At 67.1% G+C, this 56,274-nt stretch carries 60 protein-coding genes and 1 pseudogene (1 of these 61 only partly in view); 17 read left to right on the top strand and 44 right to left on the bottom strand.

Annotation, left to right across the window (positions count from 1 at the left end):
- Positions 1-747, top strand: partial view of a hypothetical protein gene (locus AC3WTE_RS15885; RefSeq protein WP_492438925.1) — the final stretch only. The gene continues 801 nt to the left of window position 1, outside the view; the window shows 747 of its 1,548 coding nt (coding positions 802-1,548); its start codon lies beyond the left edge, outside the window; the stop codon is at positions 745-747.
- On the opposite strand, the gene AC3WTE_RS15880 is transcribed toward AC3WTE_RS15885, so the two are convergent.
- The 12 genes from AC3WTE_RS15880 to AC3WTE_RS15825 all read right to left on the bottom strand — a co-directional run bounded on the left by AC3WTE_RS15880 (position 711) and on the right by AC3WTE_RS15825 (position 10,734).
- Positions 711-1,322 (bottom strand): TetR/AcrR family transcriptional regulator, encoded by a 612-nt coding sequence (locus tag AC3WTE_RS15880; protein ID WP_492438923.1) that lies wholly within the window; start codon positions 1,320-1,322, stop codon positions 711-713. The genes AC3WTE_RS15885 and AC3WTE_RS15880 overlap by 37 nt on opposite strands.
- Complete coding sequence (locus AC3WTE_RS15875) at positions 1,312-2,229, bottom strand: oxygenase MpaB family protein (protein ID WP_492438921.1); 918 nt, start codon at positions 2,227-2,229, stop codon at positions 1,312-1,314. The genes AC3WTE_RS15880 and AC3WTE_RS15875 overlap by 11 nt, the downstream gene beginning before the upstream one ends.
- Positions 2,230-2,414: 185 nt before the next feature.
- Positions 2,415-3,626 (bottom strand): acyl-CoA dehydrogenase family protein, encoded by a 1,212-nt coding sequence (locus AC3WTE_RS15870; RefSeq protein ID WP_492438919.1) that lies wholly within the window; start codon positions 3,624-3,626, stop codon positions 2,415-2,417.
- Between the two features lie 10 nt (positions 3,627-3,636).
- Positions 3,637-3,879: a hypothetical protein gene (locus AC3WTE_RS15865; protein ID WP_492438917.1), complete on the bottom strand. Its 243-nt coding sequence runs from the start codon at positions 3,877-3,879 to the stop codon at positions 3,637-3,639.
- Positions 3,876-4,376 carry a transport-regulating membrane protein Mce1N gene (gene mce1N, locus AC3WTE_RS15860; protein ID WP_492438915.1) on the bottom strand — a complete coding sequence of 167 codons (501 nt, stop codon included), beginning with the start codon at positions 4,374-4,376 and terminating at the stop codon, positions 3,876-3,878. The genes AC3WTE_RS15865 and mce1N overlap by 4 nt, the downstream gene beginning before the upstream one ends.
- Complete coding sequence (locus AC3WTE_RS15855) at positions 4,373-4,777, bottom strand: hypothetical protein (RefSeq protein ID WP_492438913.1); 405 nt, start codon at positions 4,775-4,777, stop codon at positions 4,373-4,375. Before AC3WTE_RS15855 ends, mce1N begins: the two co-directional genes overlap by 4 nt.
- A gap of 7 nt (positions 4,778-4,784) precedes the next feature.
- Positions 4,785-5,267, bottom strand: coding sequence for a hypothetical protein (locus tag AC3WTE_RS15850; protein ID WP_492438911.1), 483 nt, complete (start codon positions 5,265-5,267; stop codon positions 4,785-4,787).
- On the bottom strand, positions 5,264-6,244 hold the full coding sequence (gene hemB, locus AC3WTE_RS15845) for a porphobilinogen synthase (protein WP_492438909.1): 981 nt from the start codon (positions 6,242-6,244) through the stop codon (positions 5,264-5,266). Before hemB ends, AC3WTE_RS15850 begins: the two co-directional genes overlap by 4 nt.
- Positions 6,245-6,264: 20 nt before the next feature.
- On the bottom strand, positions 6,265-7,947 hold the full coding sequence (locus tag AC3WTE_RS15840) for a bifunctional uroporphyrinogen-III C-methyltransferase/uroporphyrinogen-III synthase (protein ID WP_492438907.1): 1,683 nt from the start codon (positions 7,945-7,947) through the stop codon (positions 6,265-6,267).
- 3 nt (positions 7,948-7,950) lie between these two features.
- Positions 7,951-8,910 carry a hydroxymethylbilane synthase gene (gene hemC, locus AC3WTE_RS15835; RefSeq protein ID WP_459366832.1) on the bottom strand — a complete coding sequence of 320 codons (960 nt, stop codon included), beginning with the start codon at positions 8,908-8,910 and terminating at the stop codon, positions 7,951-7,953.
- Between the two features lie 6 nt (positions 8,911-8,916).
- Positions 8,917-10,287: a glutamyl-tRNA reductase gene (locus AC3WTE_RS15830; protein WP_492438905.1), complete on the bottom strand. Its 1,371-nt coding sequence runs from the start codon at positions 10,285-10,287 to the stop codon at positions 8,917-8,919.
- 177 nt (positions 10,288-10,464) lie between these two features.
- Positions 10,465-10,734, bottom strand: coding sequence for a glutaredoxin family protein (locus AC3WTE_RS15825; protein ID WP_492438904.1), 270 nt, complete (start codon positions 10,732-10,734; stop codon positions 10,465-10,467).
- A 104-nt stretch (positions 10,735-10,838) separates the two neighbouring features.
- Here AC3WTE_RS15825 and AC3WTE_RS15820 point away from each other — a divergent pair, with 104 nt between their 5' ends.
- Both AC3WTE_RS15820 and AC3WTE_RS15815 read left to right on the top strand, forming a co-directional pair.
- Positions 10,839-11,735: an HAD family hydrolase gene (locus AC3WTE_RS15820; RefSeq protein ID WP_492438902.1), complete on the top strand. Its 897-nt coding sequence runs from the start codon at positions 10,839-10,841 to the stop codon at positions 11,733-11,735.
- A gap of 65 nt (positions 11,736-11,800) precedes the next feature.
- Positions 11,801-12,331, top strand: coding sequence for an FAS1-like dehydratase domain-containing protein (locus AC3WTE_RS15815; RefSeq protein WP_492438900.1), 531 nt, complete (start codon positions 11,801-11,803; stop codon positions 12,329-12,331).
- 165 nt (positions 12,332-12,496) lie between these two features.
- Here the strand turns inward: AC3WTE_RS15815 and AC3WTE_RS15810 are convergent, their stop codons facing one another.
- From AC3WTE_RS15810 to AC3WTE_RS15775, 8 genes are all read right to left on the bottom strand, one after another.
- Positions 12,497-13,573 (bottom strand): lysophospholipid acyltransferase family protein, encoded by a 1,077-nt coding sequence (locus tag AC3WTE_RS15810; RefSeq protein ID WP_492438898.1) that lies wholly within the window; start codon positions 13,571-13,573, stop codon positions 12,497-12,499.
- A 15-nt stretch (positions 13,574-13,588) separates the two neighbouring features.
- The gene (locus AC3WTE_RS15805) at positions 13,589-14,707 is read right to left on the bottom strand and encodes an SDR family oxidoreductase (RefSeq protein WP_492438896.1); all 1,119 of its coding nucleotides are present in this window, start codon (positions 14,705-14,707) and stop codon (positions 13,589-13,591) included.
- A 48-nt stretch (positions 14,708-14,755) separates the two neighbouring features.
- Entirely contained in the window at positions 14,756-14,857 is a 102-nt protein-coding gene (locus AC3WTE_RS15800; RefSeq protein WP_003402602.1) for a 30S ribosomal protein bS22, read from the bottom strand.
- Positions 14,858-15,119: 262 nt separating this feature from the next.
- Complete coding sequence (locus AC3WTE_RS15795; RefSeq protein WP_029105159.1) at positions 15,120-15,344, bottom strand: cell division/environmental response transcriptional regulator; 225 nt, start codon at positions 15,342-15,344, stop codon at positions 15,120-15,122.
- Positions 15,345-15,483: 139 nt separating this feature from the next.
- Positions 15,484-16,347 carry a pyrroline-5-carboxylate reductase gene (gene proC, locus AC3WTE_RS15790; RefSeq protein ID WP_492438890.1) on the bottom strand — a complete coding sequence of 288 codons (864 nt, stop codon included), beginning with the start codon at positions 16,345-16,347 and terminating at the stop codon, positions 15,484-15,486.
- A gap of 29 nt (positions 16,348-16,376) precedes the next feature.
- Positions 16,377-17,222: a sugar phosphate isomerase/epimerase family protein gene (locus AC3WTE_RS15785; protein ID WP_492438888.1), complete on the bottom strand. Its 846-nt coding sequence runs from the start codon at positions 17,220-17,222 to the stop codon at positions 16,377-16,379.
- A gap of 11 nt (positions 17,223-17,233) precedes the next feature.
- A complete protein-coding gene (locus AC3WTE_RS15780; RefSeq protein ID WP_492438886.1) occupies positions 17,234-18,382 on the bottom strand; it encodes an Rv0497 family membrane protein in 1,149 nt (382 codons plus the stop codon).
- A complete protein-coding gene (locus AC3WTE_RS15775) occupies positions 18,379-19,365 on the bottom strand; it encodes a Ppx/GppA family phosphatase (protein ID WP_492438884.1) in 987 nt (328 codons plus the stop codon). The genes AC3WTE_RS15780 and AC3WTE_RS15775 overlap by 4 nt, the downstream gene beginning before the upstream one ends.
- Positions 19,366-19,390: 25 nt before the next feature.
- On the opposite strand from AC3WTE_RS15775, the gene AC3WTE_RS15770 reads away from it, so the two are divergent.
- Complete coding sequence (locus tag AC3WTE_RS15770; RefSeq protein ID WP_492438882.1) at positions 19,391-20,209, top strand: DUF3109 family protein; 819 nt, start codon at positions 19,391-19,393, stop codon at positions 20,207-20,209.
- Between the two features lie 11 nt (positions 20,210-20,220).
- Here the strand turns inward: AC3WTE_RS15770 and regX are convergent, their stop codons facing one another.
- The 7 genes from regX to AC3WTE_RS15735 all read right to left on the bottom strand — a co-directional run bounded on the left by regX (position 20,221) and on the right by AC3WTE_RS15735 (position 27,342).
- Positions 20,221-20,907, bottom strand: a complete 687-nt coding sequence (gene regX, locus AC3WTE_RS15765; protein WP_492438880.1) for a two-component sensory transduction protein RegX — start codon at positions 20,905-20,907, stop codon at positions 20,221-20,223.
- The gene (locus tag AC3WTE_RS15760; RefSeq protein ID WP_492438878.1) at positions 20,904-22,121 is read right to left on the bottom strand and encodes a sensor histidine kinase; all 1,218 of its coding nucleotides are present in this window, start codon (positions 22,119-22,121) and stop codon (positions 20,904-20,906) included. Before AC3WTE_RS15760 ends, regX begins: the two co-directional genes overlap by 4 nt.
- A gap of 123 nt (positions 22,122-22,244) precedes the next feature.
- Complete coding sequence (locus tag AC3WTE_RS15755) at positions 22,245-22,988, bottom strand: phosphoglyceromutase (RefSeq protein WP_492438876.1); 744 nt, start codon at positions 22,986-22,988, stop codon at positions 22,245-22,247.
- A 148-nt stretch (positions 22,989-23,136) separates the two neighbouring features.
- Complete coding sequence (locus AC3WTE_RS15750; protein ID WP_492438874.1) at positions 23,137-23,985, bottom strand: type IV toxin-antitoxin system AbiEi family antitoxin; 849 nt, start codon at positions 23,983-23,985, stop codon at positions 23,137-23,139.
- A 115-nt stretch (positions 23,986-24,100) separates the two neighbouring features.
- Positions 24,101-24,607 (bottom strand): type III secretion system chaperone family protein, encoded by a 507-nt coding sequence (locus AC3WTE_RS15745; protein WP_492438872.1) that lies wholly within the window; start codon positions 24,605-24,607, stop codon positions 24,101-24,103.
- Positions 24,604-25,941 carry a D-inositol-3-phosphate glycosyltransferase gene (gene mshA, locus AC3WTE_RS15740; RefSeq protein WP_492438870.1) on the bottom strand — a complete coding sequence of 446 codons (1,338 nt, stop codon included), beginning with the start codon at positions 25,939-25,941 and terminating at the stop codon, positions 24,604-24,606. Before mshA ends, AC3WTE_RS15745 begins: the two co-directional genes overlap by 4 nt.
- Positions 25,942-26,043: 102 nt before the next feature.
- Positions 26,044-27,342, bottom strand: coding sequence for an ROK family transcriptional regulator (locus tag AC3WTE_RS15735; protein WP_492438868.1), 1,299 nt, complete (start codon positions 27,340-27,342; stop codon positions 26,044-26,046).
- 239 nt (positions 27,343-27,581) lie between these two features.
- On the opposite strand from AC3WTE_RS15735, the gene AC3WTE_RS15730 reads away from it, so the two are divergent.
- On the top strand, positions 27,582-28,343 hold the full coding sequence (locus tag AC3WTE_RS15730) for an SDR family oxidoreductase (RefSeq protein WP_492438866.1): 762 nt from the start codon (positions 27,582-27,584) through the stop codon (positions 28,341-28,343).
- 85 nt (positions 28,344-28,428) lie between these two features.
- Here AC3WTE_RS15730 and AC3WTE_RS15725 read toward each other — a convergent pair.
- Positions 28,429-29,706 (bottom strand): annotated as a pseudogene (locus tag AC3WTE_RS15725) (L,D-transpeptidase); the annotation flags it as partial.
- 35 nt (positions 29,707-29,741) lie between these two features.
- Complete coding sequence (locus AC3WTE_RS15720) at positions 29,742-30,800, bottom strand: UDP-N-acetylmuramate dehydrogenase (RefSeq protein WP_492438864.1); 1,059 nt, start codon at positions 30,798-30,800, stop codon at positions 29,742-29,744.
- Between the two features lie 26 nt (positions 30,801-30,826).
- On the opposite strand from AC3WTE_RS15720, the gene AC3WTE_RS15715 reads away from it, so the two are divergent.
- The 5 genes from AC3WTE_RS15715 to AC3WTE_RS15695 all read left to right on the top strand — a co-directional run bounded on the left by AC3WTE_RS15715 (position 30,827) and on the right by AC3WTE_RS15695 (position 35,261).
- A complete protein-coding gene (locus AC3WTE_RS15715; protein ID WP_492438862.1) occupies positions 30,827-31,333 on the top strand; it encodes a DUF2505 domain-containing protein in 507 nt (168 codons plus the stop codon).
- A 20-nt stretch (positions 31,334-31,353) separates the two neighbouring features.
- A complete protein-coding gene (locus AC3WTE_RS15710; protein ID WP_492438860.1) occupies positions 31,354-32,163 on the top strand; it encodes a class I SAM-dependent methyltransferase in 810 nt (269 codons plus the stop codon).
- A gap of 123 nt (positions 32,164-32,286) precedes the next feature.
- Entirely contained in the window at positions 32,287-33,396 is a 1,110-nt protein-coding gene (locus AC3WTE_RS15705) for a glycoside hydrolase family 3 N-terminal domain-containing protein (protein ID WP_492439192.1), read from the top strand.
- 27 nt (positions 33,397-33,423) lie between these two features.
- Complete coding sequence (locus AC3WTE_RS15700; RefSeq protein WP_492438858.1) at positions 33,424-34,254, top strand: carbon-nitrogen hydrolase family protein; 831 nt, start codon at positions 33,424-33,426, stop codon at positions 34,252-34,254.
- A complete protein-coding gene (locus AC3WTE_RS15695; RefSeq protein WP_492438856.1) occupies positions 34,251-35,261 on the top strand; it encodes an LmeA family phospholipid-binding protein in 1,011 nt (336 codons plus the stop codon). Before AC3WTE_RS15700 ends, AC3WTE_RS15695 begins: the two co-directional genes overlap by 4 nt.
- Before the next feature lie 3 nt (positions 35,262-35,264).
- Here AC3WTE_RS15695 and deoC read toward each other — a convergent pair whose 3' ends face one another.
- From deoC to AC3WTE_RS15665, 6 genes are all read right to left on the bottom strand, one after another.
- The gene (gene deoC, locus AC3WTE_RS15690; protein WP_492438855.1) at positions 35,265-35,945 is read right to left on the bottom strand and encodes a deoxyribose-phosphate aldolase; all 681 of its coding nucleotides are present in this window, start codon (positions 35,943-35,945) and stop codon (positions 35,265-35,267) included.
- Positions 35,945-36,367, bottom strand: coding sequence for a DUF2599 domain-containing protein (locus AC3WTE_RS15685; RefSeq protein ID WP_492438853.1), 423 nt, complete (start codon positions 36,365-36,367; stop codon positions 35,945-35,947). The genes deoC and AC3WTE_RS15685 overlap by 1 nt, the downstream gene beginning before the upstream one ends.
- Before the next feature lie 3 nt (positions 36,368-36,370).
- The gene (locus AC3WTE_RS15680; RefSeq protein WP_492438851.1) at positions 36,371-36,655 is read right to left on the bottom strand and encodes a DUF2516 family protein; all 285 of its coding nucleotides are present in this window, start codon (positions 36,653-36,655) and stop codon (positions 36,371-36,373) included.
- A gap of 102 nt (positions 36,656-36,757) precedes the next feature.
- The gene (locus AC3WTE_RS15675; RefSeq protein ID WP_459366857.1) at positions 36,758-37,444 is read right to left on the bottom strand and encodes a heparin-binding hemagglutinin; all 687 of its coding nucleotides are present in this window, start codon (positions 37,442-37,444) and stop codon (positions 36,758-36,760) included.
- Positions 37,445-37,477: 33 nt separating this feature from the next.
- On the bottom strand, positions 37,478-37,933 hold the full coding sequence (locus AC3WTE_RS15670; RefSeq protein ID WP_492438849.1) for a helix-turn-helix domain-containing protein: 456 nt from the start codon (positions 37,931-37,933) through the stop codon (positions 37,478-37,480).
- Between the two features lie 97 nt (positions 37,934-38,030).
- Positions 38,031-39,392 carry a DUF445 domain-containing protein gene (locus tag AC3WTE_RS15665; RefSeq protein ID WP_492438847.1) on the bottom strand — a complete coding sequence of 454 codons (1,362 nt, stop codon included), beginning with the start codon at positions 39,390-39,392 and terminating at the stop codon, positions 38,031-38,033.
- Positions 39,393-39,469: 77 nt separating this feature from the next.
- On the opposite strand from AC3WTE_RS15665, the gene AC3WTE_RS15660 reads away from it, so the two are divergent.
- Positions 39,470-40,174, top strand: coding sequence for a TetR/AcrR family transcriptional regulator (locus AC3WTE_RS15660; RefSeq protein ID WP_492438845.1), 705 nt, complete (start codon positions 39,470-39,472; stop codon positions 40,172-40,174).
- A gap of 4 nt (positions 40,175-40,178) precedes the next feature.
- Positions 40,179-41,039: a polyphosphate kinase 2 family protein gene (locus tag AC3WTE_RS15655; protein ID WP_492438843.1), complete on the top strand. Its 861-nt coding sequence runs from the start codon at positions 40,179-40,181 to the stop codon at positions 41,037-41,039.
- Positions 41,040-41,113: 74 nt separating this feature from the next.
- Here the strand turns inward: AC3WTE_RS15655 and AC3WTE_RS15650 are convergent, their stop codons facing one another.
- The 4 genes from AC3WTE_RS15650 to AC3WTE_RS15635 all read right to left on the bottom strand — a co-directional run bounded on the left by AC3WTE_RS15650 (position 41,114) and on the right by AC3WTE_RS15635 (position 45,505).
- A complete protein-coding gene (locus AC3WTE_RS15650; protein WP_459366862.1) occupies positions 41,114-41,989 on the bottom strand; it encodes a cyclopropane mycolic acid synthase family methyltransferase in 876 nt (291 codons plus the stop codon).
- Positions 41,990-42,152: 163 nt separating this feature from the next.
- Positions 42,153-43,013 carry a 3-hydroxybutyryl-CoA dehydrogenase gene (locus AC3WTE_RS15645; RefSeq protein WP_492438841.1) on the bottom strand — a complete coding sequence of 287 codons (861 nt, stop codon included), beginning with the start codon at positions 43,011-43,013 and terminating at the stop codon, positions 42,153-42,155.
- A 152-nt stretch (positions 43,014-43,165) separates the two neighbouring features.
- Positions 43,166-44,458: an isocitrate lyase gene (aceA, locus tag AC3WTE_RS15640; protein WP_492438839.1), complete on the bottom strand. Its 1,293-nt coding sequence runs from the start codon at positions 44,456-44,458 to the stop codon at positions 43,166-43,168.
- Between the two features lie 252 nt (positions 44,459-44,710).
- Positions 44,711-45,505: an acyl-ACP thioesterase domain-containing protein gene (locus tag AC3WTE_RS15635; protein ID WP_492439190.1), complete on the bottom strand. Its 795-nt coding sequence runs from the start codon at positions 45,503-45,505 to the stop codon at positions 44,711-44,713.
- Between the two features lie 201 nt (positions 45,506-45,706).
- On the opposite strand from AC3WTE_RS15635, the gene ramB reads away from it, so the two are divergent.
- Positions 45,707-47,128 (top strand): acetate metabolism transcriptional regulator RamB, encoded by a 1,422-nt coding sequence (ramB, locus tag AC3WTE_RS15630; RefSeq protein WP_492438837.1) that lies wholly within the window; start codon positions 45,707-45,709, stop codon positions 47,126-47,128.
- A 28-nt stretch (positions 47,129-47,156) separates the two neighbouring features.
- Here the strand turns inward: ramB and AC3WTE_RS15625 are convergent, their stop codons facing one another.
- On the bottom strand, positions 47,157-47,897 hold the full coding sequence (locus AC3WTE_RS15625) for an SDR family oxidoreductase (protein ID WP_492438835.1): 741 nt from the start codon (positions 47,895-47,897) through the stop codon (positions 47,157-47,159).
- A gap of 117 nt (positions 47,898-48,014) precedes the next feature.
- Complete coding sequence (locus tag AC3WTE_RS15620; RefSeq protein ID WP_492438833.1) at positions 48,015-49,346, bottom strand: phosphatase PAP2 family protein; 1,332 nt, start codon at positions 49,344-49,346, stop codon at positions 48,015-48,017.
- A 119-nt stretch (positions 49,347-49,465) separates the two neighbouring features.
- Here AC3WTE_RS15620 and AC3WTE_RS15615 point away from each other — a divergent pair, with 119 nt between their 5' ends.
- A complete protein-coding gene (locus AC3WTE_RS15615) occupies positions 49,466-50,014 on the top strand; it encodes a carboxymuconolactone decarboxylase family protein (protein WP_492438831.1) in 549 nt (182 codons plus the stop codon).
- Positions 50,015-50,080: 66 nt separating this feature from the next.
- Here the strand turns inward: AC3WTE_RS15615 and AC3WTE_RS15610 are convergent, their stop codons facing one another.
- Both AC3WTE_RS15610 and lpdA read right to left on the bottom strand, forming a co-directional pair.
- A complete protein-coding gene (locus tag AC3WTE_RS15610) occupies positions 50,081-50,290 on the bottom strand; it encodes a hypothetical protein (RefSeq protein WP_492438829.1) in 210 nt (69 codons plus the stop codon).
- A 67-nt stretch (positions 50,291-50,357) separates the two neighbouring features.
- Positions 50,358-51,752 carry a dihydrolipoyl dehydrogenase gene (gene lpdA / locus AC3WTE_RS15605; RefSeq protein WP_492438827.1) on the bottom strand — a complete coding sequence of 465 codons (1,395 nt, stop codon included), beginning with the start codon at positions 51,750-51,752 and terminating at the stop codon, positions 50,358-50,360.
- 106 nt (positions 51,753-51,858) lie between these two features.
- Between lpdA and AC3WTE_RS15600 the strand changes: the two genes are divergently transcribed.
- Both AC3WTE_RS15600 and AC3WTE_RS15595 read left to right on the top strand, forming a co-directional pair.
- Entirely contained in the window at positions 51,859-52,722 is an 864-nt protein-coding gene (locus tag AC3WTE_RS15600) for a cyclopropane mycolic acid synthase family methyltransferase (RefSeq protein ID WP_492438825.1), read from the top strand.
- A 6-nt stretch (positions 52,723-52,728) separates the two neighbouring features.
- Complete coding sequence (locus AC3WTE_RS15595; RefSeq protein ID WP_492438823.1) at positions 52,729-53,619, top strand: cyclopropane mycolic acid synthase family methyltransferase; 891 nt, start codon at positions 52,729-52,731, stop codon at positions 53,617-53,619.
- Here the strand turns inward: AC3WTE_RS15595 and AC3WTE_RS15590 are convergent.
- Positions 53,603-54,091 (bottom strand): DUF779 domain-containing protein, encoded by a 489-nt coding sequence (locus AC3WTE_RS15590; protein ID WP_492438821.1) that lies wholly within the window; start codon positions 54,089-54,091, stop codon positions 53,603-53,605. The two genes, AC3WTE_RS15595 and AC3WTE_RS15590, sit on opposite strands and share 17 nt — an antisense overlap.
- A gap of 35 nt (positions 54,092-54,126) precedes the next feature.
- On the opposite strand from AC3WTE_RS15590, the gene AC3WTE_RS15585 reads away from it, so the two are divergent.
- On the top strand, positions 54,127-56,175 hold the full coding sequence (locus tag AC3WTE_RS15585) for a prolyl oligopeptidase family serine peptidase (RefSeq protein WP_492438819.1): 2,049 nt from the start codon (positions 54,127-54,129) through the stop codon (positions 56,173-56,175).
- Positions 56,176-56,274 lie beyond the last annotated feature (99 nt).

Raw genomic sequence — 56,274 nt, 5'->3', positions numbered from 1 at the left:
TTCCCCGGCGCGAACGCGATGCAGCTGGCCGCCGTCGTGGCCGTGGTCGTCACGCTGGCCCGCCGGATCGAGAACCGGGAAGCCCGCCGGGTCGTGCTGGCACTGGCAACGGCCCCGGTCGTGCAGGCGGTCCTGCAATCGGTCATGAGCGGCTGGATGATGTTCTGCTGGTACTTCTACTTCGAGAACATGGCGCTCGGTGTGGCCGCCGCGCTGGTGGCTGTCGAACTGACCCGGTCACCGTCGAGGACCAGGCGTGTCGGTGTGCCGGTCGGGGTGCTGACCCTGGCGGTACTGTGCGCGACAGTCACCTTCGAGGCGCAGCCGCTGCCCGTGCAGGGCGGTATTTCCCAAGCGGCACACCAACTCAGGGACTTTGCGGAGCAGCATCCGGGCGTCTACGCCATGGGCGACGCCGCAGGGACGCCCGCCTGGCTCATGGCTCAGCCGGTGGTGCACCTCGAAGGGCTCATGATGTCCCACGGGTTCCTGAAATTCATCCGGGAGCAGCGACCGTTGTGGACGGTGTTCAAGCGGTACGAGGTCAACTACTACGTCGCGGTCCGGCCGGAGTTCACCGACGACTCCGGGTGCCGGCATTACCGCGAGCCCAATTCCCGGCAGTCGTCGTCCCGGGCCCCGGCCATGTCGATGACGATCTGCCAGCAGCCGCTCCACGAGATCCGCGCCGGCTCGTATCACATGCGCATCTACCGCATCGACCCCGCGACCGGCTTGCCCGACTGACCCTGCAACGCCGACGGCAGACTCGGCACGAAATGCCTTGTGGCGAAGGCACGGATGTCGTCAGCGCTGTCCAGCGCCTCGACGCTCGGCAGCAGCAGCACCATCGCGGCGTAGCGCAGGATGGTGTCGGCCAGGTCGTTCACCGCCTGCTCGCCGATCCGGTCGGCGAATCCGTCGGGGAAGATGACCCGCAGCGCCGCCGCCATCCGGCCGACCGCGGCGCCGTAGTGCCGTTGCATGAGTTCGATGACGAGAGCGGGTTCGTCGATCATCATCCGGTTGAGCACCCGGTGCCGCCGGAATCGCAGGATCGACAGGGTGAACGCCTCGACATACAAATTTGATTGCGGCCCCGCGGCTTTCAGTTCGCTCGCGATGTCGTCGAACAGCTCGACGTTCTCCCGTTCGACGACGGCGGCCACCAGCTCGTCCCGGTTCGCGAACCGCCGGTAGATCGTGGTGCGGCTGACGCCGGCCCGGCGCGCGACATCATCGAGCGCAACGCGACGGAAGCCGTGCTGCTCGAACTCGACGAGCGCGGCGTCAAGGATCGCGGCCGTCGCGTCACCGGGCACGCGCGTAGCCCTTTTGCGCAAACGTGTTGTACCGCACCGACATGGGCAGCCGGTCCCACACCCAGTTCACCGGCTTGGTGCGCCAGGCCGCCGCGAACAGCTGGTACGCGCGCTCCTGCCGGTCGGTCCAGGGCAGCTCCAGCAGATCGCGCGCCCGCGGCGGGAGGCCACCGGTGGTCAGGAACGCCGCGACGGGGTTGAACACCACCGAAATCACGCGCCACAGCGCCGGGTTGACGGCCTTGGGCGCCGGAAAGCCCTTGGTCACATAGCCGACGCCGTACCGGGCCGTCTTGTGCGGCACCGCAACCTCGTTGAGCATCCGGTCCCAGTACTCCTCGAATTCGGCGTAGGTGGCCGGCATCGGCCGGTCGCTCACACCGTAGCGGCGGTACCAGGTCTTGGACTCGAGGTAGATCTGTTCCTTCTCGGCGTCGCTCAGCCGTTTGACGAAGGTGTCCGCGAAGTACAGCACCTGCTCGACGAACGTCGCATGCGCCCAGTAGTACGTCTCGGGGTCGAGCGCGTGGTAGCGGCTGCCGTCCGGCATGTCGCCTTTGATCTCGCGGTGGAAGTCGCGGACCTGGGTCCCGGTGTTGGCGTCATCGGTGCCGTAGACAGTGCGGAAGATCGGCGGCAGCGACCGCTTGATCCGGGCCGAGGTGTCGGCGAAGAACACGGAATGGTCCAGGACGCCCTGGCCGAGCTGGGCCAGCATGTTCTGCAGGACTGCCGGCCGCGGGCCGATCAGGTACATCCGGTTGTCGCCGAAGTACTTCCACACCAGTGACTCCGGCCCCAGTGGCAGGGCGTCGACCTGCCCCGTCGCTCCGCTCGCCCCGTCGACTTTCCCCGTCGCTCCGCTCGCCCCGTCGACAAGCTCCGACTGCTCCACAAGTTCGGTCATGCGGAACAGTGTTACAAATTTTGCACTATGTAACAACACCCATTTGTCGCGAGCGTGCGTGCTGTACGCGACCCGCCGCCGTTCCCGGACCCGGTGCGCACGTTCAGCGGCCGCGAGCGCGACGAAATTGCCGACATGACCCCGCGTGTTGCGCGCAGACACGCACGCTCGAGCGAGGAGGAAAGCTACTTGAGCGGCAGCCCCGTGATTGCCCGGGCCATCACGAGCCGCTGGATTTCGCTGGTGCCCTCGAAAATGGTGAAGATCTTCGCGTCGCGGTGCCAGCGCTCCACCGGGTAGTCGCGGGTGTAGCCGTTGCCGCCCAGAATCTGAATGGCCTCGTCGGTCACGTAGACCGCGGTCTCGCTGGCGACGAGCTTCGCCATGGAGCCCTCGGCGTTCTCGAACGGCTTGTTGTTGCGCGCCATCCAGCCGGCCCGCCACACCAGCAGCCGGGCCGCGTCGACCCGGGACTTCATATCGGCCAGCTTGAACGCGATGGCCTGGAAATCACCGATCTTGCGGCCGAACTGCTCGCGCTCCTGCGCGTACCCCAGCGCGTATTCGTACGCCGCGCGAGACACTCCCAGCGCCATGGCCCCGACCGTCGGCCGGGTCCGCTCGAACGTCTTCATCGCCACCTGACCCGCGGAGCTCTTCCCCTCGCGAGTCCGGGCCACCCGCTCCTCGAACTTCTCCCGGCCGCCGACGATCAGCCGGCCCGGCAGGCGGACCTCGTCGAGCACGACCTCAGCGGTGTGCGAAGCCCGGATGCCGTGCTTCTTGAACTTCTGGCCCTGGCTGAAACCCTTGGTGCCCGGCGGGATGATGAAGCTGGCCTGGCCGCGCGAGCCGAGTTCCGGGTACACCGAGGCGACGACGATGTGCACGTTGGCGATGCCGCCGTTGGTGGCCCAGGTCTTCGTGCCGTTAAGGACCCACTCGTCAGTCGCCTCGTCATAGCGGGCGCGGGTGATGATCGCCGAAACATCCGATCCCGCACCGGGTTCCGACGAGCAGAACGCCGCCAGCTTGGGCTCGTCGATGGTGCCGAACATCTGCGGCAGCCACTCGCCCATCTGCTCCATGGTGCCGTTGGCCGCCAGCGAGGCCGCCGCCAGACCAGTGCCCATGATGGACAACGAGATTCCGGCGTCGCCCCAGAACAGCTCTTCGACGGCGACGGGCATGCCGAGCCCCGTCGGCTCCGCACTCTGGGTGGCAAAGAACTCCATGGAGTACAGGCCGACCTTGGCCGCCTCCTGGATGATCGGCCACGGCGTCTCCTCGCGTTCGTCCCACTCCTCGGCAGCCGGGCGGATGACACCGGCAGCGAACTCGTGGACCCAGTCGCGGACCTGGCAGACGTCAGCGGACAGTTCTAACGAAAAAGACATGGGCGACACACTACTTGGCGCGCCGCCACCTCGCCGTACCTACTACGGCGAGCACCCCGGCCAGGGTCGCCAGCAACAACGACAGTGTGATGAACGACGGGTCATAGAGCACCGACGTCTTCACCGGCTCGCCGGGGATCACCGGCGCCACATCGGCGACGGACGACGCAGCCAGCCAACTCACCACGGAGCCGACGGCCGCCAGCACGGCCAGCACCAGTGTGCCGGCCGCCACGACCCTGCTGCCGCTCATTCGTCGTCGTCCTCGCCGAGCTCGCGCACACCCAGCGCCTCCAGCTGGGCACGCAACCCGCGGTGGCGGCGGGCCCAGGCCTGGCCGCTGCGCTCACCGGTCAGTTCGAGGCCGATCCCCGTGCGCCCGCGCGGGACGCCCGTCAGCTCCCCGAACGCCCGGTAGGACTGCCAGCGCGGTACGTCGGCGCCGCGGGCCTCGGGAAACATCCCGATCATGTCCGCGACGCGGATGGACTCGGTGCCCTCGCGCAGGTACTCGGGGGTGAGCTCGACCGACGTGTGCAGGCGCGCGGCCTTGATCTGCAATCCGATGAACCCCGTCACCAGCACCAGGAACACCACCGGGACCAGCGGGTCCAGCCGATGAGCCGACCACAGCTGCATCGCGGCGATGGAGCCGCCGGAGAACGGGCCCAGCAGCAGCCACCACCAGCTGGCACCGACTTCGTGGAAGAGCACCTGGTCGGCGTCGGTGTCCGTCGGCGCATCCGTCATGCGTTGGCCTTTCCGTCGAACCAGGACTGCGCCGGCGGGCGGGTGATCGAGACCGTCCCGGCGATCAGCGGCAACAGGGCCACCAGCGACAGCAGCTGCGCCACGCCGAGCAGCGCGAGGAGGCCGACGACGATCACGACCGCCATGGACAACGCCACCGCGGCCCGGCGAAACCTGTTGTCACCGCGCCGGGCGCGCCCGGCGGAGAAGGCCATGGCGGCGCCGGCGACGGCCGTGATGGCCCCGAAGCCCACAACCAGGTTCCGGTAGGCGGGCGGCACCTCGGCAGTGGCGGTCAGCATCCCGCCGACCATCAGCAGCACCGCGGCCACCACCCAGCACCAGAACGCGACCGTGACAGCCCGCGGTCGGGCAGGCGAAGAAGGCGTGGGCTCAGTCATATCCGGGCTAGCGTACGAAATACGCGTTCGAGTCGGGGCGGTGCAGTAGATAAACGCCGCCGCCGATGAGCACCGCACCGCCGATACCGCACACCGCGTAGCCGAGTGCGGCGGCCGCGCCGTGGTAGTCGGCGAAGAGATTGGTGGTCAGGTACAGGAGCGTCGCCGCCGCCCCGCCGGTCAGGATGCTGCGCGCCCACCGGTAGCCATGCCGCAACAGCACCAGGAACGTCGCCACCAGGACCACGACGATGAACAGCATCAGGCCCGACACCGCGTAGGCGTAGCCCGACACCGCACGCTCGGGCGTCGTCAGCAGGTTGATCACGTAGCCGATCACCGACAGCGGCAGCGCCGCCGTCCACAGCCAGAAACCGGTGACAACGTCCTGCGGCATTTCGTGCGGCTCGGGTCCGGGCCCGTCCGGCCCCGGACCCTGATACGGCGGGTATTGCGGATTCTGGGGATGCTGCGGGTGCTGTGGGTTCACCGTAGCCAGCCTGCGACGTCCGTCGCCCAGTACGTGAGCACGATGTCGGCGCCTGCGCGCCGAATGCTGATGAGCGACTCCAGGACCGAGGCCCGCAGATCGATCCAGCCGTTGGCCGCGGCCGCGCTGATCATCGCGTACTCCCCCGAAATCTGGTACGCCGCAACGGGTACCGGCGAGATGTCGGCAGCGGCCCGCACCACGTCCAGATAGCTCATCGCCGGCTTGACCATCACCATGTCGGCACCTTCGGCGAGGTCCAGCTCGATCTCCCGCACCGCTTCCCGCGCGTTGCCCGGATCTTGTTGGTAGGTACGACGATCGCCCTGCAGGCTGGAGCCGACGGCCTCGCGGAACGGGCCGTAGAACGCCGACGCGAACTTGGCGGCATAGGCCAGGATCGCAACGTCGGTGTGCCCGGCCTGGTCCAGCCCGTCGCGGATCGCCGCGACCTGACCGTCCATCATGCCGCTCGGGCCGACGACCTGCGCACCCGAATCAGCCTGGGCCACCGCAAGTTTGATGTACTGGTCGTTGGTGGCGTCGTTATCGACCCGACCGTGGACATCGAGCACGCCGCAGTGCCCGTGATCGGTGAACTCGTCCAGGCAGGTGTCGGCCATCAGAACGGTCGCATCCCCGAGGTCCGAATTCAGATCACGCAGAGCCACATTGAGGATGCCGTCGGGGTTGACGCCCTCGGAACCGGTGGCATCTTTGTCCCCGTCACAAGGGACGCCGAACAGCATCAGGCCGCCCACACCGGCCGCCACGGCTTCAGCAGCGGCACGGCGCAGCGACTCGCGCGTGTGCTGGACGACGCCGGGCATCGAACCGATCGGACGCGGCTCGGCGAGCCCGCCCGCCACGAACATCGGCAGCACCAGATGCCGTGGCTCCAGCGAGGTTTCGGACACCAAACGCCGTAGCGCCGGAGTCGTGCGCAGTCGCCGTGGACGATGCCGAGGAAAGGACATATGACGAAGTTTAGCGACCGCTATCTTCTGCGGCTCTTCTTGCGCGGCGGCGGCAAGGCACCCTCGGCGCGCAGCCGGGCGGCGTGCTCGGCCAGCGCCTCGACCAGCGGGCCGACGGCGGCAGTCTCCGGCTGTACGTCCACGCGCAGGCCGAATTCGGCAGCGGTTTCAGCGGTTTTCGGGCCGATGCAGGCGACGATGGTCCGGGCGTGCGGCTTGCCGGCGATGCCGACCAGGTTGCGCACCGTGGAGCTCGAGGTGAAGCAGACGGCGTCGAAACCACCGGTCTTGATCATCTCGCGGGTATGCGCCGGCGGCGGTGCCGCACGAACGGTGCGGTAGGCCGTGACGTCCTCGATCTCCCAGCCCCGCTCACGCAGGCCCTCGGCGAGCGTCTCGGTGGCAATGTCGGCGCGCGGCAGCAGCACCCGGTTCACCGGATCGAAAATCTCGTCGTAGTCCGGGAATTCGTCCAGCAGGCCCAGCGACGACTGCTCACCGGCAGGCACCAGCTCGGGGTTGATGCCGAACGCACGCACCTTGTCGGCCGTGGCCTGACCGACGCACGCGATCTTCACCCCGGAGAACGCGCGGGCGTCCAGACCGAACTCGTTGAACTTCTCCCACACCGCGCGCACGGCGTTGGTGGAGGTGAACACGACCCACTGGAAACGACCGTCGACCAGGCCCTTGACCGCACGCTCCATCTGGGCGGGGCTGCGCGGCGGCTCGACCGCGATGGTCGGCACCTCGATGGGCAGGGCGCCGTGGCCCACCAGCCGATCGCTCATCTCGCCGGCCTGGTCCTTGGTGCGCGGCACCAGCACGGTCCAGCCGTACAGCGAGCGGCTCTCCCACCAGTTCAGCTTGGCCCGGTGTGCCACCGTCTTGCCGATGGTGACCACCAGCGGGCCGGCCAGCGGACCGACCGGCTCGGGGCCGACGGGCTTCTCCAGCACGGCCTTGTCCAGCAGCCCGGCCAGCGTGGTCTCGATGGACCGCTGCTGGCAGGTGGTGCCGCCCGCGGTCACGACACACGGGGTGCTCTCGGTGAGGCCGTATTCGATCAGAGTGCGGGCGGCGTCCGGCAGGTGCGACACCGTCGCATGCAGGATCAGCGGCCCGGGAGCGGCGGCCAGCGCCGCCCAGTCCACGTCGCCGCGGACATCGGCCACGGTGTGCGCCGAGCCGACGGGCAGGCCGGCGTAGGTGGGCACGGCCGTCGACGACGGCAGGCCCGGCACGATCTCGAAGTGCGCCGCAGTCTTGGCCAGGGCGCTGACCTCGGTGATGACAGCGTCGACCGACAGCGGGTCGCCCGCCACCAGACGCACCACGTCAACACCGTGCTTGGCCTCGGTGATCAGCAGCTTGGCCACCTCGGTCGGGTCGCCCAGCGCGGGGCGGACGTCGACACCGTGGGGGAACGTCATGGCCGGGGCCACGGCCGGAGCCGGAGCGGCAGCGTCGTCGGTTTTGGCATCGGCAGCCGGCTCGGCGTCGGCCGGGTGCGGCCCGGACGTCGGCGGCAGATCGGTGCCGATCAGCGCCAGCACCGCCTCGGGCACATCAGGATCGGTGAAGACCAATGCCGCATGCGCCAAAACATTCCGCGCACGCGTCGTCAACAGGCCCGGATCACCAGGGCCGGAACCGACAAAGGTGATGCGGCCGGGCTTGTGCTTACGCACTCGGGTCGTCATCTCTCACTCCCGCTCTACAGTCCGCTGATCCAACACGTCGCGCGCCCCCAGGTCGAACAACTCCGCGGCCACCGAGAGCCCCAGCTCCCGTGCCCGTTCGGGTGTCCCGATCCCGGACGCCCGGATCACGTCGGATCCGTCCAGCGCCGCCACGCAACCGCGCAGCGACAGCTCTTCGAAGACTCGGCCGTCCTCGTCGATGGACTCGACCACCTCAGCGATCGCACCCACCGGCGCGGAACAACCCGCCTCCAGTTCGGCCAACAGGACTCGTTCGGCAGTGATCGCGGCGCGCGTGTCGGGATGGTCCAGCTTTCCCAGCAGCGTCGCCAGCTCGGTGTCACCCACTCGGCACTCGACCGCGAGGGCGCCCTGCGCCGGCGCTGGCAACATCTGCACCGGCTCGAGGCTCTCGGTGACGACATCGAGCCGTCCGATACGGGCCAGACCCGCTCGGGCGACGACAACAGCGTCGAGATCACCACTACTTACCCTGTTCAACCTGGTATCTAGGTTGCCTCGTAGGGGGCGGATTTCCAAACCGAGACCCAGTGCTCTAAGCTGTGCCGCCCGTCGCGGGCTCGACGTGCCGATCACCGAGCCGGCCGGCAACTCCCCCAGCACCATTCCGTCGCGCGCCACCAAGGCATCACGCGCATCCTCGCGCGGCGGCACGGCGGCGATGACGAAGCGCTCGTCGGGTGCCGTCGGCAAATCCTTGTACGAGTGCACCGCGACGTCGATGCGGCCGTCGGCCATGGCGTGCCGCAGCTCGGCGGTGAACACGCCGATGCCGATGTCCGCAACGGGCGCCTGCGAGCGGTCGCCTTCGGTGCTGATGATGACCAGCTCCGCGGGTTGGCCGAGAGCTATCAGGGCGTCACGGACGGTGCCGGCCTGCGTGGTAGCCAAAAGGCTGCCCCTGGTGCCGATCCGGACAACATTTTCGAGGGTAGTTACCAAGTGCGGTTACTCAGCCTTGTCGTGGTGGGAATGCGGCTCGCCGACCGCCAAATCTGTTGCCGCCAAGGGCAATTCACCCGCGGACACGGCATCGATGGCCTGCGGGTCGAGCTCGAACAGCTCGCGCAGCGCCTCGGCGTAGCTATCACCGCCGGGCGCGCTGGCCAACTGCTTGACCCGCACCGTCGGCGCGTGCAGCAACTTGTCCACGACCCGGCGGACCGTCTTCGCGACCTCGTCGCGGTGGACGGCATCGAGTTCCGGAACCCGGTTGTCGAGCCGCAACAACTCCGCTTCGACGACGTCGGCAGCACGCTGACGCAAGGCTGTGACGGTCGGGGTGACCTCGGCCATCCGCTGGCCGGCCAGGTAACTGGCGACCTCCGCGGCGACCATCGAGCGGGCCGCTTCGGCATCCGAGGCCGCGGCCCGGGCCGACGGTTCCCGCTGGATCCGGTCCATGTCGATCACGTGCACGCCGGGCAGGCCAGCAATCGCGCCGTCGACGTCCCGCGGCATGCCCAGGTCGCAGATGACCAACTGGCGATACTCCGGGCGGTTCATCAGTCCGCGGTGCGCATCGGCCAACGACACCACCGGGCGCACGGCGCCGGTACACGCGACGACGACGTCGGCGTTGCCCAGCGCGACGGCAATGTCGTCGAGGGTGTACGCCGCGGCGTCGACGCCCTGAGCCTTCAGATTCTCGACCATGCGCTCGGCCCTCGGCAGCGAGCGGTTGACCACCTCGACGCGGGCGATCCCGGCGCGCGTCAGATGCGCGGCGGCCAGGGCACCCATGGAACCGGCGCCGATCACGGCCGCCGTCAGCCCCGTCAGCGACGCCAACTTGGACTTGGCCATATCGAGCGCCACCGACACCACCGAGGCGCCCGCGGCGTCGATCCCGGTCTCGGAGTGGACGCGCTTGCCGACCGACAGCGCCCGCTGCGACAGCTCGTGCAGGGTGCGGCCGACCGTCTGGTGCGCCTCCGCGGAGGTATAGGCCCGGCGCACCTGGCCCAGCACCTGCGCCTCGCCGATGACGGCCGAGTCCAGGCCGCTGGCCACGGCGAACAGATGCTCGACGGCCGCCTCGGCGTACCGCACGTAGGCGTACTTGGTGAGGTCGTGCAGCGACATGCCGGACCGCTCGGAAAGCACCGAACCGATCACCGAGAGCCCGCCGTGGAACGCATCCACCACCGCGTACACCTCGACCCGGTTACAGGTGGACAGCACCATGGCCTCGGTCACCAGAGAGGACTGCAGCAGCAGCTCGATGATCTTGGCCTGTTCGGCCTCGTCGGTGCTGAGCTGCTCGAGCACAGAAACCGGCGCACTGCGGTGCGAAACCCCGAAGAGCAGGACGCTCACGGCCTCATCACCTCGTAGCACCTCCGTAGCGCAGGAAGGTTTCCCGGGCCTCGTCTGGCCGCAGGAACGTATTCAAAGCTAGCCGCTCACCAGCCCGCCAACCAAATTTGCTATACGCCTGCCGGACCCCGGGGCACCCGCTCACCGGCGGACTGATGGGTGGTCAGCCAACTGGGTCTAACCGGTCAAGTCGGCTCGCAGCTGCTCCTCGTCGACCTCCCAGTAGCTGTGCTCAACATCGTCGAGGAGCACCACAGGCAGCCGATCACCGAACTCGGCGCGCAGCGCGGTGTCCCCGGCAGCGGCCAGGACATCGACATCCGTGCTCGTCAGGACGAATCCGAGCTCGCCGGACAACTCCACGAGCTGAGCCGACGCGCGTTCGCACATGCTGCATCCGGCACGGGTGAGCAACGTCACGCGGTGGCTGTTCCCTGATCGATCCACGCGCATCAGTATGGCGTGACCTGGCCGCATGACGACCAAGCGGCGAGGTACGAGTCGTACGAGTCGCACTGAGGAGTGCGGCCAACGGGCACTAGTGTTGAACCGTGTCCGAATCCAGCCCCGTGACTGCCGACGAGCCCGTGCCCGCCGGTCCTGCCGACGGCCCCGACCAGGAGGCTGTCGACCAGGATTCCGGGGCCGACGAACCCGCCGCCCCGGCGCTCCCACCGCCGCCTGACCTCACCGCGGCCGCGTTCTTCGACGTCGACAACACGCTGGTGCACGGCTCGTCGCTCGTGCATTTCGCCCGCGGCCTGGCCGCCCGCGACTATTTCAAATACTCCGACCTGGCCCGGTTCGCCTACGCGCAGGCCAAGTTCCAGGTGACCGGCAAGGAGAACAGCGACGACGTCGCCGCCGGCCGGCGCAAGGCCCTGTCGTTCATCGAAGGCCGCCAGACCGCGGAACTGGAAGCCCTCGGCGACGAGATCTACGACGAGATCATCGCGGACAAGATCTGGCAGGGCACGCGCGCACTGGCACAGATGCACCTCGACGCCGGCCAGCAGGTCTGGCTGGTCACCGCGACGCCCATGGAGCTGGCCCAGACCATCGCCCGCAAGCTAGGACTGACCGGCGCGCTGGGCACCGTCGCCGAATCGGAAGACGGGGTGTTCACCGGCCGACTGGTGGGCGAGATCCTGCACGGCGTCGGCAAGGCGCACGCAGTGCGGCAGCTGGCCATTCGCGAGGGCCTCAACCTGCGCCGCTGTACGGCGTACTCGGACAGCTTCAACGACGTGCCGATGCTGTCGCTGGTCGGCACCGCCGTCGCGATCAACCCCGACGCGGCGCTGCGCGACGTCGCCCGTGAGCGCGGCTGGGAAATCCGCGATTTCCGGACCGCCCGCAAGGCCGCGCGCATCGGCGTGCCGTCGGCGCTGGCCCTGGGTGCCGTCGGCGGGGCGCTCGCCGCCGTGGCGTCGCGTAAGGGCAACTAGGCACGACGCCTGCCCACCCCGCTGTGTGCAGGTCAGCGACTCGAACGCTGATAGGCTCACCCGCCATGGGCATTGCGGACGACATCATCGGGACCCACTTCCGGTATCCGGATTACTTCGAGGTCGGCCGCGAGAAGGTCAAGGAGTTCGCGCAGGCCGTCCAGGACGATCACCCCGCCCATTTCTCTGAAGAAGCGGCCGCCGAGTGCGGTTCGGACACGCTCATCGCGTCGCTGACGTTCATCGCGGTCGCGGGCCGACGGGTCCAGCTCGAGCTGTTCAACCAGTTCGACGTGCCGATCAACCTGCAGCGCGTCCTGCACCGCGACCAGAAGCTGATCTTCCACCGCCCGATCAAGGTCGGCGACCGGCTGTGGTTCGACTCCTACCTGGATTCGGTGATCGAGTCGCACGGCACGGTGATCAGCGAGATCCGCGCCGAGGTCACCGACGACAACGGCGAGCCGGTGATGACCAGCATCGTCACCATGCTCGGCGAGGCTCAGCATGAAGGCGAAGCCAGCGAGGTCAGCGCGCAGATCGCCGCGGCCCGCGACGCCGCCATCGCGAAAATGGTTGCGGCACAAAAGGGTTGACCTCCAGCGCGAGCCGCGCCGGCGACACCTTCCGTTTCCGGAGGTCTGCACTGCGACACACAAACTGCGCATACGAAAACGTCCCGCTCAGCAACCGCGAGCGGGACGTTTTCGTACGGAATCCGCGGCGTGTCGCGCGCAGACGCGCACGCTCGCGGGGAGTGCTTACAGGAACGTGCCGCGACGGTTGGCCAGCAGCTGATACAGCGTCTGCTGAATGGTCGCGCGCACGTGGTCGGTCAGCTCGAAGGTGATCATCGGGTCGTCGGCGGCGGACTCGTCGTAGTCGGCCGTCGAGATGGGCTCACCGAACTGGATGTACCACTTCGACGGCAACGGCAGCAGCCCGATGGGCCCGGCAAGCGGGAACAGCGGCGTCAGCGGGAAGTACGGCAACCCGAGCAGCCGGGCGAGCAGCTTCACGTCGCCGATCTTCGGGTAGATCTCCTCGGAGCCGACGATCGAGCACGGCACGATGGGCGCACCCGAGCGCAGCGCCGCCGAGACGAAGCCACCGCGGCCGAACCGTTGCAGCTTGTACCGGTCCTTGAACGGCTTGCCGAGCCCCTTGTACCCCTCGGGGAACACGGCGGTCAGCTCGCCGGCCTCCAGCAGCCGGTGCGCGTCGGCGGTGCAGGCCATGGTGTGCCCGGCCTTGCGTGCGGCCTGGCCGACCACCGGCAGGTCGAAGACGAGGTCGGCGGCCAGCAACCGCAAGTCGCGATGCTTGGGGTGCTTGTCGTGCACGGCGACCGATGTCATCAGCCCGTCGAACGGCAATACGCCCGCATGGTTTGCCACGACCAACGCGGCACCGTCATCCGGGAGGTTCTCGATGCCCGACACCTCGACGCGGAACCAGGAATTGAAAAGCGTTCGTAGCAAAGGAAGAAACACCGCACTATTGAGGTGCTGATCGAACCCGAACTCGTCGACGACATAATCACCGGTCATCCGCCTGCGAATGAAATCCGCAGCGGCACCGATACGTTGGGCCAACTCATTGGGTCCGTCACCGGCCGGGGGGCCGGACGCGGCAAACCGGTGCTGGTCGATCTCCCGGACCACGGCAGCAATCTGGTCAGCCGATGCGCGGGTCCCGGGGTCGGACAGCAGCGAGGGATGTCGCAGCGTGGCATCGCGCCTCGACGCACGACGTTGCGCGGAAGCACGTGTCGAATTCGAATGTAGAGGAATGACTTTGGCTTTAGATTCGCCCGCCACGTCAATATCTCCCACCATCAAAAACTTGCGAAATCAGCGTCCCCACCGCTGCGCTGCGGCCACTGCACGACGCTCCATTGAGCCTACCCATCCTGGGTCGATAATGGGCGTCAGCGCGCGGCCTGAAACGTAATCGTCAAAAGCCTCCATGGTCGTCCACTTTGGGGTACAGCCGAGTTCCCTCGTCATCCGTGTGGTGTCCATGACCCGGCCGTAGCGCATGTAGTCGGACTGTTCGCGGTCCAGTTCGACGCCCGCCGTCGCGCGTCGCCACGCATCCAGCACCCACATCGTGGGTCCGGCCAGCGGCAGCGCGATCCGGCCCGAGCGGCGAATGGCCTGACTCATCAGGATGACGCCCGGCGCCCCGATGTTGAAGGTGCCGGCCCGACCCAACAAGGTGGCGCGTTCGAGCGCCCCGAGAGCGTCCTGCTCATGCAGGAGCTGCAACCGTGCGTCGTGCCCGAAGGCGGTCGGCACCAAGGGACCCGCCAGGTACCGCGAGAGCGCGGTGTCCATGGCCGGACCGATCATGTTGGCCAGCCGCAGGATGGTGACCGCGATGTCGGGCCGCCGGCGCGCGAGACCGCGGGCGTAGCCCTCGATGTCGATGCTGTCCCGGGCGAAGCCCTCCCCCGGTGGCCGGCGAGCGCTGCTGTCCTCGGTGAACATCACCGGATCGCGCGGGCTGGACCCGTAGATCTCCGACGTCGACTTCAGGATCACCCGACGGACCGAAGGGGCCTTCTGACAGGCCGCGAACAACTGCATCGCGCCCATCACGTTGAGCTCTTTGAGCGCCGCACGACCGGACTGCGGCAAGTATGACGCCGCCGCCGCGTGGACGACGGTGTCGACGTTGCCGTTCCGGATGACCTTGGCAATGAAGGGGTTGCGGATGTCCGCGCGGACAAACTCCGCGCGGCCCATGCGCCGCAACATGTCCTTGCTCGGCGTGATCGCGTCAACCGCGATCACGTGCTCGATGAGCTGGTTCTGCGCAAGCCTGGCTGTCAGATAGCCGCCCAGGAACCGGCACGCACCCGTGACCAGCACCACCTTGGGGTGGTGCAGGGTCTCGGGGATGTCCGGGCCGGAATCGCTTCCGCCCGACGCAGTGGGCCGGCTTCCAGGGCGTCCGTCGGCATCCATTTGGTCAGCCTAATGGGCGTCGACACATGACACAGGCGAGCGTCGCGGTTACTTACCGAGTTTTCTGCGCTGAACCCGGGTGCGACGAAGCAGCTTGCGGTGCTTCTTCTTCGACATGCGCTTACGCCGCTTCTTGATGACTGAACCCATAGACTTTGAAGTCTCCGCTACTAGACGTCGATCCGTGAAGATCGGTGTGAAACCAACCCCGCCACTTTACCCGGCGGGGTTTCCCACCACGAAAACGCCTGCTGATCGCGCCGCCGGAAGACGTGCACACCGTCCAGATGCCCGGTCCACTCACGCTGGCGGACCCGATGGCTATCGCTACCCATCCAGGCGCACAGCGGTCGTCGACCGGGCACTCCGGTGCCGCCGCATCGCGCGGACGGCTCAGCCAGACGCGCGGCGGCTAACCCGCGTCGTGGTACGAGGACTCGAGCAGGTCGTGCACCGCCTTGGCGTGCACCCGAAATGATCGGCCGACACGCACCGCGGGCAACTCCCCGTTGTGCACCAGCCGGTATACCGTCATCTTGCTCACCCGCATAAGGCTCGCAACCTCGGCAACAGTCAGGAACTGCGTTCGTGGCTGATCGCCACCATCACGCGCCGACGGCCCGTTCATAGACGTCATCGCAACCCAATCAATCAGGCACGGCCAGCTCCAGCGGCTTCCCCTCCGCTGGCACCAACGCGTGCTTACGAGAAGGAGAATAGCGTGGCCAATGTGGTTATTGCGACGGGTGTGGGGTAATCAATCTGAAATCTTAGAACTACTCAGATGTAATTCTTAGCTGCTCAGACCGGGTTTTTGCGGCTTCCACCGCACTCGCGACGGCGGCCCGCAACCCACCGCGCTCGAGTTCCCGCAGACCAGCGGCGGTAGTGCCCCCCGGAGACGTCACAGAGGCGCGCAATTGCGCGGCACTGGTATCCAACGGACCGACCGCGGAAGCTGTTCCCGATTCGGCCATCCGATTAAGCAACATGGCCGCCGAACCGGCCATCGTCTGGGTCGCCAGCTCGGTCGCCACGGCCCGTGGGAGGCCCGCCGCGACACCGGCGTCGACCACGGCTTCGACCATCAGGAAGAAGTACGCAGGGCCCGAGCCGGACACGGCGGTCACCGCGTCCATCTGCTTCTCGGGCACCGTCAGCACCGCGCCGGTGGCGGAGAAGATCTCCGCGACCTCGGCCAGCTGGGCCTCGTTCGCGAAACGGCCCCGCGACAGCGCGGTGATGCCCGCACCGACCAGCATCGGCGTATTCGGCATCGCCCGCACCACCGGCGCACCGGCGGGCAGCTTGGCCTCGTAGAAGGACGTCGGGACGCCCGCAGCCACCGACACCACGACCTGCTCGACGCTGCTGCTGTCGGCGTCAGCGGCCGCGGCGGCCAGCGCCTCGACCACGCCCTCGACGGCGTCGGGCTTGACGGCCACGATCACATAGGCCGCGTTCTCCGCGGCATCGGCGACATCGGTGACCCGAACCGAGTACTTGTCGGCGAGCTGCGCGGCACGTGCCGGATACGCCTCGGCGACCACCAGATCCTTGACCTGCCGCCCCGACTGCAACAGCCCCGCCAGCAGGGCCTCTCCGATATTTCCGCCACCGATGATCGCAATTCTCGCCACGGGAGACAGCATGCCAGGACGGCGCAGGGTCAGCGCAGCAGGTGCCGACGCGCGAATTCGAGCGACTCGACGAGCAGCGCCTCCCGCTCGGCGTTGTTGCGTGCCGCCGACGTGGTGACTTCAAGGATCACGTGCCCGGAGAATTCACTGGCGGCGAGCATCTGACAAATCTGTTCCGTCGGCTGGCTGCCGCGTCCCGGCACCAGGTGTTCGTCGGTGGACGCCCCGTTGCCATCGCACAGATGCAGGTGCACCAGCCCGCCGCCCATGCGCCGCGCCATGTCGACGGCGTCGGTGCCGGCCGTGGCCGAATGCGATAGGTCCAGGGTGTAGTGGGCGTGGTTGCCGTCCAGCGGGTCGTAGGACGGCGCGAACGCCGAGATCCCGGGGCCCGGGGCCCCGCCGCGCTTGCGCATCCGCTCGATGGACGACTGGCCGGTGCCGAAGAACCGGTCGGTGCGGAAGGGGAACATGTTCTCGACCGCCACCAGCACGTCGCTGGATGCCTCGAGCTCGGCGACCTGGTCGGAGAAACCCACGGCGTAACGGCGCTGCCAGCGGAACGGCGGATGCACGACGACCGTCTGCGCACCCAGCTGCTCAGCGGCCCGCACACTGCGTTCCAGCTTCGGGATGGGGTTGGAGCCCCACACCCGCTGCGAGATCAGCAGGCACGGCGCGTGGACCGACAACACCGGCACGCCGTAGCGGGCGGACATGGCGGCAATGGCATTGATGTCCTGGCTCACCGGCTCGGCCCACACCATCAGCTCGACACCGTCGTAGCCCAGGCGGGCGGCGTACTCGAACGCAGCCTCGGTCCGCAATGGATAGACCGACGCGGTGGACAGACCTACCTTGATGGCGGGACGCACAGGCCTCCGGTTCAGGCTGAGTAGAGCAGTGCCAGGGGGCCGAACGTCACCAGACCGCCGACCAGAATCGCGATCAGCGTACTGGCCAGATCATGATCCCTCCGGATCACCCGGATACCGGCGACCAAGCCGAGGATCACCAGCATCGACAGCATCAGCGCCACGATCTGGTTCCAGCGCCACAGCTGATCGAAGGCGAAGAACATGCCGGCGCCGAACGCGACGGCCAGCAGGCTCTGGCCGACCACCCAGGCACCGCGCTTCAGTGCAGACCCGGACTCCTCGTCCTCGTCCCCGTGCTCGGCCTCGGCGGGGCCGGCGAGCTCCGCCTCGCCATGGTCGGCGACCACGTCCTCCCGGCGGGTGTCCTCGTCGGCGGCGAAGCCACCGAACAGGGCGTCATACCGCTCGCTGCGGCCGCCGCGCGACGTGTCGCGTACCGGTGCCGCGTCGAGGGCCTCGGCGGCCGCAGCGGCCGCCGTGGCATCGGTGTGGTCGACCACAGGGAGGGCGCCGCTGTCGAGCTTGGCAACGGGCTCGGCGTCTTTGAGCGCGAGCAGATCGTCGTCGATGTCCGCGTCGGCCGGCGCGTCCTCGTCGACCGGGTCGGGGACCATCTCCTCGGCCCCGCGGACCGGCTTGAACGACCAGCGGAACGCGGGTTTGCGCGACGGAGCCACGAACTCCAGCGGGTCGGCTTCGGCGGCGCGGCGGCGCAGGTGGTCCTCGTAATCGGATTCCGCCTCGGTCGCCACGGGCGCGGGGTCGACGAGGTCGGTGTGCAGCATCTGATCGTCGACGGCGTAGTGGGCCCCGGTGTCGTCGGGCTCCATCTCGTCGGCCGCAGACGGCGCCTCGTCCTCGACAGCCGGGGCCGCGGGCTCGGGCTCGGCCGGGGACTCAGGCTCGGCCGCTGCCTCGGGCTCGGCAACCGCTTCGGGAGCTGTTTCATCCGCGGTCTGAGCCGGCTCCGCCTGCAGCGTCTCGGGCCGGATGATCGGGATTTCGCCGGTCAGCTCGGCGACGGTCACCGCGTCGCTGTTCCCCCGCCGCCGGCGCCGGCGGCCACCGACCGGCGGCGCACCGATGGTGCCGTTCTTGGCCAGCAGCTCGGCGACCGAGATCGGTCGCGTCGAGGAGAAGTCGTCTGAATCTGTCATCGTGTCTCGCCTTTGGCGGGAGCTAAGCCCGCGAACGTTTCGACCAAGTCGGTTCCATCGGCTTCACTGTCGAGTTTCCGCAGAATGACACCCTCCCGCAACGCCCACGGGCAGATGTCCACGGAGTCCAGCGACAGCGCTCGCATGGTCGCCTCGGCCACCAACGCACCGGCCACGATCTGTGGCGCGCGGTCGGCACTCACCCCTTCCAGCTCGGCTCTGTCGGCCGTGGTCATCCTAGAGATGAAAGATATGAGCTGTCTGAGGCCGGCGGCGGTCAATGTGCGCTTCACGCGCGGTCCCGCGCCCGACGGCGCCGCACCGGTGAGCCGGGCCAGCGACCGGAACGTCTTCGAGGTCGCCACCGCCAGCTCGGGTGTGCCGGCGGCCAGCACTTTCGTCGCCGGGCTGGACAGCTCGTTGTCCAGCCAGTCCCGCAGCACGGCCACCCGCCGCCGCCCGGGCGGATCCTCCTGCAGCCATTCCCGCGTCAACCGGCCCGCACCCAGCGGCATCGACAGCGCGATGTCGGGCTCTTCGTCGATGCCGCCCGACAGTTCGAGCGATCCCCCACCGATGTCGAGGTTGATGATCCGGCCCGCGCTCCAGCCGTACCAGCGGCGCACCGCGAGGAACGTGAGCCGCGATTCGTCGACCCCGGAAAGAACCTGCAGCTGGACGCCGGTCTCGGCGCGCACCCGGGCCAGGACCGCTTCGGAGTTGGTGGCGTCCCGGACGGCAGATGTGGCAAACGCCATAAATTCCGCGCAACCGGAGCTGGTGGCGATCTTGGCGAACTCGTCGACGGTCGCGACCAGGCTGTCGGCGCCCTTGCGGGTCAGTTTGCCGGTGTCGTCGATGGCCTCGGCCAGGCGCAGCGAGGCCTTGGTCGAGCTCATCGGGGTCGGATGCCCGCCGCGACGCGCGTCGACAACCAACAGATGAACGGTGTTACTGCCCACGTCGAGGACGCCCAATCGCACGGAAACCACGGTAACGGGTCTACGGTTGCACGCTGTGACCGCATCGCAGATCAGTCCTGGCGAACCCTCCAAGCCCGGTTCCCACGAGGTCGGACTGGACTTCGCCCGCGAGTGGGTGGAGTTCTTCGACCCGGACAATCCGGAGCACCTGATCGCGGCGGATTTGACGTGGCTGCTGTCGAAATGGACCTGTGTCTTCGGGACGCCGGCGTGCCAGGGCACGGTCGAGGGACGGCCCGACGACGGCTGCTGCAGCCATGGCGCCTTCATGGCGGACGACGACGACGTCGCGCAACTCGAGGAGTCGGTCAAGCTGCTGACCGACGAGGACTGGCAGTTCCGGGACAAGGGCCTGGGCCGCAAGGGCTACCTCGAGATGGACGAGTACGACGACAAGCCCAACCTGCGAACCCGCAAGTACAAGGGTGCGTGCATCTTCCTGAACCGGCCGGGTTTCGCCGGCGGCATCGGCTGCGCACTGCACAGCAAGGCGCTCAAGCTCGGCGTCGAACCACTGACGATGAAGCCCGAGGTCTGCTGGCAGCTGCCCATCCGCCGGACGCAGGACTGGGTGACGCGGCCGGACGGCACCGAAATCCTGCGGACCGTCGTCACCGAATACGACCGCCGCGGCTGGGGTGAAGGTGGCCACGACCTGGTCTGGTACTGCACGGGCGACCCGGCGGCGCACGTCGGCGCCAAGGCCGTGTGGGAGTCCTACGGGCCCGAGCTGACCGAGCTGCTGGGCGCAAAGGTGTACGCCGAGCTGGCCGCGCTGTGCAAGCGCCGGGCCGGGCTGGGGCTCATCGCCGTTCACCCGGCCACGCAGGCGGCCGAGAAGTAAGCGCGCGGGAACTAGCCCTCGAGCTTGTAGCCCAGCCCGCGCACGGTGACAAGGTGCACCGGGTTGGCCGGGTCGGCCTCGATCTTGGACCGCAGCCGCTTCACGTGGACGTCCAGGGTCTTGGTGTCACCGACGTAGTCGGCGCCCCAGACCCGGTCGATCAACTGGCCGCGGGTCAGCACCCGGCCACTGTTGCGCATCAGGTACTCGAGCAGGTCGAACTCCTTGAGCGGCAGCGTGATGGCCTCGCCGTTGACCGACACGATGTGCCGTTCGACGTCCATGCGGACCGGACCGGCCTCCAGCACGCCGTCGGCGCCGACGACGTCGTCGGACTCGCCGCCGCGCCGCAGCACGGCCCGGATGCGGGCGATCAGCTCGCGGGCCGAGTACGGCTTGGTGACGTAGTCGTCGGCACCGAGCTCCAGGCCGACGACCTTGTCGATCTCGCTGTCGCGCGCGGTCACCATGATGACCGGCACACCCGAGCGCGAGCGGAGCTGCTTACAGACGTCGGTGCCGCTCATGCCCGGCAACATCAGGTCCAGGAGCACGATGTCGGCCCCGGCCCGGTCGAACTCGGCCAGCGCCGACGGACCATCGGTCACGACGGTGGCTTCGAAGCCTTCCTTGCGCAACAGGAATGCCAAGGGATCCGCCAGGGACTCTTCGTCCTCCACGATCAGCACACTGGTCATTGGTTCTGTCGCCCTCCTTGTGATGGCAATGAGTGGTCATCTCCCTCGTCGACATCCATGTCCTCCGAGTCGAGATAGGCCGGAATCGACAGCGTGAACGTCGACCCGGTTCCCGGCTGACTCCACAGCCGGATGGTTCCGTTGTGGTTGGCCGCCACATGTTTGACGATGGCCAACCCCAGCCCGGTGCCACCAGTGGCCCGGGACCGCGCCTTGTCGACGCGGAAGAATCGTTCGAAAACCCGTTCCTGATCGGCTTTTTCGATGCCGATGCCGCGGTCGGTGACCGCGATCTCGATGTTGTCGCCGTACCGGCGCCGACTGATCGAGACCTGGGAACCCTTGGGCGAGTAGGAGATTGCGTTGGACACCAGATTCGCGAGCGCCGTCGCGAGCAGGGTCTCACTGCCCAGCACCTGGTAGCCGCGGGGCGCGTCGGTGGTGATCGCGATATCGGCGTTGTCGGCGGCCACCTTGTGCCGGGAAACCACTTCGGCCACAACAGAATCCACGTCCACCGCATCGAGATGCGGCAGCGGCTCGGCACCCTGGAGCCGGGACAGCTCGATCAGTTCACCGACCATGTTGGCCAGCCGGCCCGCTTCGGTGACGATTTTCTCGGCGAACCGGTTGACCATCTCCTGGTCCTCCGAGGACGCCAGCAGCGCCTCGGCCAGCAGCCCCATGGCGCCGACCGGTGTCTTGAGCTCGTGGCTGACATTCGCGACGAAGTCGCGGCGGCTGGCCTCCATGCGGGCCTGTTCAGACTGGTCGTTGACGTAGACCACCGCGAAGCGGCCGTCCTCCTCGGTCAACTGACGCGCCAGGCCGCGCACCGCCAGACGGGAGCGGCCCGGAGTGGCCCGCTTGGCCGGAGAGAGATCGAATTCGACGTCCTCGCCGGTCGCCAGGGTCCGTTGCGCGGCCTGCCAGGCCCGGTCGTCGAGCAACCGGTCGCGGACCAGACCGAGGTCGCGGGCCAGGGCATTGGTGTAGACGACGTCACGGTAGGTGTCTACCACCGCCATGCCCAGCGGGGACATGGACACGATGTGGGCGAACATCTCGGACACCGTGAGACCGGACTGCTCCGCGGTGCGGCGCTCGCGGCGCTCGATCAACCGCGGCGCCCACCGCAAACCGATCGCGACGCCCACAGCCAACGCGAGCAGCGCCGAGACGGCCACCAGAGGCAGCGCGGACGACAAGCTCACGGCCAAATCGTACGCATCAGATGAACGCCATCCCAGCAGCGAGCGGCCAGAACGATACAAGTCACACGGACAAATCCAGGTGTTTCACTGGCGTTAACCCGAGTTCACCGGCTGTTCGCGGCGTCAGTGCTTCGCAGCGCCCTGTGCGGCGACGGCGGCGGCACCGGCGGCGGCCGCCTCGGGATCCAGGTACTCGCCGCCGGGCACCGTCGGCTTGAGGTTTTCGTCCAATTCGTACCGCAGCGGGATACCCGTCGGGATGTTCAGCCCGGTGATCTCGTCGTCGGACATGCCGTCCAGGTACTTGACCAGGGCGCGCAGCGAGTTGCCGTGCGCGGCGACCAGTACCGTCTTGCCGGCTTTGAGGTCGGCCGCGATGGTCTGCTCGAAGTACGGCACCAGCCGCTTGACGACGTCGGCGAGGCATTCGGTCAGCGGCGCGTCGATGCCGGCGTACCGCACGTCACCGTCCTGGCTGTAGGTGCTGCCCTTTTCGATGGGGGGCGGCGGGGTGTCGTAGCTGCGGCGCCACGACATGAACTGGTCCTGGCCGTACTTGGCCAGGGTCTCGGCCTTGTCGAGGCCCTGCAGCGCGCCGTAGTGGCGTTCGTTGAGGCGCCAGTCGCGCTGCACGGGAATCCAGTGCCGGTCCGCAGCGTCCAGCGCCAGGTTGGCGGTGGTGATCGCGCGGCGCAGCAGCGACGTGTACAGCACATCCGGCAGCACACCCTGCTCTACCAGCAGCTGTCCGCCGCGCACGGCCTCGGCCCGGCCCTTGTCGGTGAGGTCGACGTCGACCCAACCGGTGAACAGGTTCTTCTCGTTCCACTGGCTTTCGCCATGACGCAGCAGGATCAAGGTCGGCATAGCTGGTTTTGTCCTCCTCGCGTGCGGGTTGCATGATCTTCTCACGTGCGGATTTGTGGCTCTCGCCGCACCCGCCCGCCGAGATTGACGAAATGGCTGCTTTGTCGGCCCGTCACCGACCAATACGTACATCTCGGGGTCTCCCGACCTAAAGCCGGCCCGACCACCCGCGCTCGATCAGCGCAGTGCGTACGTCGCGCACAACCGCGGCATCGCTGTCTTCCTTGATCACATGGGTGATGTGCCACTTCATCTGCTGCAGCTCGCGGTTCACCCAGACATCTCTCGCGTACTGGCGTCGCTCCGTTAGGTGTTGCACGCCGTCATATTCGGCGCCCACCCGGAATTCCTCCCAGACCATGTCGATGCGCCGCACGTACTGACCCAGCTTGTTGTAGACCACGTATTGAGTTGCAGGCCTGGGCAATCCGCTACCGATGAACAGCAGTCGCAACCTGGTTTCTCGCGGAGATTCAGCTCCGCCGTCGACCAGGGGCAGCGCTTTCCTGAGCTCGCGGAGACCGCGAACGCCGCGATGGCGCTTCGCGAGTACACACACATCCTCGAGTTCGAAGGGCGCCGCGTTCATCAACGCGTCGAGTTGCGCCACCGCGAGGCCCCGGATCGGGTTACGGGCGAGGTCAAACGCAGTGCGAGCACGGGTGGTGACGCGCATGCCGTTGACGATGGCCACCTCGTCGTCGCACAGCGCGTCATGTCGGATCACGAGTCCGAGTTGAGGTCGGCCCGCTCCGATGACCTCGATCGGACTGTCTTCATCGATCCATCTGGCGCGATGCAATGCCGCCGCGGCAGCGCCGGCGATGACGCCATTCGGCACCGCCAGGGCAGCGCTGTGAATGCGGTCTCGCAGAGTCACATCGTGATCGACAGGTAGGTAGATGCCGCGAAAAATCGCCTGGTAGCGACTCCGCAATTGCGCTCTGGTGAGGGCGCCCGCCGCGACCGCGTCTCCCCCTCTGAATGGAATCGGCACACTTAGTTAGACGTGCACGGACACCAATCGGCTCCAACGTAACGAGATTGACGAAATGGCTGCTTTGTCGGCCCGTCACCGACCAATATGTACATCTCGGCGGCTGGGCGAAGCGCTAGTCCGGCCGCAGGTGCTCGAACGCCTGCAAATTCTTCAGCGACTCCCCGCGGGACAGCCGCCACTTCCACTCTTTCTCGATCGACGAGCGGAAGCCCAGCTCCAGCAGCGTGTTGAAGTCGAAGTCGACGGCCTCGACCACCTGGCCCATCAGCCGGTCGATCTCGTCGGCGGTCACCGCGTGCAGTGACATCCGGCCCACCAAATAGATGTCGCCGATGTTGTCCAGCGTGTACGCCATGCCGTACAGCCGCCGGTTGCGGCGCAACAGGTACCTGTAGACGCCTTCGAAGTTCTCGTCGGGCTTGCGGCAGACGAACGCCTCCAGGCGCACGCCGTGCTCACCGATGCTCAGCAGCGTGTTGGTGACCAGGCGGCGTTCACCCGGCAGCGCCACCACGATCCCCGGGCGCCCGCCCACTCCCCCGTCGTGATGGGAGAACTCGAGTTCGTGTGTGCGCAGCGTGTCTTCGATCAGCTTTGTCACCGTGTCCGGCGTTGTCACGCGCGCACTCCCCGCCGAATCAGGAACCGGCGGCTGCGGCGTGCCGCGGCATCACGTCGAGGCCGACGCCCGCGGTAGTCGGCGATCGCCCGCGTGTAGCCGGCCAGCAGCGCGTCGACGGTGTGCGCCCACGAGAACGTCGCGGCGTGTTGTAAAGCGCCCTCGCGCAACGACTCCGGGCCCAGGTCCAGCGTTCGCCCGATGGCGTTGGCCCAGTCGCCCGGGTCATGGCCTTCGACCAGTACACCGCTCACGCCGTCGCGCACCGCCACCGGCAAACCACCGACCGCGGCGGCCACCACGGGCGTACCGCAAGCCTGCGCCTCGACCGCGACCAGGCCGAACGATTCCGAATAACTCGGCACCGCAACCAGATCCGCGGCGCGGTAGACATTCACGAGTTGGTCGCGGGACTGCGGCGGCAAGAACGTCACGCGGTCGGTGATACCCAGTTCGTCGGCCAGAGAAACCAGGCCGTCGGGCACTGCCAGGCCACTGCCCGACGGGCCACCCGCGACGACGACGCGCACGTCGGGCAGCTTGGCGGCCGCCCGCAACAGCACGTCGGGCGCCTTCAGCGGCTGGATGCGGCCGACGAAGGCCACCACCTGCTCGTTCTGCGAAAGTCCCAGTGCGGCACGAGCTTCTGCTTTGTCGCCAGGAGTGAAGGTCTCCAGGTCGACGCCCGGGTAGGCCACGTCGATGCGGGCCGGGTCCGCATGGTGCAGCGAAACCAGTTGCTGCGCTTCGTCTTCGGTGTTGACGATGAGGCGGTCGGCAGCGTCGACCACCTGCTGCTCACCGACCGCACGCAGCGCCGGCTCCGGGGCGTCACCTACGGCCAGCGAGAGGTTCTTCACAGCGGCCAGCGTGTGCGCGGTGTGCACCAACGGCACCGCCCAGCGATCCGATGCCAGCCAGCCCACCTGCCCGGAGAGCCAGTAGTGCGAATGCACGATGTCGAAGTACCCCGGCTCGTGGTTGGCCTCGACACGCAGCACGCCCGCGGTGAACGCGCACAGCTGCGTCGGCAGGTCGTACTTGTCCAGCCCCTCGAACGGGCCGGCGACCACGTTGCGCACCAGCACGCCGGGGGCCACCCGCACCACCGGGGCATCGGTCGACGACGTGGCCCGCGTGAAGATCTCGACCTCGACCCCACGGCGGGCCAACTCGAGGGCACTCTGCAGGACGTAGACGTTCATACCGCCGGCATCACCGGTGCCTGGTTGGGCCAGCGGCGAGGTATGGACCGACAGGACGGCGACACGCACGCCCTCCATCCTTACACCGTCGTGTCGGCAGCTATCCGTGTGGGCGTCCGAGCTGGGCATTCCGAGGCCGCTCAACGCCCGTGAGCGACGCGAACCGCACTACCGACATAGCGACGCGGGCGCTCGCGGGAGCTGCCCCGGGACGGCACGCAGCAAAGCAAGCTAGGCGGCGCGCAGCGCGCGGCGCATGGCGCCGATCGGGTCGGCGTACAGCCCGCCGAGGGACACCACGCCCGCCCCGGCTTCCTGCACGCGGTTGCCGAACGTCGTCACCCGGATATCCCGGACACCGAGGACGGTGCGCTCGGCGAAAGCCTGCTCTACCAGCGGCAGGCCCTCGGGATACTCGGAGAACGCCTGACCGCCCACGACCAGGTCATCGGGGTTGAGCAGGTCGCGCAGCAGCGCCACCGCGCCACCGAGCACGCGGGCTCGCTCGGCCAGCAGCTCGACGGCCGCGGCATTGCCGGACCGCGCGGCACGCAGCACCGCGGCAATGGTCGACGACGGCCCATCCGCCGGCACGATCCGCTGCTTACGGGCGGCGGCCAGCACGGCCTCGTCGCTGACGGTGGTCTCGAGCCGACCGGTACCGCCGAGCAATTCAGACTGCGCCGGCAATCCCGAGATGGTGCCCGGGCCACTGGCCGGCGAGTGCACCTTGCCGCCGATCGACAGGGCGTAGCCGACCGTCTCGCGGGCGTAAACATAAAGGCTGGTCGTCGATGCCGACGCGGCCTCGGCGCCTACTACGGCGCGGCGCGCGCCCAGCAGCAGTTCCGCGCCGGCCATCGCGTCGACGTGCGACGCCAACGACACCGGCAGCCCCAGCGTCTGCGCCAGCACCGGCCCGACGGGCGCGTCCACCCAGCCCAGGCGCGGGTGGTCGACGTGACCGGTGGCGCTGTCCACCACACCACCGGCGGCGACGCCGACCCACAGCGGGCGGCGCCGGTGCCAGCGGCTCAGGTAGCGCTGTGCGCTGCCGGCCAGCGCGGCCAGCGCGGCATTCTGGTCACCGCGCGGCGTGGGCGTCTCCACCACGTCGAGGGTGCGGCCGAACAGGTCGGTGGCCACGATCGCGGTGGTGCGGGCGCCGACGTGCAGGCCGAGGGTCAGGAACGGCTCGTGGTTCACCTCGACGGGAATGCGCGGACGGCCGATGGCGCCGGCCACGGCCAGGTCGGCCCGCTCCCGCAGCATTCCGGCGTCCAGCAGAGCCGTGACCTGCCGGTTCACCGTGGCGATGCTCAGGCCGGTGGCCTGCGCGATCACGTCCCGGGCGATAGGGCCGCGCAGGCGGGCGGCGCTGAAGACCGAGCCGGCGGCGGCGTCGGCGACCCGCAACGACGGCGCGACGATATGGTGCCGGGCAAGAAGGGTGCGCTTGGCGTGGGCATTGGAGTGAACAGCGGCACGGCCGCCAGAACGAGCGGCGACGGTGGAAATGGAAACAGACATTCGGGCGTCCTAGGGAAGAAGTCGGGCTTGTGGTGGGTCCTGAGGCCACACCTGCCGACAGCTAGGACGAAGAGATCCGTGTCGTGAGTCAGGCGCAGCGCGAAGCGCGACAACAACAACACGAACGCCGCACAGCGACGCCGGATGCCTGACTGATGATCACGAGAGGAACTTAGCACGCATATCGCTGCGTACAACGATCGCGATAACGAGTGCGGCCAGTGACTAAGGTCGGTGACATGTCAGCAGATGAACGCCGCACCCGTGTCGCGGTGGTGACCGGAGCCAGCTCCGGAATCGGCGCCGCTACCGCGAAAACCCTTGCTGCTCTTGGCTTTCACGTCGTCTGCGCGGCTCGTCGTGCCGATCGGATCACCGCGCTCGCGGCCGAGATCGGCGGCAGCGCCGCTGTGACTGACGTCACCGACCAGGCATCGGTGGACGCTCTTGCGGCCCAGGTCAACGATCTTGGACCGGTGCACATCCTGGTGAACAACGCCGGCGGCGCCAAAGGCCTGGCCCCGGTCGCCGAGGCCAACCTCGAGCACTGGGACTGGATGTGGCAGACCAACGTGATGGGCACCCTCCGGGTCACTCGCGCGCTGCTGCCCGCGCTGATCGCGTCCGGCGACGGGCTGGTCGTCACCGTCACGTCCATCGCGGCGCTCGAGACCTACGACAACGGCGCCGGATACATCGCGGCCAAGCACGGCCAGGGCGCGCTGCACCGCACCCTGCGTGGCGAATTGCTGGGAAAGCCGGTGCGGCTCACCGAGATTGCGCCGGGCGCCGTCGAGACCGAGTTCTCGCTGGTGCGGTTCGACGGTGACGAGGCGCGCGCCGATGCCGTCTACGAGGGCATCACGCCACTGGTCGCCGAGGACGTCGCCGAGGTGATCGGTTTCGTCGCGTCCCGGCCGCCGCACGTCGACCTGGACCAGATCGTCATGCGGCCGCGCGACCAGGCGCCCTACAGCCGGTTCAACCGGCAGCCGAAGTAGTCGTCGCGGCCGACGACGTTGTCGTGGTCGGCGTCGTCGATGACGTGGTGGTCGTCGTGGTCGACGTGGTGGTCGTCGTCGACGAGGTGGCCGGCCCCTGCGGCGGCGGTGTCGTCGTGGTGGTCGGCGTACCCGAGTACGTCGGCGCATCGGTCGGGGTGGCCGGCGCGCTCTGCGGAATGGACGTCTCCGGCGGCGCGGCGTTCGCCGGCGGCAAGGCCGACATCGACACCCAGGTGGCCCAGTCGACCGCCCAGTCCCAGATGTCGCCGTCGGCGTAGGACAGCTGGATCGACGTGCCGGTCACCTCGACCGGGTCTCCGTACATGGCGGTCTGGAAGTACTGCTCGGCGTTGTCGGTCGACAGGTTGATACAGCCGTTGGTCACGTTGGTGTTGCCCTGCGCCCCCGAACTGGCCGGGTTGGCGTGGATGAACTCACCGTTGTTCGAGATGCGCACCGCCCAGCGCTCGTGGACGTGGTCATACCCGGCGGCCGGGTTGGACATCCAGAAGTCCGCGTACTTCTCGCTGACCACGTGGACGCCGCTGCGCGTGATATTGCGTGGCTTGTCGGCCTCGCCGTAACTGCATGGGAAGTCGAACAGCACACCGCTGTCGGTGATCACCTGGATGCGGTGGCTGGTGGCGTCGGCCTTGACCACCTGACGGCGACCGATCGAGATGTCCAGCGTGCTGTCCTGCGCGCCGTAGGCGCCGTCGCCGAACGGCGCACCGTACAACTTGGCCGCGACGTGCACTTTGGTCCCCGCGGGGTAGTACTCGCGGGGGCGCCAGTGCATGCGCGACCCCTCACGCTCGTCGGGCAGCCAGGCCCAACTGCCCTCGACCGGAGGCTCGGTGGTGACCTTGACGTTGCGCTCGACCGCGGCCTTGTCGCTGATCGGCGCGTCGAACTGCAGGATGATCGGCGCTGCCACCCCGACGGTCTGCCCGTCAGCGAGCTGGAACTGCCCGTTGACCTGCTTGGTGGGGTTCACTGTGGTGAACGTCGCGGACACCGGCACGGCCTTGCCGTCGCGGCCGACGGCGGAACCGGTGAACGTGTACGTCGCGCCGAAGCCCAGGGGCTCGGCGGTGTTGAACGACGTGCGGTCCTTGTTGAACACCGCGGCGACGACCTTGCCGTCGGCGTTGGTGAGCTTCAGCTTCTGGAACCAGCCGTCGGTCACGTCCACACCGATGCTGCTGGTCGGCACGACGTCGGTGGCGCCGTTGGCGGGCCGGTAGGTGATGACGGGCGCCGCAGTCTCCTTGGCGGGGCCAGAAGACGATGAAGTGCCTGATTTGTCAGAGCATGCGGCAAGCACGCCGGAAGTGCCGACGGCAATCGCGGTCAGCATCTGTCGCCGGTTCACACTCACAGGCTTGAATTTACCTACAGCGAACAGCCGACTAAGCACGGTTCCGGTGTGAGATCTATCCCGAAAGCGGCCTTGACGCCGTCCCGAACCGTCCTGGCCAGCGCTAATACGTCCGCACTGCCAGCAAAGCCACGGTTCGTCAGGGCCAGCGAGTGCTTGGTGGAAAGCCGCGCCGCAGCGCCGTCGCCCGGGTAGCCCTTGCCGAAACCGGCCTGTTCCACCAGCCAGCCGGCCGCCAGCTTGACCCCGTTCGGCGCCGGGTAGTTGGGCACCGGCCCGGCTGCGCTGTCTCTGATGCGCTCGAAGACGTCCTGCGGCACCACCGGGTTGGTGAAGAACGAACCGGCGCTCCACGTGTCGTGGTCGGCCGCGTCGGACACCATGCCCTTGCCGCGCCGCAACGCCAGCACCGCCTCGCGAACCGCGAGCGCGTCGACGCGCGTGCCCGCCTCGGCACCGAGCCGGGTAGCGAGTTCGCCGTACCGCAGCGGCGCACTGAGACCGTCGGGGTCGAGCGTGAACTCCACCTCCAGCACGACGGCCTGGTCGGAGTTCTTCAGCACGCTGTGCCGGTAGCCGAAGTCCAGGGCTTCGGGGCCGACCCAGCTGTCCTGGCCGGTCACGCGGTCGAAGAGTCGGACGCGGCTGATGGTGTCGGCCACCTCGGCCCCGTAGGCGCCGACGTTCTGCACCGGTGTCGCCCCGGCCGAGCCGGGAATCCCGGACAGACACTCGAGACCGCCGAGCCCATGGGCCAGCGAGGCCACGACCACGTCGTCCCACAGCGCGCCGGCCTCGGCGCGCACCACATTGCCCTCGACGGTGATCTCGGTGTTCGCCAGCAGCACCACGGTCAAATCGACCAGGTCATCGGCGATCAGCACATTCGAACCACCGGCCAGCACCAGCAGCGGACCCGGGTGATCCCGCAGCGCGCTCAGCGCCCCGACCACCTTGGCAGTGGTATCGCAGGTGATCAGACGGGCTGCCACCGGTCCCACGCGAAACGAGGTCAGGGGTGCCAACGGCACGTCATAGTCGACCGCCGCGCCCCCGATATCCGAACTGACCACGGCCGCTAACGGTAGCGTGGCCGAGTATGGCCCGCTCTTTCGACATGGTTGCCGAATACCTCGGCACCGTGGCGCAGGTGCACAGCGCTTTCTGCAGCAAGGACTACTGGCTGGACCGGCTGGCCGAGGCGAGTGCCGACGAGTCCACCCTCGACTCCTTCGCTGACGACGGCCGCGGCGGAACCAACGTCACCACCACCCAGACCGTGCGTGCCGCCGGCTTGCCCGCCGTCGTCACCCAGTTCCACCTCGGTGACCTCAGCCTCGTGAGGGAAGAGCATTGGGGCCCGCTGACCGACGGACGTGCGGTCGGAACGGTCCGCAGCCGGGTCCCCGGCGCGCCGGCCACCATCACGGGCACCGGTGTCCTGACTCCAACCAACAGCGGTGCGCGACTCGACTTCTCGGCTCTCGTCGAGGTGCGCATCCCGCTGATCGGCGGCAAGCTCGAGGAGATGCTGGGCCAGCAACTCAGATATCTGATCGAGCTCGAGCAGAAATTCACCACCGCCTGGATCGCCGCCCGCTGGTGAACCGCCCATAAACTCGGGCCATGAATTCGCCCGTCGGCCAGCCACGGGGCACACTTGTCGGCCAGCCGACGCGCGGCACCACGGGATACAACCGCCTGCGCCGCAGCGACCGCTGGCTGGTGCACTCGCCGCGGGTCCGGGCCGTGCTGCGCACCGCGGCCGAGCCCTTGGTCGTCGACCTCGGTTACGGCGCGCTACCGGTGACCACCGTGGAACTGGCCTCGCGGCTGCGTACGGTCCGGGCCGATGTTCGGGTGGTCGGCTTGGAGATTCACCCGGAGCGGGTGCGGCTGGCCCGTGAATTGGCCGGCGACATCGTCGAATTCGGCCTCGGCGGCTTCGAATTGGCCGGGCACACACCGGTTTTGGTCCGCGCGTTCAACGTGCTGCGGCAGTACGACGTCGCCGATGTGCCCGCCGCCTGGGCGGAGATGACGGGGCGGCTGGCACCGGGTGGGCTGCTGGTCGACGGCACGTGCGACGAGTTGGGGCGACGCTGCTGCTGGGTGCTGCTCGATGCCGACGGACCCGTGAGCCTGACCTTGTCGTGCGACCCGTTCGCGATCGAACGCCCGTCCGACCTGGCGGAGAGACTGCCGAAAGTGCTTATCCACCACAATGTTCCGGGCCAGCCGATCCACCGACTGCTGCAGGCCGCGGACCGCGCCTGGGCCACGACGGCCGGGCACGGGGTGTTCGGGCCGCGCGTCCGGTGGCGCGCGATGCTCGACCTTCTGGTCGATGAGGGTTATCCGCTGGAGCCCCCGCGGCGCCGTTTGCGCGACGGCGTGCTGACCGTGCCGTGGGCTGCCGTGGCGCCCAGCGCATAGGGTTCGCGTATGCCGTCGGTGCGCGTGGACAAGAACGACCCACCCCGCAGCCGACTGCGCTCGCCCGTCGTTCTGGCATCGGCCGCGGCGCTGATCGTCGTCGCCCTGATCGTCGCGGCCGTCATGAGCAAGCCCCGGCCCGCCCAGGCACCGACCGAACACCCACCGACGTCATCCGTCGCCGCGGCAGCCGAGCCACCCGCCTGTCAGAGACTCGACGCCACGGTGAACGCACTCACGCCACGCCAGAAGCTGGCGCAGCTGTTGATGGTCGGGGTCAAGAACCTGGCCGACGCGCAGGCGGTGGTCCGGGAGCACGAGGTCGGCGGCATCTTCATCACCAGCTGGACCGACTATTCGATGCTCGGCGCTCCCCTGGCTGCCCTGGCCCAGGAGCCGCGGCCGCTGCCGCTGGCGGTCAGTGTCGACGAGGAAGGTGGCCGCGTGCAGCGGCTGAAAGGCCTCATCGGCAGCCAGCCGTCACCCCGCGAGCTCGTCGCCGCCGGCAAGACCCCGGAACAGGTCCGGGACATCGCCAGGCAACGCGGCCTGGCGATGAGAGAACTCGGCATCACCATCGACTTCGCGCCCGTCGTCGACATCACCGATGCGGCCGACGGCACCGTGATCGGGGACCGGTCCTGGGGCAATACCGCCGAAGCCGTCACCGCCTACGCCGGGGCGTACGCCGACGGCCTGCGCGACGCCGGACTCCTGCCGGTACTCAAACATTTCCCCGGCCACGGCCATGCTTCCGGCGACTCACACAAAGGTGGCGTCGTCACTCCGCCCCTGGCACAGCTGGAAACGCTGGACCTGGTCCCCTACCAGTCCTTGACCACCAGCACGCCCGTCGCCGTGATGGTCGGCCACATGCAGGTGCCCGGCCTCACCGGGACCGACCCGGCCAGCTTGTCCAAGGCCGCCTATGACCTGCTGCGGGGTGGCAGATATGGCGGACAGCCCTACCCGTCTTTCAATGGCGCTGCCTTCACCGACGACCTGTCCAGCATGGGTGCCATCACACAGCGCTACAGCGTGCCGGAGGCGGTGCTCAAGGCCCTGCAGGCAGGTGCCGACACCGCGCTGTGGATCACGACCAAGGAAGTTCCGGACGTCCTCGACCGCCTGCAGCAGGCCGTCGACGCCCACGAACTGTCCCCAGAGCGCGTCGACGACGCGGTGCGCCACATGGCGATGACGAAGAATCCCGTCCTGGCCTGCCCCGCCTGAGCCGGCTGCCGTCACTACGCTGGCCGCATGCGAATCGCACTGGCCCAGATCGCCGCGGGAACCGATCCCGAGGCCAACCTGGAAGTGGTCGCCGACCACACGGCACGGGCCGCCGAAGCCGGCGCTGACCTGGTGTTGTTCCCCGAGGCGACGATGTGCCGGTTCGGGGTGCCACTGGCGCCCGTGGCCCAACCGCTGGACGGCCCGTGGGCGAACGCGGTGCGGGACATCGCCGCACGTTCGGGTGTCACCGTGGTGGCGGGGATGTTCTGTCCGGCCGAGGACGGCACAGACGGCCGGGTCACCAACACCCTGATCGCGGCCGGCCCGGACCTTGACGCGCATTACCACAAGATCCACCTGTACGACGCCTTCGGATTCGTCGAATCACACACTGTCGCAAGGGGTTTCGAGCCCGTCGTAATCGACGTCCCGACCGCCGACGGCGCCGTTTCGGTCGGCGTCACGACGTGTTACGACATCCGCTTCCCGGAGCTGCACCTGGAGCTCGCCGAACGCGGCGCCAAGCTACTGACCGTTCACGCGTCGTGGGGGTCGGGCCCAGGAAAGCTCGAGCAGTGGACGCTGCTGGCCCGGGCCCGTGCGCTCGACACCAACTGCGTCGTCGCCGCCGTCGATCAGGCCTACCCCGGTGACGAGGTCGCCAAGAAGGGGCCGACGGGCAGCGGCGGCAGCCTGGTGGCCTCCCCCACAGGTGAGATCGTGGCGCAGGCCGGCCTCGACCCGGAACTGCTGGTCACCGACGTCGACCTGGCCGCAGTCGAGCAAGCCCGTGAGACCATCGCCGTGCTGCGCAACCGCACCACCATTGCGCGTAAGGCACAATCGCAAGGGTGACTGACCCCTGGGCCCGCCCTGCCAATGAGGACGCTGCACCATCCGCCGAGCCCGCGCCGGAGGCGACCCAAGTCCCCGCGGCTCCGGGTGCCCAGCCCACCGAGGTGCTGACGGCCGCCGAACAACCGGCACCGGCGGCGGCCGATGTGCCGCCCGCCTACGGCGCTGACGTTCCCGCCCCGCCGGCCTACGACGCCGGTGGCGTACCGCCGACGTCGTACCCGGCTCCCCAGCAGGTGCCCGCCACCGACCCGCCGAAGAAGCGCCGCAGTGTCATGGAGCTGCTGCGCGACCCGATGTCGCTGATCCTGATCATCGTCATCGCGCTCGCGCTGTCGGCGGCCGGCGTCGTCGGCGGCGAGTTCTACGCCCGCAGCCGCGGCAACAGCGTCGTGTCCCAGGCTGTCCAGTGCGTCGTCCAGGACAAGGTGGACGTCGCCTTCGGGCCCACGCCGTTCCTGTGGCAGGTCGCCAACAGCAACTACGACAAGATCACGGTGACCACCGCGGGCAACCAGGTGCGCTTCGCCAAGGGTATGAAGGCCCAGATCACGATCAGCGACGTCAAACTCGCGAAGACCGACAAGTCGGCCGGCACCATCGGGGCGCTCGACGCGACCGTCACCTGGTCGACCGACGGCATCAAGCAGACCATCGCCGACACCGTCCCTGTGCTGGGTGGCCTGGTCTCGGACGTCACCACCGACCCGTCGTCGGGCACCATCGTGCTGGATGCGCCCATGACCCAGATCGTGGCCAAGCCGACGATCTCCGACGGCGACCTGACTCTTCAGGTGGAGCAGCTGACCGGGCTCGGCTTCCTGCTGCCGCGCGAATCGATCCAGCCCGCGCTCAACATGTTCGCCTCGCAGCTGACCAAGGACTACCCGATGGGCATCCACCCGGACAGCCTGCAGGTCACCGGCACCGGCGTGACCGCGAAGTTCTCGACCAAGAACGCGACCATTCCGCTGGCCAACCAGAACTCCTGCTTCTCCGGGCTCTGATCCCTAGCCCAGCCCGTCGAGGACGGCGCGGGTACCAGACAGGCCGAGCCGGGTGGCACCCGCGTCGAGCAGGGCCACGGCGTTCGCGGCCTCACGAATACCGCCGCTGGCTTTGACGCCGAGGCCGGGGACGGTCTGCGCCATGATCTCCACGGCCTGCACAGACGCGCCGCCGGCTGGGTGGAATCCAGTGGAGGTCTTCACGAAATCGGCGCCGGCGTCGGCGGCCGCGCGGCAGACGTCTGCCAGCGTCGGTGCGCCGGCCATGTTCAGCAGCGCCGCGGACTCGACGATCACCTTCAGCACCGCTGTCGGGGCGGCCCCACGGACCGCGGTGATGTCGGCGAACACGGCAGAAATATCACCTGCGATGGCGGCACCGACGTCGATCACCATGTCGATCTCGTCGGCACCGCGCCGGCCGTCGCCCCCGACGATCGACAGCGCCGCCTCGCGGGCCTTGATCTGCGAATCGTGCTTGCCCGACGGGAATCCCACGACGGTGGCGACCTTGATGCGTTCGGGCACCTCGACCGCGGCCAGCATCGACGGCGACACGCAGACCGCGCAGACCCCCAGATCGGCGGCCTCCCAGCACAGGCTCGCGACGTCCGCGGCGGTCGCCTCGGGTTTGAGCAGGGTGTGGTCGACCAGTGCGGCCACCTGCTCGCGGTTCCAACTCATCAGAACGGCTCCTCTGTGCCACCGGGATTGCAACGCGCTTTCAACATCTGGTTGTCATCGACCACCGGGCGCCACGGCTCCAGATTCCAGCTGGTCTTGCCCGGCGCGGCGGCTTCGGCGAAATACCAGTGGCACATGAACTGGGCCCGCATCCCGGGGGTGCCGGCGTCCGGCGCCAGGTTCAGGACCTCGGACCAGGCCTCGTCTCCCGGCTGCGTGGCGCCCAGGCCGGACGCGCGCCGGCCGGCCACGGTCGGGTAGACCCGAAGGCTCGATACGCCGTCCCACTGCGTCCAGCGGGTGTGGTCGACGTAGGGCGGCGGCGGAACAGGTTGTGGAGTGGGATCAAGAGGGTCGGCCAGAACCGGGGGCGCCAGCACCACCGCGGCGGCAACCAGGACCCCGCTCAGGATCGAGCGCACCGATTACCGGGATTTCCCTTGGACCTCAAGGAGTTTGGGCTTCACGTCGACCAGGTACACACCGGTGGCGCAGGCCGCGATGGCCGCACCCACCGGCGGCCCGATGATCCAGCCCAGGACCGCACCGCCGCCCAGGATCGCCAGCCAAACCGGCTTGGTCAGCTTGTCGACCGCGGTGTAGGCGTCCGGCCGCTGTATGGCGGCGTGCACGAACGCATACACGGTCGTGGCGAGCACCGCGATCTGCAACGCGAAAAGGACGTAACCCACCAGGCTTCCGAGGTACACGCCCTCAGCCTATGTGGGTTACGTCCCTGACGTCTAACGCTCCCGTCGCTGCGCTCGCCGCGGGAAACTCTCCCGCCGCTTCGCTCGTCCCGGGAAACCTGATTACTTCTGGGTGACCTTCTTGGCCGGAGCGGCCTTCTTGGCCGGAGCCTTGGCAGCGGCCTTGGCCGGGGCGGCCTTGGTCGCAGCAGCCTTGGCCGGGGCGGCCTTCTTGGCGGCCGTCTTGGCCGGCGCAGCCTTCTTGGCAGCCTTGGCCGGGGCCTCTTCCTTCTCGGGCAGCTCGACGCCGACCAGCTTGGCGGCACGCTCACCGACGGCGCGGGTCTGGCTCGCCACGTTGCCCAGGGCGTCCTGGGTCAGCTCGGTGACCTGCTCGGTGTAGTTCTCGACACGGCCACGGACGTCCTCGACGCGCTCGCGAACGGTCTCGATCGACGACTGGGCGCGCAGGCGCTCCAGGGCGGCCTCGCCGCGCTCGACCAGCTTGTTGTAGGTGTTCTGAGCGTTCTCGGCGTAGGTCTCGGCGGCCTTGCGCAGCTCTTCGGTGCTGAACTTCTCGCGCAGCTCATCAACCTGGCCCGGCAGCTCTTCCTGCAGCTTGGTCAGGCGGGCACGGCCCTCTTCGACGCGGGCGTTGGCATCGGTGCGGGCCTCTTCGGCACGCTCACGCAGGCTCGCGACGATCTCGTTGACAGTAGCCAGGGCCAGGTCCGCGGCGCCGACGGCGGCGAACAGGGGGGCCTTCAGGTCTTCGATGGTGGGCTGGCTGGTCTCTTTGTTCTCTGCCATGGTCTTTGTTTCCTTTCTCGGGTACTGCGTTGGTCAGTTCGCTACTTGGTGAGTGTCAGTCGTCGTTGTCTGCTCCTCACTCGCGGCTTCCAATTCAGGCTGATCAGGAAGCGGTTTGGTTTCGGCATCGTTCTGCTGCCGAAATGACGTGTAGATATCGAGCAGCACCTGCTTCTGCCGCTCGGTGATCGAGAGGTCCGCGATGATGGCGTCCCGCACCTCGCCGGCGGCGCTGGGCTCCAGAATTCCGGCCCGGACGTAGAGCACCTCGGCCGAAACCCTGAGCGCCTTGGCGATCTGGTTCAGCACATCGGCCGACGGCTTGCGCAGGCCGCGCTCGATCTGGCTCAGGTAGGGGTTGCTGACGCCCGCCTTCTCGGCGAGTTGGCGGACCGAGACCTGCGCAGCCTCTCGCTGGGCGCGGATGAAACTGCCGATGTCCTGAGCTGCATTCGACACGACGGCGGCGATATCTGCATCCTGCGCCATGTCGTGCCCCTGTCTTCGTCGACCGCATTTGGTTGGCGGTCCGTACCAAAACAACGGTACGAGGGGGTGCTAACTATTGCAAGCGCCAGCTAGCAGGTCAGACGAACAGCTCGGCGACGGAGTAGATGACCAACCCGGCCAGCGATCCAACAACCGTACCGTTGATCCGGATGAACTGCAGGTCACGACCGACATGGAGTTCGATTCGCCGGCTCGCCTCGTCGGCGTCCCAGCGCTCGATGGTTTCCGTGATGATCGCTGTGATCTCCGTCCCATATTGCGCAACAAGGTGTTTTGCACCTCTGACGAGCCAGTTGTCGACCTTGTCCCGAAGGTCGGCGTCGTCGCGCAGGGACTCGCCGATCCGCACCACCGAATCTGCGATCCGGGTGCGCAAAACCGACGATGGATCGTCCACCGACTCGAGGATGATCCGCTTGGCGGTGCTCCACGCCGTCTCCGCCGCGCGAGCGACCTCGTCGCGCGCCATGATCTGTTCCTTGATCCGTTCCGCGCGCGCGATGGTGCCTTCGTCGTTCTGCAGATCGTCGGCGAAGTCGAACAGGAACTTCGTGGCCGACATGCGCAACTCGTGCTCGGGGTTACGCCGCACCTTGTCGGTGAAGTCCATCAACTCCCGGTGGATTCGGTCGCCCACGAGGTGGTCGACCCAGCGCGGCGACCATGTCGGCGAATCCCGCTCGATGACACGCTCGATGGTCTCGCCCGCGTTGAGCGACCACTGGAACGCGCGGTCCGCCAGCAGCTGCAGCAGCGCCTCCTGTCGCCGCTCGGCCAGCATGCTCTCCAACACCCGACCGATCGGCGGACCCCACTGCGGTTCGGCGATCCGCTTGACGATCATCCGGTCCAGCACGTGCTGCACGTCCTCGTCGCGCAGCAGCTCCACCAGCACCCGCAACACCGTCGACGCCTCCGCCGCCACCCGAGCCGCATGCACCGGCTCCGAGAGCCACTTGCCCAACCGGCTGCCCACCTGCGCGTCGCGCAGCTTGGTCTCGACAACGTCCGGCGACATGAAGTTCTCGCGCACGAAGGTGCCGAGGCCTTCACCCAGCTGGTCCTTCTTGCGCGGGATGATCGCGGTATGCGGGATGGGGATGCCCAGCGGATGGCGGAACAACGCCGTCACGGCGAACCAGTCGGCCAGGGCGCCGACCATGCCGGCCTCGGCAGCGGCCCGCACGTAGCCCACCCACGGGCCGGTCCAGCTGTACGCGCCACCACGGGCTTGCAGCCACGTACACACCGCAAACAGCACCGTGGCACCGAGCAGGAAGCTCAGGGCGACCGCTTTCATCCGGCGCAGGTTGCGCCGCCGCTCTTCGTCAGCCGTCCGGTCGGCGCCGGCAAACGACTCCGCGAGACTGACGTGCGGTTCGAGGGGTGCCTCGTGCCTCGGATGAGGTCCAGGTCCCGGACTGGGTCGGTGTGCCACGGTTCCATCATCCTGTATGCGCGCAATGGTTGCCCCGTATTATTAAGCGGACCTAGCGGAATGGACGTACTGCGACCGTGGCACAGCACAACGCACCTTCGTCGGCAAAAGCCGACGGGCGTAAACGACGCTGGCACCAACATAGGGTCGATCGCCGCAACGAGCTGGTCGACGGCACACTCGAAGCCGTCCGACGTCGCGGCAGCAACGTCAGCATGGATGAGATCGCGGCCGAGATCGGCGTGTCGAAGACCGTGCTGTACCGCTACTTCGTCGACAAGAACGACCTGACGACCGCGGTGATGATGCGCTTCGCGCAAACCACGCTGATCCCCAACATGGCGTCCGCGCTGTCGTCGAACCTCGACGGCTTCGAACTCACCCGCGAGATCATCCGGGTATACGTCGACACCGTCGCCGCGGAGCCCGAGATTTATCCGTTCGTCTTCGCCAACAGCTCGGCGAGCAAGAGCAAGGCCATCGCCGACTCGGAGCAGATCATCGCGCGGATGCTCGCGGTCGTCCTGCGCCGCCGGATGGCGCATGCCGGCATGGACACCCGCGGCGTCGACGCGTTTGCGTTCCACACCGTCGGCGGCGTGCAACTGGCCACCCACTCCTGGATGTCGAATCGCCGGATAACCGCGCAGGAGCTCATCGACTACCTGACCATGTTGTCCTGGAGTGCACTGCGCGGCATCGTCGAAGTGGGCGGGTCACTGGCGGAGTTCAACTCGCAGTCACATCCGTCCCCGACCATCCCGGCACATCTGATTCACTGATCGCGTGACCTCCGATCTGCCGTCGTTGTGGACCCACGAACCACACAGGCACCTGGAGTTCAAACCCGGCCTTCGCGTCGGCGATATCAACCCGGACGCCACCCCGGGATTCCGCGGCAGGAAGGCCGACGCCCCGGACCTGCAGACCGAACGCAACGGTCGGTTCGCCGAACTGCAGGAGATGCTGTACGCGAGCAGCCGGTCCGGCGATACCCGTTCGATACTGCTGGTGCTGCAGGGCATGGACACCGCAGGCAAGGGCGGCATCGTCAAACACGTTGTGGGAGCTGGTAATCCGCAAGGGATTCGCTATGCCAGCTTCGGCAAGCCCACCGAGGAAGAGCTGTCGCACCACTTCCTGTGGCGCATCCGCAACGCCCTGCCCCCTGGCGGGCACATCGGCGTATTTGACCGGTCGCACTATGAGGACGTGCTGATCGTGCGGGTGCACGACCTCGTACCCCCGTCGGTGTGGGACGGCCGGTACGACGAGATCAACGCCTTCGAGCGCGAACTCGTCGACGCCGGGACGACGATCATCAAGGTTGCGATGTTCGTGTCGCTGGACCAGCAGAAGAAGCGGCTCGCGGAGCGGCTCGACCGGCCGGACAAGTACTGGAAGTACAACTCGGCGGATATCGACGAGCGGCTGCTGTGGCCCAAGTACCAGGAGGCCTACCAGGCCCTGCTGGACCGCACCTCCACCGAATACGCGCCATGGCACATCGTGCCGTGCAACCGCAAGTGGTACTCCCGCCTGGCCATCACCGAGCTGCTGATCGAAGCCCTCGAACGGCTCCAACTATCCTGGCCTACAGCAGATTTCGACGTCGAGGCGGAGAAGAAGCGACTGGAGTCCGCTTAGCGCCCAAATAACGGTTATTGACGAAATCTGGCGAAATTCCGTCAGCAACCGTCATCTCGGCGCAAAAAAGAGAACTACTTGACCAACGTGAACTGGCCGATGTTGGTGATGCCGCGACGGAAGAAGTCGGCGCAACCGGTCAGATACTTCATGTAGCGGTCGTAGACCTCCTGGCCTTGCAGGGCGATGGCCTCGTCCTTCTTGGCGGCGAGGTTGGCCGCCCACATGTCCAGCGTGCGCGCGTAGTGCGGACGCAGCAGGTGGATGCGCTCCAGGGTGAATCCCGAGCCCGCGGCGAGCTGCTCGATGTCCTCGACCGCCGGCAGCTGACCGCCGGGGAAGATCTCGTCGCCGATGAACTTCATGAACTTCAGGTCGCTGATGGTCAGCTTGATGCCGTTCTCACGGAAGAACTGCTGGGTGTGCGCCAGGATCGTGTGCAGCAGCATGCGGCCGCCGCTCGAAGGCAGGATGTTGTACGCGCGCTCGAAGAAGATCGGGTAGCGCTCCTGCTTGAAGGCCTCGAAAGCCCCGATCGAGACGATGCGGTCGACAGGCTCGTCGAACTCTTCCCAGCCCTGCATCCGGATCTCGATGCTGCGGTTGGTGTCGATCTTGGCCAGCCGCTCGCGGGCGTACTCCGACTGCTCCTTGCTCAGTGTGATGCCGATGACGTTCACGTCGAACTGGGTGATGGCCCGCTCCAACGCGCCGCCCCAGCCACAGCCGATGTCGAGGAGGGTCATGCCCGGCTTCAGGTCCAGCTTGCCCAGCGCCAGGTCGAACTTGGCGTTCTGCGACTCCTCGAGAGTCATGTCTTCGCGCTCGTAGTAACCGCAGGTGTAACCCATGGTCGGGCCGAGCCACAGGGCGAAGAACTCATTCGAGATGTCGTAGATCGACTGCGACTCCTCGTAATGGGGGGTCAAATCAATGTCGGCTTGTGACATATCGGTATCTATCCTTTGCGTTTACGTCCGCTGGAGCGGGCGGCGCGACCGCATACTGCGGCCAGCTGACATACCCGTACGTGCGCGCCCTCACGGGCCCAGCGAAAAACAACCCGCACGCAAGGTTAACGAAAATTACTGTCAGGCTCCAACCGGGCGTCTGTCAGTAGGTGTAGAAGCCCTTACCGGACTTCTTGCCGAGCTGGCCGGCCTCGACCATGCGCAGCAGCAACGGCGGGGCGGCGTACAGCGGTTCCTTGTACTCGTCGTACATGGAGTCGGCGATCAGCTTCATGGTGTCCAGGCCGACCAGGTCAGCAAGCTTCAGCGGGCCCATCGGGTGCGACAACCCCGCGACGACCGCGGTGTCGATGTCCTCGACTGTGGCGAAGCCCGACTCGGCCATCCGGATGGCAGCCAACAGGTAGGGAACCAGCAGGAAGTTGACAACAAAGCCCGAGCGATCCGCCGCGCGCACGACCTTCTTGCCCAGCACCTCGGCGGCGAAGGTCTCGACGCGGGCAGCGGCCTCCGGGGCGGTCGTCACCGAGGAAATGAGCTCGACCAGAGGCAGCACCGGCACCGGGTTGAAGAAGTGCAGACCCAGCACACGGCTCGGGTTCTTGGTCGCCGCGGCGATGCGCATGATCGGGATGGACGACGTGTTCGACGCCAGCACCGCATCGGGGTCGGCGATGATCTCGTCGAGCTGAGAGAAAACCTTCGCCTTGACGTTGACGTCTTCGACGATGGCCTCGATGACGAGCTGACGGTCGGCCATGTCGGCCAGGTCGTTGGTGAAGCTCAGGCGACCCAGCGCGGCGTCCCGGTCGGCCTCGGCCAACTTGCCCTTCTTGACGGCGTTGTCCAGCGACTTGGTGATCCGCTCCCGGCCGGCGGTGGTCAGCGCCTCGGTCGGCTCGAACGCCAGGACCTGCGCGCCGGCCTTGATGCAGACCTCGGCGATACCGCCGCCCATCTGCCCGGCTCCGATGACCCCGACTCGTTCGATTGCGTTGCTCACCGCTGTCCTCTCCTCGTGACTACTGATGAAGATATGCGACAGGCCCCGCCCAGTTTCTGAGCGGGGCCTGCCGTATCTAGCTTTCGCGGCCGTGAGGGCTGTGCACGGAAATCTCTGCCGATGCGTACACAGCACTCACACTCGTGGCCGACTTAGTGGAACTGACCCTCTTCGGTCGAGCCCTTCAGAGCCGCGGTCGAGGTGTTGGGGTCCACGGTGGTGGCGATGCGGTCGAAGTAACCGGCGCCGACCTCACGCTGGTGCTTGGTGGCGGTGTAGCCACGAGCCTCAGCGGCGAACTCGCGCTCCTGCAGGTCGACGTAGGCGGTCATGCCCTCGCGGGCGTAGCCGTAGGCCAGGTCGAACATCGAGTAGTTCAGGGCGTGGAAGCCGGCCAGGGTGATGAACTGGAACGTGAAGCCCATGGCACCCAGTTCCTTCTGGAACTTGGCGATGGTCGAGTCGTCCAGCGCCTGCTTCCAGTTGAACGACGGGCTGCAGTTGTAGGACAGCAGCTGGTCCGGGAACTCAGCCTTGACGGCCTCGGCGAACTTACGGGCGACCTCGAGGTCCGGCACGCCGGTCTCCATCCAGATCATGTCGGCGTACGGGGCGTAAGCCTTGGCACGCGCGATGCAGGGCTCGATGCCCTTCTGGATGTTGTAGAAGCCCTCGGAGGTGCGCTCACCGGTCACGAACGGCTTGTCGCGGTCGTCCACGTCCGAGGTGATCAGGGTGGCGGCCTCGGCGTCGGTACGCGCGATGACGACGGTGGGGGTGTTCGCGACGTCGGCGGCCAGGCGAGCCGAGGTCAGGGTGCGGATGTGCTGCTGGGTCGGGATCAGCACCTTGCCACCGAGGTGGCCACACTTCTTCTCCGAGGCCAGCTGGTCCTCCCAGTGGGTACCGGCGGCACCCGCGGCGATCATGGCCTTCTGCAGTTCGTAGACGTTCAGGGCGCCGCCGAAGCCGGCTTCACCGTCGGCGACGATCGGAACCAGCCAGTTGTCGACGCTCTTGTCACCCTCGACGCGGGCGATCTCGTCGGCGCGCAGCAGGGCGTTGTTGATGCGGCGGACGACGGCCGGCACCGAGTTGGCCGGGTACAGGCTCTGGTCCGGGTAGGTGTGGCCGGAGAGGTTTGCGTCACCGGCGACCTGCCAACCCGACAGGTAGATGGCCTTCAGGCCGGCGCGGACCTGCTGAACGGCCATGTTGCCGGTCAGGGCGCCCAGGGCGTTGATGTAGGAGCCGTCGCCCTTGGTGACGGCTTCCCACAGGATTTCGGCGCCACGACGCGCGAGGGTGTTCTCCTCGACGACGCTGCCCTGCAGCTCCTCAACCTGAGCTGCGGTGTAGTCGCGGGTGATGCCCTTCCAGCGGGGGTTGGTGTCCCAGTCCTGCTGAATCTCAGCGGCGGTACGTGGCTTTCCGACGTTGGACATTGATGCTCCTTCGTGAGGCCGCGTCGCCGTGGGCGCCAAGATTCAAAGTGATTGTTAACGCTTTGGCGACTTCGCTTGTGTGCTGTCAACGACGATGACACAGCACATACCCGCAGGTAAAGCGGTTACAAGTGCCAACTTTCGCCAACACCCATAGCCAAGTTGCGAAGATTGCGAAGTTGCTGAGTAGCTTGACCGGTTCAGAAGCTACTGATTGGTAACAGATATGCGCTGGTCAGTACGCTCGTACTGTTAAATCGGCGCACTCTCCAGCGCGAACAGGCAGGCGACCGCTTTGACCTCGTCACCGACCACATATGTGAGCGTTGTAACACTGCGGTCACACAGCTCCGGACCGAATTTGTCGGTCGATCCGGCCGGGTACTCGTGCGTGATGATCTCCAGCCGCTCCCCCAGGGCCACCGCGGCGTCGTGCTCGATGGTCACCCGCAGCGGCGCCTCGAGCAGTTCGGGCCGGTAGGTCTGCAGGTAGTCCTCGACCACCGACCAGTAGACGGAGTTGTTCATGTGGTCGAAGAGGTCGATGTCGCTGACCCGCACCGGGAAGTCCACGATCCGGAGCGCATCCTCGCGAGCGCCGGCCTTGAGGTAGCCCTTCCAGCGCAACCGGTCGGTGCTCGCGGTCCGCTTCAGTCCGGCCAGGAAGTCATCGGTGATCCGCGAGGGCCCCTGCGTCTCGCGGTTGATGTTGATCCAGAAGGCCTCGGATTCCATCAGCCCGCCCTTGCGGCCGTCGATCCGCACGCGCATTTCACACCACCGGTTCGACGTGCCCGAACACCAGCGCCGTAGCCGCAAGATGTCGCCACCCTCGATGGGACGGATCAGATCCACCATGGTGCGCCGGACGACCCACGCGGGGTGGACGTCTTCGTAGCCCATCTGGCGAAGCTGGTCCTGGCCGATGTCCTGGATGTGCCGGCACGCGCCGTCGAACCGCAGCCGGCCATTCCGATCGACGTCGGCCATCCGCAGCGGCCACCCCGTATCGAACACGTCGGGATGCCCTTCCGGGACCGGCATCATGACCTTGCCCAGGCCCGTCGCAGCTGTGACGCCGGCCTTTTCGGCGGTCTTCTGAGCGGTTTCGGCAGTGCTCATGGCATCCCTTCCACACGGGTCCCCTCGGCCGGATCGCCAAACTCATCCCGCGGGCCCGATACTGCCACAGCGCCGTTTTGCCAATAATGCGAAGGCAGTATTCACATAATTGTTAGGCTGAAGTCCATGGCGAAGACTTTCGTTGGCTCACGGGTGCGTCAGCTCCGCGGCGAACGCGGCTTCAGCCAGGCCGCGCTGGCTCAGATGCTCGACATCTCGCCCAGCTACCTCAACCAGATCGAGCACGACGTCCGGCCCCTGAGCGTGGCCGTGCTGCTTCGCATCACCGAGGTGTTCGGGGTCGACGCGACGTTCTTCGCCTCACAGGACGACACCCGTCTGGTCGCCGAGTTGCGCGAAGCGCTGATGGACCGGGACCTGGGCGTCGACGTCGACATTCCGGAGATCGCCGACCTGGTCAGCACCCACCCGACGATGGCCCGCGCGATGGTCGATCTACACCGTCGCTACCGGTTGTCGACCGCACAGCTGGCCGCGGCCACCGAAGACCGGTTCTCCGACGGCAGCGGCACCGGGGCCATCACCATGCCGCACGAAGAGGTGCGCGACTACTTCTACATGCGGCAGAACTACCTCCACGAACTCGACACCGCGGCGGAGGAGTTCATTCTCCGCATGCACATGCGGCGGTCCGAGCTGTCCCGCGAGCTGGCCGAGCGGCTGAGCCGCGTGCACCACGTGCGCATCGTGCAGCGGCTCGAGCTCGGCGACAACGTGCTGCACCGGTACGACCCCGAGACCCGGACGCTGGAGATCGGCAGCCACCTGTCGTCGGGGCAGTACGTGTTCAAGCTGGCCGCCGAGCTGGCCTACCTGGAATTCGGCGATCTGCTGGAAAGCCTGGTGGCCGAAGGTAATTTCACCAGCGAGGAGTCCGTAAAACTGGCCCGCATGGGGCTGGCCAACTACTTCGCCGCGGCCGCAGTGCTGCCTTATGGCCAATTCCACGCCGTCGCAGAGGAATTCCGCTACGACGTCGAGCGGCTGTCGGCGTACCACTCGGTGAGTTACGAGACCATCGCACACCGGCTGTCGACGCTGCAGCGGCCGTCGATGCGCGGCGTGCCGCTGTCGTTCGTCCGCGTCGACCGGGCCGGGAACATGTCGAAACGCCAGTCCGCCACCGGCTTTCACTTCTCCTCGTCGGGCGGCACCTGTCCCCTCTGGAACGTCTACGAGACATTCGCGAACCCGGGCAAGGTACTGGTGCAGATCGCCCAGATGCCCGACGGGCGCAACTACATGTGGGTGGCGCGCACCGTGGAACGACGGGCCGCGCGCTACGGCCAACCCGGCAAGACTTTCGCCATCGGGCTGGGTTGCGAACTGCGCCATGCCAATCGGCTGGTCTATTCCGAAGGGCTGGACCTGTCCGGCGGGGCCGCGACGCCCATCGGCTCGGGCTGCCGGGTGTGCGAGCGGGACAACTGTCCGCAGCGCGCGTTCCCCGCGCTGGGCCGGGAACTGGACCTCGATGAACACCGCAGCACCGTGACGCCGTACGTGGTCAAGCGGGCGAATCAGTGACCCGGGGGCGGCGCGGGCAAAGCCTGGTCTAACCCTGCACCGTGGGGCGAATGGTGATGTCACCGATCTCGACGTCGTGCGGTTGTTCGACAGCAAAGACGACGGCGCGCCCGATGGCAGCCGGCGGGATACCGAAGTCGTCCATGTCGCGGCGGATCTGCGCCCGGATGGCTGGGTCCTCGATCGAGCTGTCGAGTTCGGTTCGGACAAACCCCGGCGATATCGACGTGGTCCGCACCGCACCGTTCCTCGACTCTTGGCGCAGGCCTTCCATGAGGGTGCGCACGGCGTTCTTGGTGGCCGCGTAGACCGCCATGTTGGGCACGATCTTGAGTCCCGCGGTTGACACGGTGGTTACGAAGTGACCCTGGCCCTGTCGCTGAAACACCGGAAGCGCCGCAGCGATGCCATGGAGCACGCCCCGAAGATTCACGTCGATCATCGCCGACCATCCGCCAACGTCGAGATCGGAGACTGGTCCGATCTTGCTGATGCCGGCGTTACTCACCAACACGTCGAGCCGGCCGAACTCATCCACGGCACTGGCGACGAGCCGCTCCAGGTCGCCGTGGCGGGCAACGTCGGTCGCACACGCGAGAACCCGCCCACCGCGTGCGCGGATCTTGTCGGCAAGTTCGTCGAGTCGCTCTCTTCGCCGAGCAGCGAGAACTACCACGGCACCGCGTTCCGCGAGCAGGAGTGCGGTCGCCTCACCGATGCCGCTGCTAGCTCCGGTGATGGCTATGACTTTGCCGTCGACCCCAGACATCTTCGACACCTGATCTCTCTCGATCTCGCTCGCGCCGGGTTCGGAACGCTCGTCCAGGCGAACCTAGCCCATCTCACCGAAGCCGCGCGCACGAAGCTTGGCTGCGGCCCGCGGCCGTCACGCAGTTGGACTCTCTGACGCCTCGCCGGGCAACCGCTCGATCGCCGGCGCAGATGCGCCCGGATGCGCGAAGAACGTGGCGTAGAAGCCGTAGGCCAACGTGGCGAACGCGCCAATGATGAGCAGTCCGAACATGATTGGATACTGCGCCATCCACCCGGACAGATAGCGAACACACAGCATCAGGCCGACGATGATGGCCGCGCCACCGGCAATCAGCCGCAGTCGGGCCTGGACACCAGGCCGAACCGGTTCCCGCAGAGCCGATTCCACCGTCAGGCACAACGCCGCACCGACCACCAGGTCGACGCCATAGTGGAAGCCGAAGCCCAGGGTCGCGGCCAGGGTGCCCACCAGCCAGCAGGTGCCGCCGATACGTAGCCACCGCGGACCCGAGCGGGAATGGATGAACACGGCCAGCGCCCATGCCGTATGCAGCGACGGCATGCAGTTACGCGGCGTCGACGTGTCGAACGCGATGGGCATCGCCGACCCGTCGACCGGCGGCAGCAGCGCCGGCCAGAAGTCGCCGACCTGAAATCCGCCACCGGCCGGGCCGAACGCATAGGTGGGCCCCACCAACGGGAACATCAGATAGATCAACGGACCGATCAGACCGAGCACCAAGAAGGTCCGGACGACGAAGTGCCGCGGCCACCGTCCACCCGTCGTCACGTTCCGCAGCTGATAGATGGCCACCACGGTCGCGGCGGCGGAGAGTTCGAGATACACCCAGTGCAGTACGAAGTAGAGCACCGAGTGGTGCTGGACCAACTGGGCCATCACCCATGACGGCTGCCCCAGCGCGACGTCGGCCCGCGCCGCGAATTCATCGAGCACCGTGGGCCGCGTCAACGACGTGATCGTCAGCCAGGCGTCACCGGCTTTGGTGGCCAGAACGAGCAGCAGACCGGTGGCAACGCCCTTGAGCGCAGTGTCGCGCTGCGGGTCGGTCCACCGCAGCGCGGCAAATACGCCCAGCCCGGTGAGAACGACCAGCGCACCGCTGCCCATCGCTGAATGCAGGCCGAGAAAATCCCGCCCAGCGACGAAGGCCACGTCGAGCCCCAGCGCAGTGGCCGCGGCCGGCAGCCGGTACTGCCGCGGCACCGCGATCAACGCCACCACCAGCGCCGCCCAGGGGACTGTGAATCCCGCCGGCTTTCCGACGTAATCGCCGATCAAGCGCTCAAGCGGACCCCGGAATCCACACAGCATCGCCGTGATCTGCAGCGCGCACATGAACGTCGCGACCAGCGCAATGCCGATCGCGACCTTCGTCCGGGTCGGTACACCCTCCTTAAGAAAGGGTGAATGTTCCGTGAACACGTCATAGACGATAGGTCGTCGGGCGCCGCTACCAGCAATTTGCGACCAATTCGCGACTCACCGTTTCCACACCATGGCTCGACCCTATGACGCCCTCGCCTGTGCCAGACTCGGGAATTGTGAACACCATCGAGCCGGCCCGTATCGAACCCGGCGGCTTCCGTGAACTCGGCCCGCTCAACTGGGTCATCGCCAAGATCGGCGCCAAGACCATCCGGGCGCCGCGGTTCACCCTCTTCAATGTCCTCGGCCAGCATCATCTGCTGTTCCTGACGTTCCTGCCCTACTCCGGAATGCTGCTGGGCCGCAGCAAGCTCGGGCTCAAGGATGCCGAGCTGGTCATCCTGCGCGTCGGGCATCTGCGCGGCAGCGAGTACGAGCTGCAGCAGCACCGTCGCCTCGCCCGCAGCCGCGGCGTCGATGCCGAGACACAGGCCCGGATTTTCGAAGGCCCGGACGCCGAGGGCCTCACCGACCGGCAGCGCGTCCTGATCACCGCAACGGACGAGTTCGTCATCACGCGCTCGGTGTCCGACCAGACGTGGAAGTCGCTGGCGTCCTACCTCGATCGCAAACAGCTCATCGAATTCTGTCTGCTGGCAGCGCAATACGACGGTCTGGCGGCGACCATCGCCACGCTGCGCGTCCCGTTGGATTTCCCGGACTGAGCGCTCGAACATGAGCTTGTGTGCGAAATTCCATGAGAACTCGGCACACAAGCTCAGTCTCGGCGACTAGAGGTACGTCACCCCGAGGACGGCGAGCGTCATCAGCACCGGCGCGACGGGCAGGCACCACAGGAACGCGGACTTCGCAAAAGCCTTGCGCTCCTGAAACTCTCGAGCGAAGAACACGGTCACCCCGGCCACTACGAAGACCACGCCGGACATCACCAGCACCCAGAAACTGATCCTGGTGGTGTCCATCGCAAGCGAGATGGCCAACAGCCACAACATGTGGCCGACGACCAAACCGCCTATCGCGGCAACAACATTGGCGCGCAAAACCGACCTAGAAGTTGATCATGTGGCCGGCCAGGCCGTGGATGGCCTCCTGCAGCGCCTCCGACAACGTCGGGTGCGTGTGCACGTTGCGGGCCAGCTCGTTGACGGTCAGATCCCACTTCTGGGCCAGCGTCAGCTCGGGCAGCAGCTCGGACACGTCGGGTCCGATGAGGTGGCCACCGATCAGCTCGCCGTACTTGGCGTCGGCGATCAGCTTCACGAAGCCGGTCGGGTCGGCCAGGCCGTGCGCCTTGCCGTTGGCGGTGAACGGGAACTTGGCGACTTTAACCTCGTAGCCCTCGGCCTTGGCCTGCTCCTCGGTGAGCCCGAAGCTCGCCACCTGCGGCTGGCAGAACGTGGCGCGCGGCATCATCCGGTAGTCGCCGAACGCCATGGTCTCGGCACCGGCGATGGTCTCGGCGGCCACCACGCCCATCGCCTCGGCCACGTGCGCCAGCATCAACTTGGCGGTCACATCACCGATCGCGTAGATGTGCGGCACGTTGGTACGCATGTAGTCGTCGATCGCGATGGCGCCGCGCTCGGTGAGCGCCACACCCGTCGTCTCGAGGCCGAAGCCGTCGACATTGGGCCCGAAACCGATGGCCTGCAACACCTTCTCGGCCTTGAGTTCGTCGGTCTTGCCGTCCTTGCTCACCACGACGGTCACGTCTGACCCATTGTCGGTGATGGACTCGACCTTGGTGCCGGTGAGGATCTTGACGCCCAGCTTCTTGTACTGCTTCTCGATCTCCTTGGAGACCTCGGCGTCCTCGTTGGGCAGCGCGCGCGGCAGGAACTCGACGATGGTCACGTCGACGCCGTAGTTCTTCAGGACGTACGCGAACTCCATGCCGATGGCGCCCGCGCCGGCGATGATGATCGAGGCCGGCAGCTCCCGCGTCATGATCTGCTTCTCGTAGGTGACGACGTTCTCGCTCAGCGAGGTGCCGGGCACCAGCCGGACCGACGACCCGGTCGCGATGATCGCGCTGTCGAAGGTCAGCTCCTCGGTGCCACCTTCGTTGAGCTTGACCGACATCGACTTGGGCCCGGTGAAGGTGCCGTAGCCGTGCACCTCGGTGATCTTGTTCTTCTTCATCAGGAAGTGCACGCCCGCGACGCGGCCCTCGGCGACCTTGCGGCTGCGGTCGAACGCCGCGCCGAAGTCGAAGCTGGCCTCGCCACTGATGCCGAAGGTCTTGGCTTCCTTGGTGAAGATGTGCGCCAGCTCCGCATTGCGCAGCAGGGCCTTGGATGGGATGCATCCCACGTTGAGACAGACGCCGCCCCAATACTTCGGTTCGACGATGGCGGTGGTCAGCCCCAGCTGGGCTGCGCGAATGGCGGCGACATATCCGCCGGGACCGGCTCCGAGAACGACGACGTCATAGTGAGTCACATGCACACCTTATAGGCGCGGCGACGAGGAGGGTCGGGAGACCGATTCAACCGCGCGAAACGTGGGTATATCGCGGGGACCTATCGCCGGAAAGGGTCGATGCCCCATGTCAAATTCCTTGATGCCGCACTTCAGCGACGTGCAGGCGCACTACGACCTGTCTGACGAGTTCTTCCGGCTGTTCCTCGATCCGACCCAGACCTACAGCTGCGCCTACTTCGTGCGCGACGATATGACGCTGCAGGAAGCACAGCTGGCGAAGATCGATCTGGCGCTCAGCAAGCTCGGCCTCCTGCCGGGCATGAAATTGCTGGACATCGGCTGTGGATGGGGCTCGACCATGCTGCGCGCCATCGAACGCTACGACGTCGACGTGATCGGCCTGACGCTGTCGATGAACCAGGCGGCCCATGTCCAGCGCACCTTCGATCGGTTGGACTCGACCCGCAGCCGCGAGGTCCGGTTGCAGGGCTGGGAGCAGTTCGACGAACCGGTCGACCGGATCGTCTCGATCGGTGCTTTCGAGCATTTCGGGCCCGATCGCTATCCGGAATTCTTCCGGCGGACGTATGCGGCCATGCCGCCCGACGGCGTGATGCTGCTGCACACCATCTGTGGTTTCGACTTCCGGGACGCCAAGGAACTTGGGATACCGCTGACCTTCGAATTCGCCCGGTTCGTGAAGTTTTTGATGACGGACATCTTCCCGGGCGGCCGGCTGCCGATCATCCCCGTGGTGGAGGAGCTCGCGACCGATGCCGGATACACCGTCAGCCGGAAACACTCGTTGCAGCCGCATTACGCCACGACCCTCGACATCTGGGCGGAGAACTTGGCGGAGCACCGGGACGAGGCCATCAAAATCCAGTCGCAAGAGGTCTATGACCGCTACCAGAAGTATCTGACCGGGTGCGCGGAACTGTTCCGCAACAAGCAGGCCGACGTCGTCCAGTTCACCTTGGAGAAGTAGTTCACCATGACCGAAACCACCTCCACCACAGCGCAATTGCAGCCGCACTTCGAAGACATCCAGGCCCACTACGACATCTCCGACGACTTCTTCGGGCTGTTCCAGGACCCCAGCCGTACCTACAGCTGCGCCTACTTCGAACCGCCCGGCCTCAGCCTCGAAGACGCCCAGGTGGCGAAGATCGACCTGAACCTCGACAAGCTGAACCTGGAACCGGGGATGACACTGCTGGACATCGGCTGCGGCTGGGGTGCGACCATGCGCCGCGCCGTCGAGCGGTACGACGTCAACGTCATCGGCCTCACCCTGTCCAAGAATCAGTTCGCGTACACCGAGCGGCTGCTGGACGACGTCGACAGTGCGCGGACGCGCGAACTGCAGCTCCACGGCTGGGAGCAGTTCCACCGGCCGGTGGACCGCATCGTGTCCATCGAGGCCTTCGAGCACTTCGGCTTCGACCGGTATGACGACTTCTTCAAGAACTGCTTCGACATCCTGCCCGCCGGCGGCCGGATGGTGATCCAGAGCAGCACCGGATACCACCCGTACGACCTGAACCGGCGCGGCAAGGCCCTGACCTTCGAGACCGCCCGCTTCATCAAGTTCATGGTCACGGAGATCTTTCCGGGCGGACGGATCCCGACTGCCGACATGATGGTCGAGCACGGCAGGAAAGCGGGATTCGAGGTGCCGGAATGCCTATCGCTGCGCCCGCACTACATCCAGACTCTCGGCATCTGGGCCGACGCGTTGGAAGCGCATCGCGAGCAGGCCCTCGCCATCACCTCGGGCGAGGTCTACCAGCGCCACATGCGGTACCTGCGTGGGTGCCAGCACTATTTCACCGATGAGATGCTCGACGTCAATCTGGTGACCTACGTCAAGCCCGAGGCCTGACCCCACTCGGCACCGGACACGCCTCTTCGACGTGGTCGACGACGAGCGTGCCGCCGCTCACCGGTCGCGCACCCTGCGCGTACTGCGCGCCGGTGACGGGCGGCTGCGCGCCCAGTTCGGCGTTCTCCGCTTCGGTGAACACCCGGCCGCGCGACAGGAACCGCTTGCCTTCGGGCGCCTCCAGGCTGAACCCGCTGCCCCGCCCCTCGACGACGTCGATGATCAGCTGCGTGTGCTGCCAGGCCTCGAACTGTGGCCCGGAGATCCACACCGGGACGCCGTCGGGGCCGACGTCGAGCACCGCCAGCAGGACGTCCCGATCCCCGACGATGAAGTCGCCGTCGGGGTAACACATCGGCGACGACCCGTCGCAGCACCCGCCGGACTGGTGAAACATCAAGGGCCCGTGCTGGTCCTGCAGCGCGCGCAACAGATCGGCGGCTTCGGCGGTGATCAGCGCCCGAGATGGCATACGGCCACCCTACGCCGGAGGGTAAGAATGACCACGTGAGTTCTGAATCCCCAGTTGATCCTGTCGCTGCGCTCGCCCAGGCCGCCGAAGATCCCTACCTGTGGCTGGAGGACGTCACTGGTGACGACGCCCTCGCGTGGGTGCGCGAGCACAACGAGCCGACGATCGCCGAGTTCGGCGGCGAGCGCTTCGAGCAGATGCGCACCGACGCCCTCGAAGTGATGGACACCGACGCCCGCATCCCCTACGTCCGGCGGCGCGGCGAGTTCCTCTACAACTACTGGCGCGACGCGGAGAACCCCCGCGGGCTGTGGCGGCGCACCACGCTGGACAGCTACCGCACCGACGCCCCCGAGTGGGACGTGCTGATCGATCTGGACAAGCTCGCGGCCGACGAGGACGCGAACTGGGTCTGGGCCGGTGCCGACGTCATCGAGCCCGGGCTGAACCTGGCATTGATCGCGCTCTCACGCGGCGGCGCCGACGCCACCGTGGTGCGCGAGTTCGACATGGAGACACGGCTGTTCGTCGACGACGGCTTCAGCCTGCCGGAGGCCAAGTCCAGCGTCTCGTGGGAGACGCCCGACACGGTGTTGGTCGGCACCGATTTCGGGCCTGGCGCCATGACCGAGTCGGGGTATCCCCGGATCGTCAAGCGGTGGCACCGTGGGCAGCCACTGTCGGAGGCCGTGACGATCTTCGAAGGCACCGCCTCGGACGTCAGCGTCGGCGCGGGTTACGACAGCACACCGGGTTTCGAGCGGTTGATGGTGTCGCGGTCCACCGATTTCTTCAACCGCGAACGCTACGAGGTCCGCGGCGACGAGCTGATCCGCATCGACGTACCCACCGATGCCGCGATCTCCATCCACCGGGAATGGCTGCTGATCCGGCCCCGAGCCGAGTGGACCGTCGGTGAGACGACATACGCGGCGGGGACGCTGCTCGCCTCGCGCTACGACGACTACCTCGCCGGAAACCGGGATCTGAGCGTGGTTTTCGAGCCCGACGACCACAGCAGCATGCAGAATTTCGCGTGGACCCGCGACCGGCTGCTGCTGCAGACCTTGGTCGACGTCATCGGCCACATCGAACTGGTCACCCCCGGCACGTGGGAGCGCGAGGACATCCCCGGCGTCCCCGAGAACGCCACCACGGTCATCGTCGACGTCGACGAGTACGGCGACGAAATCTTCCTCGACTCAAGCGGATTCGACAGCCCGTCGCGCCTGCTCTGGGGGCATGCCGGCGGCGCGGTGGCCGAGATCAAGCGGGCGCCGGGCTTTTTCGACGCTTCCGAGGTCGAGGTGTCGCAGCACTTCGCTACCTCCGCCGACGGCACCCGCATCCCGTATTTCGTTGTGGGACAACGCGGTGTCACAGAGCCCAGGAAGACACTGCTGAGCGGGTACGGCGGCTTCGAGTCATCGATGCTGCCCGGCTACGCCGGAGTGCTCGGCCGGTTGTGGCTGACCCAGGGCGGCACCTACGTCGAGGCCAATATCCGCGGCGGCGGTGAATACGGCCCCCGCTGGCACACGCAGGCGATACGCGAGGGCCGCCACCTGGTCTACGAGGACTTCGCCGCCGTCGCGGCTGATCTGGTGCGGCGCGGCATCACGACTGTCGACCAGCTGGCCGCCGAGGGTGGCAGCAACGGCGGGTTGCTGATGGGCGTGATGCTCACGCGGTATCCGGAATTGTTCGGCGCCCTGGTGTGCAGCGTGCCGCTGCTGGACATGAAGCGGTATCACCTGTTGCTCGCCGGTGCCTCGTGGATGGCCGAGTACGGCGACCCCGACAACCCCGACGACTGGGAGTTCATCTCGAAGTACTCGCCATACCAGAACATTTCGGCCGATCGGAAGTACCCGGCGCTGCTGATGACCACCTCGACGCGCGACGACCGGGTACACCCCGGCCACGCGCGGAAGATGACGGCAGCGCTCAAGGCCGTCGGCCACCGCGTCAGCTACTACGAGAACATCGAAGGCGGACACGGTGGAGCCGCGGACAATTCGCAGGCCGCGTTCAAGGCCGCGCTGGTGTACTCGTTCCTGGAGCAAACCGTCGGCCGCTCGTGATTTGTGCACGATTTTCCGCGCCGGGTGGCTGTTGCGTTTTGTGTTGCGTGGTTGATGCACTCGGGTTTTGAGTGGGGTCGCGGCGTGTCATCTTCGGTT

The sequence above is a fragment of the Mycobacterium sp. FW102-FHT13B02 genome, from assembly GCF_058790275.1.
The sequence above is the reverse complement of the archived record's forward strand: the minus strand, read 5'-3'. Positions and strand labels throughout refer to the sequence as shown.

Bases quoted from the DNA above. Each gene is read 5' to 3' on its own strand.
- AC3WTE_RS15755 (WP_492438876.1), bottom strand. From the start codon at position 22,988: ATGCCGACCTTGATCCTGCTGCGTCATGGCGAAAGCCAGTGGAACGAG.
- hemB (WP_492438909.1), bottom strand. From the start codon at position 6,244: ATGTCCTTTCCTCGGCATCGTCCACGGCGACTGCGCACGACTCCGGCG.
- mce1N (WP_492438915.1), bottom strand. From the start codon at position 4,376: ATGACGGATGCGCCGACGGACACCGACGCCGACCAGGTGCTCTTCCAC.
- AC3WTE_RS15710 (WP_492438860.1), top strand. From the start codon at position 31,354: ATGAATTCGCCCGTCGGCCAGCCACGGGGCACACTTGTCGGCCAGCCG.
- AC3WTE_RS15840 (WP_492438907.1), bottom strand. From the start codon at position 7,947: ATGACGACCCGAGTGCGTAAGCACAAGCCCGGCCGCATCACCTTTGTC.
- AC3WTE_RS15635 (WP_492439190.1), bottom strand. From the start codon at position 45,505: ATGATGCCGGTCCCGGAAGGGCATCCCGACGTGTTCGATACGGGGTGG.
- AC3WTE_RS15855 (WP_492438913.1), bottom strand. From the start codon at position 4,777: ATGACTGAGCCCACGCCTTCTTCGCCTGCCCGACCGCGGGCTGTCACG.
- AC3WTE_RS15595 (WP_492438823.1), top strand. From the start codon at position 52,729: ATGACCGAAACCACCTCCACCACAGCGCAATTGCAGCCGCACTTCGAA.
- AC3WTE_RS15700 (WP_492438858.1), top strand. From the start codon at position 33,424: ATGCGAATCGCACTGGCCCAGATCGCCGCGGGAACCGATCCCGAGGCC.
- AC3WTE_RS15800 (WP_003402602.1), bottom strand. From the start codon at position 14,857: ATGGGTTCAGTCATCAAGAAGCGGCGTAAGCGCATGTCGAAGAAGAAG.
- AC3WTE_RS15625 (WP_492438835.1), bottom strand. From the start codon at position 47,897: ATGTCTGGGGTCGACGGCAAAGTCATAGCCATCACCGGAGCTAGCAGC.
- ramB (WP_492438837.1), top strand. From the start codon at position 45,707: ATGGCGAAGACTTTCGTTGGCTCACGGGTGCGTCAGCTCCGCGGCGAA.
- AC3WTE_RS15795 (WP_029105159.1), bottom strand. From the start codon at position 15,344: ATGACGTCTATGAACGGGCCGTCGGCGCGTGATGGTGGCGATCAGCCA.
- mshA (WP_492438870.1), bottom strand. From the start codon at position 25,941: ATGCCCAGCTCGGACGCCCACACGGATAGCTGCCGACACGACGGTGTA.
- AC3WTE_RS15650 (WP_459366862.1), bottom strand. From the start codon at position 41,989: ATGTCACAAGCCGACATTGATTTGACCCCCCATTACGAGGAGTCGCAG.
- AC3WTE_RS15810 (WP_492438898.1), bottom strand. From the start codon at position 13,573: ATGGTGGGAGATATTGACGTGGCGGGCGAATCTAAAGCCAAAGTCATT.
- AC3WTE_RS15780 (WP_492438886.1), bottom strand. From the start codon at position 18,382: ATGACAGATTCAGACGACTTCTCCTCGACGCGACCGATCTCGGTCGCC.
- AC3WTE_RS15870 (WP_492438919.1), bottom strand. From the start codon at position 3,626: ATGTCTTTTTCGTTAGAACTGTCCGCTGACGTCTGCCAGGTCCGCGAC.
- AC3WTE_RS15675 (WP_459366857.1), bottom strand. From the start codon at position 37,444: ATGGCAGAGAACAAAGAGACCAGCCAGCCCACCATCGAAGACCTGAAG.
- AC3WTE_RS15705 (WP_492439192.1), top strand. From the start codon at position 32,287: ATGAGCAAGCCCCGGCCCGCCCAGGCACCGACCGAACACCCACCGACG.
- AC3WTE_RS15735 (WP_492438868.1), bottom strand. From the start codon at position 27,342: ATGTCTGTTTCCATTTCCACCGTCGCCGCTCGTTCTGGCGGCCGTGCC.
- AC3WTE_RS15600 (WP_492438825.1), top strand. From the start codon at position 51,859: ATGTCAAATTCCTTGATGCCGCACTTCAGCGACGTGCAGGCGCACTAC.
- deoC (WP_492438855.1), bottom strand. From the start codon at position 35,945: ATGAGTTGGAACCGCGAGCAGGTGGCCGCACTGGTCGACCACACCCTG.
- AC3WTE_RS15590 (WP_492438821.1), bottom strand. From the start codon at position 54,091: ATGCCATCTCGGGCGCTGATCACCGCCGAAGCCGCCGATCTGTTGCGC.
- AC3WTE_RS15865 (WP_492438917.1), bottom strand. From the start codon at position 3,879: ATGAGCGGCAGCAGGGTCGTGGCGGCCGGCACACTGGTGCTGGCCGTG.
- AC3WTE_RS15805 (WP_492438896.1), bottom strand. From the start codon at position 14,707: ATGGATGCCGACGGACGCCCTGGAAGCCGGCCCACTGCGTCGGGCGGA.
- AC3WTE_RS15875 (WP_492438921.1), bottom strand. From the start codon at position 2,229: ATGACCGAACTTGTGGAGCAGTCGGAGCTTGTCGACGGGGCGAGCGGA.
- aceA (WP_492438839.1), bottom strand. From the start codon at position 44,458: ATGTCCAACGTCGGAAAGCCACGTACCGCCGCTGAGATTCAGCAGGAC.
- AC3WTE_RS15670 (WP_492438849.1), bottom strand. From the start codon at position 37,933: ATGGCGCAGGATGCAGATATCGCCGCCGTCGTGTCGAATGCAGCTCAG.
- AC3WTE_RS15715 (WP_492438862.1), top strand. From the start codon at position 30,827: ATGGCCCGCTCTTTCGACATGGTTGCCGAATACCTCGGCACCGTGGCG.
- AC3WTE_RS15815 (WP_492438900.1), top strand. From the start codon at position 11,801: ATGGGCATTGCGGACGACATCATCGGGACCCACTTCCGGTATCCGGAT.
- AC3WTE_RS15730 (WP_492438866.1), top strand. From the start codon at position 27,582: ATGTCAGCAGATGAACGCCGCACCCGTGTCGCGGTGGTGACCGGAGCC.
- regX (WP_492438880.1), bottom strand. From the start codon at position 20,907: ATGACCAGTGTGCTGATCGTGGAGGACGAAGAGTCCCTGGCGGATCCC.